Below are 57,671 nucleotides of genomic sequence, written 5' to 3' on the forward strand. Positions count from 1 at the left end.
TAACTTCTGACTAAATAGCAGTGGATCTGTTAAAAAGAGTTGGTCAATTCCGTCTTTGCGAGCTTCGTTAATGACTTCGCGCGACACTTCGTGTTTACAGGCATGGCCTAAGCTTTCGATATGATGTATAAGGGTAGTTTTTCCAGATCCTGGACCTCCTGTAATGACAATTCTTTTGGTATTCACTTCGGAAATTTTCTTGTTAGCTATTCTTTATGAACTACAAAGTACGTGTTTTTTGATGAGAAATGAATGCAGTGGGGAGTTTATGAGTTTATAAGTTGAGGTGTTTAAGAGTTTATAAGTTTAAGAGTTTATGAGTTTATAAGTTGAGGTGTTTATAGGTTTATGAGTTGAGAAGTTTAGAAGAAGAAGCAAAAAAGCTCCCCTCTCAGCGAGAGAGGTCCCGAAGCTTCGGGAGTGGGTGAGGGATTTTCGATTTCGACTTCAAAAAGAAACACCACCCTTTAGGGCTGGGGAAAGTGTTTCAATTTCAATTTCGTCCCGATAGTTATCGGGATCGACTTCAAAAAAGGTATCTTTGCCGAAACAAATAGCATCGCTAGGAAATTTCCGAAGTACACTATGAAAGACAATAAGACAGCAGCATTTTATACAAGATTACGAGAACAATTAGAAGGAGATACCCAATGGCCAGCTCCTTATTTGTACAAATTTATTGTACCTGGAGATGCTCAAAAAATAGCACAAATAGAAGCGATTTTTGACAATACAAATGCCCAAATAAGCACTCGTAACTCTAGCAAAGGAACTTATACGAGTGTTTCCATAAAGGTAACAATGCCATCGCCTGATGCTGTGATTGAAAAATACAAGCAAGTTTCTAAGGTGGAAGGAGTGATTTCTTTATAAAATTTGTATTTTGCCATTAATAAGTACTTCAGGTTATACAACCCCCAATTTTTTTAAATACTACACATGTTTGTTGCAGAATTAGAATACAATACAGAACGCCCGCATTTAATTATTCCAGAATATGGTCGTCATATCCAGAAAATGGTAGATCAAGCCATTGCCGAAGAAGATGTTGAAAAACGTAATAAACAGGCAAAAAGCATTATTGCTGTGATGGGAAATTTAAATCCACACCTGCGTGATGTTGCAGATTTCCAGCACAAGCTATGGGATCAGTTATTCATTATTTCAGATTTTAAATTGGACGTAGACTCTCCTTACGAAAAACCCTCTAGAGAGTTATTGCGTGAGCTTCCTGAAGCCTTGGAGTATCCTCAAAACTTTCCAAAATATCGTTTTTATGGAAACAATATCAAACGTATGATTGATGTTGCCATAAGCTGGGAAGAAGGTGATATGAGAGATGGTTTGGTACTTACGATTGCTAACCACATGAAAAAATGTTTCTTAAACTGGAACAAGGATACGGTCGAAGACGATGTGATCTTCAATCACTTATATGAGTTGTCTGAGGGGAAACTAAACTTGAAAGACAGTAAAGAAGAACTTAGAAATGCAACTGCTTTGCTAAAAACTAAAAAGCGTTTTAGCAATACTCCTAAGAATACTTCAAAAAACAATTCAAAGAAAAATAATAACAATAGAGGCCGTAAGCGCTACTAATCTTCGTATTATAATATATGGGAACTTTTCAAATTGAAGGAGGACACAAATTAAAAGGTGAAATCCGTCCGCAAGGTGCTAAAAATGAAGCTTTGCAAATTCTGTGTGCCGTTTTATTAACACCAGATGAGGTGATTATTGAAAACATACCAGATATTGTAGATGTCAATAAACTCATAGGAATCTTAGGTAATCTAGGTGTAAAAATCCAGAAACTAGGTAAAGGAAAGTATGCTTTCAGGTCAGATGATATTAATTTAGAATACCTAGAGTCTGAACTCTTCAAAAAGGAGGGAAGTTCACTACGCGGTTCTATTATGATTGTGGGGCCTTTACTGGCTCGTTTTGGAAAAGGATATATTCCGCGTCCGGGAGGAGATAAAATAGGTAGAAGAAGATTAGACACGCACTTTGAAGGTTTTATTAACCTTGGCGCAACATTTAGATATAACAAAGAAGAACGTTTTTATGGGGTTGAAGCTCCTGACGGACTTACTGGTGCATACATGTTATTAGACCAGGCTTCGGTTACTGGAACTGCTAACATTGTGATGGCAGCCGTTTTGGCAAAAGGAACTACGACTATATACAATGCAGCTTGTGAACCTTATCTACAGCAGTTGTGTAAGATGTTAAATTCCATGGGAGCAGACATCAAAGGTGTTGGTTCTAACATGCTTATTATCGATGGTGTAGAAAGTTTAGGTGGATGTACACATAGAGTACTTCCAGATATGATAGAAATTGGTAGCTGGATTGGTTTGGCTGCTATGACTAGAAGTGAAATTACCATTAAAGATGTAAGTTGGGATAATTTAGGATTGATTCCTAATACCTTCAGAAAATTAGGAATTACATTGGAGCGAAAAGGAGATGATATTTACATTCCTTCTCAAGATGGATATGAAATACAAGGCTATATAGACGGATCTACATTGACCGTTGCAGATGCTCCTTGGCCTGGATTTACTCCAGATTTATTGAGTATTGTTTTGGTAGTATGTACACAAGCCAAAGGAAGCGTATTGATACATCAAAAAATGTTTGAAAGCCGTTTGTTTTTTGTAGATAAACTAATCGATATGGGGGCACGAATTATTTTGTGTGATCCGCACCGCGCTACAGTAATGGGGCATAACTTTGAATCTATGTTAAAAGCAACCACCATGGTTTCTCCAGACATACGTGCCGGTATTTCTTTATTAATTGCAGCACTTTCTGCCAAAGGAACCAGTACCATTCATAATATAGAGCAAATAGATCGTGGTTACGAAAATATTGACGAGCGATTAAGAGCTATTGGTGCTAAGATTACTAGATTAGATTCTTAGTATTTCTGAAATATTAGAATTAAAAAATCCCAATCATGTAAAAGTGATTGGGATTTTTTATGTTTAGTTAATTGGTGATGACTATTTATTCTTGTTAATCTCATCTTGCAATTTTCTTCGCAGTACCTGTTCGTCTTCTAATTTCTTTTGGCGATAGGCTTCAAACTCACTTTCAATTTCAGATAGCTTGTTGTTAGTAGCTTTTGTAATTGAGTTGCTGTTTTTAAATCTAAAGATGAAAAATAGTAAGCCTAAAAATAGTAAACCAATTACAGAAAATAAAAGGGTGTTATACGTAGCTTTTTTAGTCATCATCCCAAACAATTCAATACCGTCTTCTTTTTCTTGAGAAATACTAAGATTGTTTTGCGTGGTACTAAGGTTGCTTTCTAAACCGCTTATCGTAGTTGCTTGTGATGCAATAGTAGCATCTTTTGTTTCAATAGACTTCTCTAGAGTAGCAATAGAATCTAAAATGTTTTTGCGTAAAACAGCCAGTTTTGACTTTTTAATAACCTTAAATTCTTGGTAGTTATTAGACTTGTCAATAACTTTAATAAATTGCCCTTCAATAGTGTTGTCAGGTTGTTCTTGAGTTTGGGCATTGGTTAAAAGAGCAGATGTAATCAATACCGTAGTGAGGAGTGTTTTTATATTCATAATGGTGGGGTTAATTAAGTACACTTTAGTAACTCTGCAAGAGTAGTAAAATTGTATGCAACATGCAAGTTTTGTAGTAGGCTACTTACGATTAGTTTGAATTTGTATGAGAACAAAAATTAAGAGCGCCAGAAGGACATTTCTTTATTTGAGAAATAATTTCTTGCGTTTGTGCAGCATCCAAATCAATCCAAGGAATTACAGATGTTCTAAAAACATCACTAAGTCCGCGAGCACATTTTTCTGCATTTACACATTTTCTTGGTTCAAAAGTAACTGTAATTTCCTCGTTACTAAAGGTTTCTAGGGGCGTTTCCATAAGCATATATTTGGGACAATGCTAATCTTATAATCGGTTAATTAGGGTTAAATATAAATAAAAATGCGATTAAAAGCATATTTTTAAGATAAAAAGCAAAAATAATTATAATGTGTACATAGTTAAGTATTAGTTGTTTACTGCTTCTTTGTATGTTTTTAGGCAACGTTCTCTTGCCATTTTATGATCTACCATCATATCTGGATAGGCATCTGTGTTGTATTTTGGCACCCATTTTTTGATGTAGGTGTGTTGCTTGTCAAATTTGTCAACCTGTGTGATAGGGTTAAAGATTCTAAAATATGGTGCTGCATCCACACCACTTCCAGCGGCCCATTGCCAGTTACCCACATTGCTTGAGCGTTCATAGTCTAATAATTTTTCGGCAAAATAAGTTTCTCCCCAACGCCAGTCTATTAACAAGTGTTTGCATAAAAAACTAGCTACTAGCATGCGTACCCTATTGTGCATGTGTCCGGTTTCATTTAATTCTCGCATGCCTGCATCGACTAGAGGGTATCCTGTATTTCCGTTTTTCCAGCGTTCAAAGTCAGCTTCGTTGTTTCTCCATTCAATCCTATCATACTTTGATCTAAAGGCTTTTTCTTGAGTGTGAGGGAAATGCCAAAATATTTGCATAAAAAACTCACGCCAGATAAGCTCACTCCAAAAAACTTCATTCTTTTCAGCAATGGCTTTTTTAACCATGGCTCTAATACTTACTGTTCCAAAACGTAAATGCGGACCAAGATTCGAGGTGCCATTTAGTGCTGGGAAATCTCTGGTTTCTTCATAATTCTGAATGAGTGTTGGAGTCACCTTGTACATGGGTACAGTAATAGATGCTTTCTCAAAGCCCATTTTTTCTAATGTTGTATTCGGAAGAGATTTACTTTTATATAGATTACTAAAGTGGTTACTGGTTTGGTAGTATTTTAAATGGCTTTCAGGTTTAAAAATAGATTTCCATTTGTTTTTATAAGGTGTGTAAACAACATAAGGGAGTCCGTCCTCTTTTACAACTTGGTCTTTTTCAAAAATAACATGATCCTTATAATCGTAGAAACCTATATGGTAATCTCCATCATCTTGTTGGCGTGTTGCTAAATATGCTTTAATGCTCGCATCCCTTTCTTGTCCATAAGGCTCATAATCTCTATTGGTTACAACATTCTGAATGGCATACGTTTTACAAAGCTCTTTAAAAATAGCTAACGGTTTTCCATAATAAATGGCAAGACTGCTCCCATGAGTTTCTAGAGCTGTTCTCATGTCTTGCAGTGTGTTGTAGATAAACGTTACACGGGCATCGTCTTTAGGTAGCTTATCTAAAATTTCGGTATCAAAAATAAAAATTGGAAGTACTGGTTGTTTGCCACGGAGGGCGTTATAAAAGCCTACATTGTCTTCTAATCTCAAATCTCTCCGAAACCAAAATATATTTACTTTGTCTGCCATGCTATTGTGTTTGGAGTGTGGATTTACCCCCATCAATGCCAATTACTTGGCCTGTAATCCAGCTAGATTGATCGCTTAATAAGAAGCAAGCAAGATTGGCAATATCTGTGGTAGTACCAATTCTTTTTAGTGGATGACGTTCTCCCATTTTCTCTTTTTTCTCTTCATTAGATAATAACCTTCCAGCTAGTGGTGTATCTGTTAAAGAGGGCGCAATAACGTTGACACGCATTTTGGGAGCATATTCTGCCGCCAATGCTTTTGAAAAACCTTCAATAGCCCCTTTTGCAGCAGCGACGCTTGTGTGAAAAGGCATTCCAACTTTTACCGCTACTGTACTAAAAAACACCAAACTCGCTTGATTTGAAGTTGTTAATTTAGGTAATAATGCTTGTGTTATTTGCATTAGGGATAAAAAATTAACATTTAAATCCTCTTGAAATGCTTCTCGCTTGAGCCTTTTAAAGGGTTTTAAATTGATACTTCCTGGGCAATATACTAAGCCATCTAGTGTTTCAGGTAGTGCCAATGTGTTGATGTCGTCTGTAAGTGCATCAAATTCGAAGTGTGTAACTCCTTGTGGTATTTGATCGTTCGTTCTGGAGGCAACATAAATGGTGTGTTCATCTTTTAGTAGTGAAGCAATACTTGCTCCAATACCATAAGAACCTCCAATGAGTAAAATATTTTTCATGTGTTTTGGTCTTTTGAAATGTTATAAGGTTCCAAAGAGTTCTTCAAGTTTGTTTTTTCTGTATTCAAAAATCTTATTTAGTTTTTGTTTTACTAAAAATGGATGTACTAATTGTCCTAACCAACCCAAGGGTAACATGTAGTCTATAATGTCCTCCATTTCTACACCACCTTCAATAGTTTTTAGAAAATGTTTGTGATGCCAAAGCGCATAGGGTCCAAAACGTTGTTCATCCACAAAGTAAACGCCTTCTTTTACGTGTGTAATCTCTGTCACCCATTTTGTTCTAATACCCAGTAACGGAGTCACCATATATTGGATAAGTTGTCCGGGGTACATTGCTCTATCTGCACCAGATTGAATATCAAATCCCATAGATTCTGGGGTTATGGATTTGAGGTTCTTTGGGTCCGATAAGAATTCCCACGCTTTTTCTTTAGAAATGGGGAGGTTTTGTTTGGTGTGTAATGTGTATATCTTCATTAGGCTAGGCTGTTACTTGTGTTTCCTATTTTAGCAATAAACATAAAATATGAACACTAAGATTTTAATTTTTAAAAATAAACATTTGTTTCATGTTTAAATGTTAATGTTAAACAAAAAAATAAAAAGATAGCAAGCCTCACTTCGGAAATTTTATGTTCCGATGCTACTTTCTAACACTTAATCTTTTGGAAGGGGTTTCTATTTAGGGAATTTCCGAAGAAAAACTAACACTCATCATCGCAGCATTGTTCATCTTTGACCAATTTGCAACTAACTACAGCTAATACACAACCAACTACAGGAGCGAAGATGTAAATCCATAGGTCGGCTATATTTCCAGAAACAACAGCAGGAGCTATAGAACGAGCTGGGTTCATAGAGGCTCCTGTAATAGGTCCAGCAAACATAGCTTCTAGCAGTACAACACTACCAATAGCAATTCCTGCAATGACGCCAATTTCTTTAGAGCCTGTAGAAACGTTTATAATTACAACCATCAAAAAGAAGGAGAGCAGGACTTCAAAAATAAACACTTTTAGTGCCGAGAGTTGTGGTAAGGTGGCACCTAGGGTTTCGCTATCGGGAAATAAATACAAGAGTAAGCCACTAGCAATAAAGGCACCTATGAGCTGGGCAAGTGCGTATAGCGGAACTTCCTTCCAGGGAAACTTTTTTGCGTATGCAAAGGCAATAGTGACTGCAGGATTCATATGAGCACCGCTAATATCTCCGAAGGCATAAATCATGCCCATAACGATGAGTCCAAAAGTGATGGCAATACCAACATGTGTTACGGTACCTCCCGTAAAGTCATTAATGACCATGGCTCCAGTACCACAAAAAACAAGGGCAAAGGTTCCTATTATTTCAGCAATAAAACGTTTTGTCATTTTGTAAAGGTAAACAGAAAATGGAATCTTTTTTAGGCTTTTGTTAACAAAGGGGTATAGGGTGCATTTTGTACTTTTACGAGATTATAAACAATTAACATAACACTATGAAAAACGTATTTTTATTTGTTGCTATGGTGGCCATGACACTAGTAACAAGCGCACAAATTGAAACTCCGGCACCAAGCCCGTTTCAAACATTAGAACAAAAAGTTGGATTAACAGATGTAACTGTAAAATATTCTCGCCCTTCTGTAAAAGGTCGTACTATTTTTGGTGATTTAGTTCCTTATGACAAGATGTGGCGAACGGGAGCAAACCAAAACTCAATGATCACTTTTGGTGATGATGTCATGATTGCTGGAAAAGAAGTAAAAGCTGGGACCTATGCTATCTTCACAAAGCCAGGTGCTAAAAACTGGGAAGTGTATTTCTATAATGACACTCAAAACTGGGGAACTCCTCAAGAATGGGATGATAGTAAAGTAGTTGCACAATTAACTGCGCAAACCTACGCAATGCCTATGAGTGTTGAAACCTTTACCATGTCTTTTGACGATCTTAAAAACGATGGTGCTAACTTAGGTATCATGTGGGATAAGACGTATGTTGCTATTCCTTTTAAAGTGATGACAGATAAAATGGTATCTGCAAACATTGATAGAGTAATGGGAGAGCCAAGTGGAAGAGACTATTATAATGCTGCTGTTTATTACCTAGAAACAGGGAAAGACATCAATAAAGCAAAAACTTGGATTGACAAAGCAGTTGCTTCAAACGATAACGCTTACTGGTACAAAAGACAGCAGTCTTTAATCTATGCAAAATCTGGAGATACTAAAGGAGCGATAAAAGCTGCTAAAGCATCTATGGCACAAGCAGAAAAAGCGGGTAACATGGATTACGTTGCTTTAAACAAAAAATCGTTAAAAGAGTGGGGAGCTAAATAATAACAACCATCTTTAAAATACAAAACCCTTAGCAAATCTTGCTAAGGGTTTTTTATGTGAGATAAAGAATGTTATAGTAAACCAGTACACACTTTTAAGCGAATAATCTTTTTTACAGATTGATAGACTTGTTGCTTATACGCCTCGTCTTTTTGTATCTCTTCCAAAATGGAGTTGATGGTTTTTGTTTCATCTATAGGCATGAGTAACATATCGCAACCTGCTTTAGAAGCTACTAATGGAGCATTTTCAATAATGGTTACGGCTTTCATGATATTTAATGCATCTGTGATAATAAGGCCTTTAAATCCTAATTCTTCTTTTAATAAACCTGTTACAATATTTCTAGAACAGCTTGCAGGAAGCTCATTGGTATTGTATTTAGGATTGTTGTTAATGGTAATATGTGCCATCATAATAGATAAGACTTCTGCTTCAATAAGGGGTGGATACACATCCAACTCCTGTAATTCACCATCTATATAAACAGATTTCTTGTGAGTGTCTCCAACCACTAGTCCATGACCAGGGAAATGTTTTGCAGTTGCAATGATACCTTGTTCTTGACTTGTCTTTATAAATGCTTTACTTAGTGCAATTACTTGTTCTTTGTCATTTCCAAAACTTCTGTTTTTAATCGCTTCATTTTGTGGACTAATATCAACCACAGGTGCAAAATTTTGATGAAACCCAATTTCCAATAAGTCTTTATTAATAATTCGCGCAATAGAGTCAGATTGTCTTTTGGTTTTAATGTCTATGGTATTTAGTAAAGGTGCGGTGCCTTGCAGTCTTCCGTTGTAAAGACTAGGTTCTGCATCAATAGAAAAGAGCAGCGGTAATTGATCTTGAGCGTTTCCAATAGCATTTAAACTATCAATCATTTTTTTATGATTCTCTTTGGTCCCTTTTAGAAAAACAACTCCTCCAATTTTATTTTCTTTTGCTAATTGTAATACGGTAGCATTTGGTTTTCCTAATTCACCAGCAGAGGTTACAATCATTTGAGCAATACGTTCTCTATCTGATAATGATTGAAAAATAGTATCTACAGTATGTTCTAGCGCTGGATTGTATTTAAAGAAGTCTGTTAAAGTAGTGGCTTTTTGAGCAGTTACTTTCGTCAAACTAGAAAGTAATAACGTACAGATGAATAGTCTATAAAATCTTGAAATCATAAAATTTTTTTATTGAATAGGTTCTGCATTCTTGTCTGCTTGACCAAGCACTCCTTGTAATAAAAACGCAATGGCAATCACTAAGACAGATCCAGCTAGGTTAAGCCATAAATAGGGCATTAAGTCAATATACCAGATGTAAATAATAATGGCTTGCGTAATAATGGCAGCGATAAATACAGCTTTGCTTTTTACGTATTTGAAAAAGAATGCTAGTAAGAAAATACCTAGAACATTTCCGTAGAAAATAGAACCAATAATGTTGACGAGTTCAATTAAGTTTTCAAACAAGTTTGCAACACAAGCGACCAGAATTGCTATCACGCCCCATAACATAGTAAATCCTTTTGAAGCATTTACATAATGTTTATCACTTTTGCCTTGATTGTTGCGCTTGTATAAATCAATTGTAGTGGTAGAGCCTAATGCATTTAACTCAGATGCAGTAGAAGACATGGCAGCGCTTAAAATAACGGCTAACAATAAACCAATTAGACCTCGCGGAAGATTATTTAAAATAAAATGTATAAACACATAATCTTTATCGTTGGTTTCTGCCGCTGGATTTGCTTTTTTGATGAGTTCTTTAGATTGTGTTCTCAATCCAGTTTCTTGTGTTTGTAAGTCTTTAATTGCAGTTCGTACAGTTATTTTTTGACCTTCATCTGTCAATACAGCATACTGTAATTGTTGTTCTTTGATGGCAACTTCTAGTTTGTCTTTTTCAAATTCTAAAGCTCGGTAGTCTTCTTCGTATTCAGAAGCAAGCACGTCGTTTACGGCACTTGGGTTGAAGTGTAATGGAGAACTATTAAATTGATAAAAAACAAATACCATAATACCCACTAGCAGAATAAAAAACTGCATGGGTACTTTTAGTAATCCATTAAAGATCATTCCCATTTGCATTTCTTTCATCGACTTCCCGCTTAAGTATCGTTGTACTTGGCTTTGATCTGTCCCGAAGTAAGAGAGCGCTAAAAAACTACCACCAATAATACCACTCCAGAAGGTATACTTGTTATTGAAATCGAATGAAAAATCTAGGATTTCCATTTTTCCACTAGCTCCAGCAATTTCAAGCGCTTTGGTAAATGTAATGTCTAGTGGCAGGTAGTTTAGTATTAATAAAAATGCTAAGAACATGCCTCCAAAAATGATTCCCATTTGTTGTTTTTGTGTCACGCTAACGGCTTTGGTACCACCGCTTACAGTGTAAATAATTACTAGGACACCAATTATAACATTTAGCATCACTAAATCCCAACCCAACACAGCCGAAAGAATAATTGCTGGGGCAAAGATGGTAATTCCTGCAGCTAAGCCACGTTGCACTAGAAATAAAATGGCTGTAAGCGTTCTTGTTTTTAGATCAAAACGAGTTTCTAAATATTCGTAGGCGGTAAATACTTTGAGTCTGTGGTAAATAGGGATAAAGACCAAACAAATAACCACCATGGCAATGGGAAGACCAAAATAAAATTGAACAAAGCCCATCCCGCTGTGAAACGCTTGTCCGGGTGTCGATAAAAAAGTAATGGCACTTGCCTGAGTTGCCATAACACTAAGACCAATGGTCCACCACCTAGAATCGCTTCCGCCTTTGAGATAGTCGGTTACATTTTGACTTCCACGCGATTTGTAGGTGCCATATAATACAATAAATAATAACGTTCCAATAAGGATATACCAATCGATCTGTTGCATTTAGGCAAAGTGTTTCATTAGTAAATAAAATAGAACAATGTACAAGGCATTAAACACCAATACGAGTGTGAATTTTTTCTTCCACACTAACTTCTCTTTCGGAATTATGTTTTCTTGTTCTTCCATTTTTTTTTTGGTTACTTCCCAATAGAAATAAGATTCGCAAATAATCGATATGCTCCAGGAACACCTGCTGGAAGTTCTCTAAAGAAACTCAAACCGGTATAGATATAATGACCTTTTCCATATTCGGCTACTAATAAAGATCCTTTGGATTCCTTAGCGCCTTTGTCATTCATACCCAGGATAGGAGTAAATTCTTTTGCCCATTTGTTTGGGAAATACAAGCCGCGTTCTTGCACCCAGTTTTTAAAATCATCTTGGGTAATTTTATTAGGTGTGTTTAATACTTCATGTTTTTTGGCTAAAATGTTCACTTCAGAAAATTCATCGGTAACGCGATCTCTTGAGAGTTCAATCGAATAAGGTGCAATGTCTTTGGTAACCATTCTATGTCTTGTGTTGTATTGCACTAGCATGGTGCCTCCATTTTCAACATATTTGTTTAATTCCTTTTGAGCAAATGCCATTTCTGGTACAGTGTTATAAGCTCTAATTCCAACCACAATGGCATCGAATTGTTTTAGTTTTTCTGCTGAAATATTAGCAACATCTATCGTCGTTACATTGTATCCTATTTGTTCTAAACTCTCTGGGATAGCATCTCCAGCGCCTTCAATATACCCAATATTTTCTCCTCTTTTTTCAATATTGATACGAGCAACTTTTGCTTCGCTTGGCAATAATACCGATTGGTAAGGGATATGATCATAATCAATTTCAATAAGTTCTTTATCGTAATAACGATCTCCCACCTGAATAAAAGGTTTTAAATACCCTTCACTTTGTGTTGTTGGCGGTGTCACTGTAAAGACTAAAGTTACAGTTTCGCCAAGGCGTTCCAATTCAAAAGTCTGCGGCGGAGAAACGGTCCAGCCTTTTGGCGCATTTAATTGTAGCGTACCATCAAGATTATCTCTTCCAGCTTTTACGATGACAGGTACTTGTTGTGATTTTTCATTGGCAAAAATGATTACTTTCTCCGCAATACTGGAAGATGCTTCGGGCAATACTTGAAAGGGTCTGTATACCTCTCCATCTACAGGGTCGTTGAACTTATAAACAACATCTTTTGTGATGCTCATTTCTAGTTGACCCATAACAAGATTAAAAACAACTTGCTCAGGCGCTGGTGTCTCAGGCAATCCAATCTTATCTAGTGGCGCATTGTACATTCCTAGAGAACCTTTAGATGTCAACCAATAGGGAGTTGAGGGTAAGGTGTTTTCTGAAACTACCTCGACTTCAAATTGTTGTTTTGTGTTACTAGCAAGTGGCATATAATTACTAGCGAGTACCTTCCCAGATTTTGTCGTAACCGATTTTAAAACTACTGCATTTGCACTTCTATTAACGGCCTCAATAGCTACCGTAAAGTTTCCTTTTGGGTTGATGCTTTGTGTGTTAGCCACTGCCTCTAAAAACAATCCGCTACAATCTGTTATAAGTTGTTTTAATTCTGCTAATTTGATAGTTCTCCAATGGCTGTCTTTTGTTTTTTCCAAAAGGTCATAGGCGCGTAATAAGGGGCCAAGATTTAAAGAAGGATTTTGAAAGTTGAAATCCTTCTCTAACGGAATTAAAATCTCCCTAATCGCTGCACCACCTTCTATTCTAGACCAGCTAGTGTCTATACCATCAAATAGATTTGAAGTGTCTTCTGGAAAATCTCCTTTTAAAAATTCAAGATATTCGGTCTGACTCCCACGTGTTCCTGTACTACCAAAACCTTGCGATTTGTGCATGCTTCTACTCAAGGATGCAATTTCTCCATTCGAAAGTCCAAGTGCTGGGTAGTAGTTTCCTGTTTCTACAGAGACTAATTTAGATTTATCTGCTTTTTCAAATTTTTCTCTGCTTCCATAGAACCACCAAGAGGTGTTAAACATAAGTCTTTTTGGTTGCCAAGCTCCAAACGTAGCTACTGTTTCTGGATATTTATTGATATCGCCTACTAGATCAAATGCTTCAAAACTAAGCATAGCAGATGAAGTGTGATGTCCATGCGTAGTTCCTGGATTTCTGTGATTAAATCGATTTATAATTACATCGGGTTTAAACTTTCTAATAGCTCTCACTACGTCGCTTAACACAGCATCTTTATTCCAAATTTCTAAAGTTTCATCTGGGTGTTTTGAGTAGCCAAAATCATTGGCTCTTGTAAAAAGTTGTTCTCCACCATCCGTTCTTCGTGCTGCTAGTAATTCTTGTGTTCTAATTACGCCTAATAATTCTCTGATTTCTGGACCAATTAAGTTTTGTCCACCATCACCTCGCGTGAGTGATAAGTATGCGGTACGGGCATGTACATCGTTTGCTAAGTAAGAAATAAGTCTTGTATTCTCATCATCGGGATGGGCTGCTACGTATAATGCACTTCCTAAAAAATTAAGCTTTTGTAGTTTGTGATAAATTTCAGAAGCTGTTGGTTTTTGCGGTTGCTGTGCAAAGGCACTAAAACTGGTAAGTAGAAAGCTTACTGCGGCTAAAAATAAAATTCGCATATTGGATAGAAATCTTAATAATAAGTGAATCTCAAAGATATTCAAATCTTCAAGTATGTACAGTGCCTTAAGAGTTCTTTAACAGTATACGAACAAGGTAATGGAGCATTTTTTTAAATTAGGGAGTTTACTATTTGAAGGTGTATTGATGAAATTAATTTAGTGCAATAACTTCGCCTTCTGCAGGTGCTCCTCCATGAGAAGGTAAATCACCAGCGTTTCCTCTGTCAGCAAGCATTCTATATTGTTGCGTTCCTTTTTCTGTTTGAATGCTTCCAGAAAGTGTGTACAGGTATAAATCACCTGATACAGAATAATCATTCATTGAGTTGTCTACATCAAAATTTATTTCAACTTCATTTCTCTTTGACGCAATATCTAAAAATGTATTCATTAACTCAGTAATTTGTGCTTCAGTTAGGCCTTTTGATTTCATTATCTCTGTTGTTTTCTCATAAGACGCTGAAGCTCCGGCTCCCCCAAAAAACCAACTCCAAATACTTAAGTTTGCGCTTGCCGAAATTTTTTCGTGAGATTTAATTTCTTCTTTTTGAGAAGCATTGAGCATCCCTAATGCTAATTCATTTAGATTTTTAACATCTTCGCTCGACATAGCAATAAGGCTAAGTTTAGCATAAATACTACCTTTGGCATGAGCTGGTATTGTGTAACTTAGGCCTGTTAAAGAACCAGTTCCTTTTACTTCTATTGAGAAGGATTCAGAAGATGATCCTGAGACATCTATTACATGATTTGTCGGGTTTGTAAAGCGTAGTGCTTTAATTTGAGATTTTTTTGTTTCCATTGTATTGAAATTTAAAATTGTTTTCTTACTCTCAGGCTTTTCGGATACCGCCCGTTTTTAATATGGTTTCTGCTCCATTAATGATGTTTTGATATTAGAAAATAGTACTTCCAATATTTTGACATTTCAAAACTAAGAACGATTGTTAAAAACGAATCAGGTGTAAATACTTGATTTTTAAGTATTTAAATTAAATTGCGGAAACTACTTGTTTTTACACAAAAAAAATCCTGTTTGTAAACAGGATTTTTAAGGGTATATGCGGGGAGATTTTTATCGCAGTGAAGCTCCAAAATCTTTCTCAAAACGCTGCTGCAATTTGTTCATGATTTTGTCAATCTGTTTGTCGGTAAGTGTTTTGTTTTCGTCTTGTAGTGTAAAACTTAAAGCGTATGATTTTTTACCATCAGGTAATTTCTTTCCAGTGTACACATCAAAAAGCTGTACTTCTTTCAACAAGCTTCTTTCTGTTTGGAAGGCTATATTTTTTAAGTCACCAAAACCAACAGACTCGTCTAGTAATAAAGCGAAATCACGTTTTACTTTAGGGAACTTAGAAATAGGTTGTACCACAAAGTTTTGTGTATCAAGCATGGTTAGAATAGTACTCCAATCGAAATCGGCGTATAATACCTCGGCATCTATACCAAAGTGTTTTGTCACTTTCTTAGCAACTACTCCAAAAGAAACAACGGCTTTCTTGTTTGATGCAATAGTAATCCCTTCAGAAAACAGATCACTTTTTACTTCTTTTTCTGAAATGTTAGTAATTCCTAATCTGTTTAAAACTGCCGTTACAATACCTTTAAAGAAAAAGAAATCTCCCTTTTCTGAAGCATTTGTCCAACTGTCTTGTGCTTTATTTCCTGTTATTAATAATGAGAGGTGTTTCTTTTCTTCTCTACCGCTATCAAAGTTTTTGTAGGTGTTCCCAAACTCAAAAAACTTTACATTGTTAGCCTTTCTGTTGGTATTGTAGGCTAGCGATTCTAGTCCGCCAAATAACATGGATTGACGCATCACAGACAAATCGTTGCTCAAAGGGTTCAGCATCGTAACACTGTGATCGTCTTTTAAAGTTTCAGAAAGAGATATATAGGTAGGAGATGTTAATGAATTATTCAACATCTCATGAAAACCTAAAGCTGTTAATTGCGTGGCAACTTTATTTTGCACTTCATAGTCTTTTACACCAATCGTGCTTGCAATAGAGGCGTTTAGCTTAGAAGAAACATCAATATTGTTATAGCCATACACACGTAATATTTCTTCGATAACATCTGCTTCACGAGTGACGTCATTTCTATACGCAGGAATAGTCATTCCTATGCCAGTTTCTGTGACATTATTTACTTTAATTTCCAGAGAAGATAAAATGTTTTTTATGGTTTCTCTGTCTATTTCTTGCCCAATAAGTGCAGTTGCCTTATCGTAGTTTAAAAACACTTGGTGGTCTTCAATTTTCTTTGGATACACATCAATAATATCGCTTGTAATATTTCCGCCAGTTAATTCGCAAATAAGAATGGCAGCATGCATAAGCGCATATTCTGTTGCGTTTGGATCAATACCACGCTCAAATCTAAACGATGCATCTGTGTTGAGTCCGTGACGTTTTGCTGTTTTACGAACACTAACAGGATTAAAATAAGCGCTCTCTAAAAAGATACTATTGGTTGCATTGGTTACACCGCTGTCTGCACCTCCAAAAACTCCTGCGATGCACATCGGTTTTTCTGCATCACAAATCATTAAATCTTCTTCGTGTAGTTCTCTTTCTACTCCGTCCAGGGTAGTGAATTTTGTTCCAGCTGGCAAAGTTTTTACATGCACCTCGTTGCCCTGTATTTTATTAGCATCAAAAGCGTGTAGCGGCTGCCCTAGTTCATGCAATACATAATTGGTGGCATCTACCACATTATTAATAGGGGCTAAACCAATTGCTTTCAATCTATTTTGTAACCAAGATGGTGATTCTTGCACCACAATCTCACTGATAGTAACCCCACAATAGCGTGGAGCAAGGTCATTGTTTTCAACATGCACCTCCATTTTAAGCATTCTGTTTTCAATCTTAAAATTGGTAGTAGAAGGTGTTATGAGTTCTAAAGAAATATCTTTTTGTATCAAACCAGCACGAAGGTCGCGAGCAACTCCCCAGTGGCTCATGGCATCGGCACGATTGGGTGTTAATCCAATTTCGAATACGACATCATTTTCGACTTCTAAAATTTCCGAAGCCGGTGTACCAGCAATACAATTTTCGTCAAGCACCATGATTCCATCATGTGATTTCCCTAGTCCTAGCTCATCTTCTGCGCAAATCATTCCTTGGCTTACTTCACCTCTAATTTTTCCTTTTTTAATCTTCCAAGGTTTTCCTTCTGGATCGTACAATGTAGTACCTACAGTAGCTACGGGTACTTTTTGCCCTGCAGCAACATTTGGTGCACCACACACTATTTGTACAGGCTCTCCAGTCCCAACGTCAACTTGAGTAACTTTTAAGCGATCTGCATTTTCGTGCTGCTCACAAGAAAGTACATGGCCTACCACAACTCCTTCAAGACCTCCAGGCACAGAAGAAAATGGTGTAATCCCTTCTATTTCAAGACCTAAATCTGTTAATAGTTCTCCAGTTTCTTCGGCATTCCAGTCTGTGTTGATAAATTGTTTAAGCCAGTTGTACGAAATCTTCATAGTGCATTTTTCTTAAAGAGGAGCAAAGATAACAATACCTTGGTTTTTTGTAAGTACTTTTATGATTTTCGAACCAAGATTATGTAAAAAAACATCCTATGAAATATTTTATTGTTATTTGTGTCGCTATGGGCTTTTTTTCCTGCGGAAATGTGAGCACTCAAAACGCATTAGCACAAGGACCATGGAGGGCTTCTCTTGTAATAGATAAAAGTCATGATATTCCATTCAATGTAAGGGTTCACGCAGATACCACAATGACTTTTTACAATGCCGAAGAAGAAGTAAAAATTACAGACATCACTATTCTGGGGGATAGTATTCATATTGAACACCCTGTTTTTGAAGGGATTTTTAAAGGTTTGTATACTGACAAAAAAATTAGCGGAAGTTTTATAAAACCAAGTTTAGATAGGGTAGTGCCTTTTACTATGGTGCATGGAGAATCGCCAAGATTTAAAGTACATACAAAGGCTGCTACGAACATTACTGGTAATTGGGAGACTGTTTTTTCTCCTGAAACTCCAGCAGATAGATATATAGCCAAAGGAATTTTTGAGCAAAAAGGAGACCTGGTTACTGGTACTTTTAGGACCACAACAGGAGATTACAGGTATTTGGAGGGAATTGTGAGCGGTGACACCTTAAAGCTTTCTACCTTCGATGGAGCACACGCCTTTTTGTTTGAAGCCGTTGTTACCGATAGTACCATGGTAGGTTCTTTTTACAGTGGTAATCACTGGAAAGAGCCTTTTGTAGCAACGTTAAATAATAACTACGAGCTTCCTTCTGCAGAGCGTTTAACCTATATCAAAGATGGGTATGATGGTCTGGCTTTTCGTTTTAAAGATACAAACGGAACCTATGCGTCTTTAGAGGATGATCGATTTAAAAACAAGGTTGTACTTGTTCAAATCATGGGTACTTGGTGTCCGAATTGTTTAGATGAAACCAAGTATTTCTCTCAGTTCTACAAAGACCTACATCGTGATGATTTTGAGATCGTTTCTTTGGCCTTCGAATACGCAAAAACAGAGATGAGTGCTATGAAAGCCATTAATAAGTTAAAAACATCTGTTGGAGTCCCGTATCCTATTTTATTAGCGCAATATGGCACCAGTAGCAAACAAAAAGCAAATGAAAAGCTCCCTATGCTAAATCATGTGTTAAGTTATCCTACAACCTTGTTCTTAGATAAAAAAGGAGAAGTACGCAAAATACATACAGGATTTAATGGGCCCGCAACAGGGGAGAAGTATGATGATTTTGTTTCGGAGTTTGAAGTGTTTGTAGGGCAATTGTTGGAAGAGTAGTTGTTTTTTAAAAGTTGAAGAGTTGAGGTGTTTATGAGTTTAAAAGTTTAGTGATGTGGCAACGATGCTTCGACAGGCTCAAATTAACAAGGCACTAAAAAACATAAATCTTCAAATCAACACATCAAGAAATCTTCATCCCTCATCTGTCATCGGTCACCCGTCACCAATCTATTTCCTAACCATCCAAATATCTTGAGGAATCCAAATTCCTTCTGGTTTGGTTTCAATATGGTCTACAATAGTGCTGTTCTGGAATAATTTTTCCATGAATGCTTTTGGGTGAAAAGCAGAGTAGGTGCGATGTCCTTCTTTTACCTTACCTCGGACTACTAATTTTCCTGCATGGTAGGCTTCTTGTTCTTTTTCGGCAAGTTTAGATAGGTAGTTATTGCCTTGAGTGGTAAGAAGTAAAATTCCATCTTTGGCTAGTACTCGATACAGCTCTGCATACCAGTCATCATGCATTTTTTCGGAAAGATGGGTGAAGATTGAGAGTCCGTAAATAACATCAAAACTATTGTCTTTGTAGGGTAATTTTGCTTCTAAGGTGTTATTGTTAAAAGCAATTCCTGGAATGTTTTTTGAGCACCAATCTATGGATTTTTTATTGTAGTCTGTTCCAAAATATTCGCATCCATTTCCGATGACTTCAGGTAGATGGCGTATGATTCTTCCTGGACCACAACCCCAATCCAATATTTTTTTGTTTTTGAGTTCTATGTGCTTCCCAAAATGTCCAGCAATCCACTTGGCAGAGTTTTTTCCTTGTTCGTAATAAGCGCTGTAATCCATCATAAAAGACTCGTACATCAAGTAGTCTGGTGGTAAAGCGACTGTAGGGTTTGCTTTTTTGAAGGCATTATTCTTTTGCTTGTTCTTGAAACGCTCTACATGAAAACGCACTTTATCTGTAGTATAGATAAGGTTTAAACTTCTTAAAAAATTTGAAAGTTGGGATTTCTTCATAAAGCACTACTGTTTCAAGGGTAGCAAATATAATTTTATGCAATTAAATTATAGTGAAAATTGAGAAGATATTTTAAGTCTTTTGTTTCTGCCTCGATATGGTTAAGAAATATAATTCCAAATATTCCGATACTTAGCCATTTGCGCGTAGGTGTTTTTAATGGCTGCATTTTTAGGTAAGGATAAGGAAGGATCTTCTTTAAGTGTTTGAAAGGCATAGCTTCTTGCGAGCTTTAGAATTTCAGTATCTTTTATTATGTCTGCAATTCTAAGGTTAAGTACTCCACTTTGTTGTGTGCCCATAATGTCTCCTGGCCCTCTTAGTTTTAGGTCTACTTCGGCTATTTCGAAACCATCGCTGGTGCGCGTCATGGTTTCTAGGCGCGTTTTTGCATCGGCAGATAGCTTGTAACTGGTCATTAAAATACAGTAGCTTTGCTCTGCGCCACGACCTACACGTCCTCTAAGTTGGTGCAATTGCGATAAACCAAAGCGTTCGGCACTTTCAATGATCATCACAGAGGCGTTGGGTACATTAACACCTACTTCTATGACTGTGGTTGCGACCATAATCTGAGTTTCACCTTTTATAAAGCGATTCATTTCAAATTCTTTATCGGATGGTTTCATTTTTCCATGAACAATTGAGATTTGGTATTTTGGCTGCGGAAATTCTCTCGCGATACTTTCATAGCCATCCATTAAATCTTTGTAATCTAAGGCTTCACTCTCTTGTATCAATGGGTATACAATATACACCTGTCTACCGAGGGCAATTTCGTCTCTAATAAATTTAAAAACTTTGAGTCTATTGGTGTCAAATCGGTGTACAGTTTTAATGTCTTTTCTTCCTGGAGGTAGTTCATCAATAACACTAATATCTAAGTCCCCATATACACTCATGGCAAGTGTTCTTGGTATAGGGGTAGCAGTCATGACTAAAACATGTGGTGGATATTCATTTTTGTGCCACAACTTGCTACGTTGTGCAACTCCAAAACGATGTTGTTCGTCAATAATTGCGAGTCCTAAATTTTTAAATTTCACTTTGTCTTCCAGCAACGCATGTGTGCCAATGAGGATGTTTAGCTCCCCATTTTCTAGCGATTCATGAATATTCTTTCTATTTGAAGTTTTAGTTGACCCAGTAAGTAATGAAATACTGATTTTTAGTTTATTACATAATTCTAATAGACCGTTATAGTGTTGGACTGACAAAATTTCAGTAGGCGCCATTAAACAGGCTTGAAACCCATTGTCAATCGCTATTAACATTGATAATAGCGCTACAATGGTCTTTCCGCTCCCTACATCTCCTTGAAGGAGTCGGTTCATTTGCGCATTGCTTCCTAAATCCTGACGAATTTCTTTAATCACTCTTTTTTGAGCACCCGTTAACTCGAAGGGTAAATGCGCTTTGTAGAAGCTGTTAAAAAGCTCCCCTATTTGTGTAAACGGATACCCTTTAATTTTGCTTTTATGTATAAGATTTTTTAATAATAATTGTAGTTGGATAAAGAATAATTCTTCAAATTTTAATCGATATCGAGCTCTTGCCAATTCTTCCCCATTCTCTGGAAAATGAATATTAAAAATTGCTTGCCCTTTTGGCATTAATTTCAGGGCTTCTAAAATGCTTGGCGAAAGGGTTTCTACAAAGCTATTTTTGAGCTCAGAAAAGAGCTGTTCCATGAGCCCGTTAATCACTCTGTTTGTGATGCCGCTATTCCCTAATTTTTCTGTAGATGGATAGATAGGTTGTAATGCAGAACGCAATTTACTTTGGTGTTCTTTTAGTAACTCTAGCTCTGGATGTGGCATAGAAAAAGTGCCATTATACCAATTTGTTTTTCCGAAGGCTACATAAGGCTCGTTGAGTTTAAGATTTTCTTTGATCCATTTATGGCCTCTAAACCAAACAAGTTCCATTGTCCCATTTGCATCTCTGTAGGCAGCAACGAGACGTTTTCCACGTTTTTGTTCTACTGTTTTTAAATGGGTGATCTTACCAATAACCTGCACATCGGCACTGTTACGCTGTAAATCTGCTATTTTGTAGTATTTGGTCCGATCTAAATATCTGTTGGGAAAGAGGTTGAGTAAATCTTGAAAGGTGAAAATTCCCAATTCTTTTTTTAACAAATCTGCCCTATTAGGCCCTACGCCTTTAAGGTATTCTATAGGAGTTTGTAAAAAGTTGGGATTCATACAACGAATTTACTTAATTTGGCAACACATTTGCTAGTATCTTTTTATGAAATACCTTCTTTTTTTAATTTTTCCATTCCTATCCATTTCTCAACAAACTACCACTGTTGATATTACACGTGTTTCGGCGGTTGTGACTCCAGATGCTGTCTCAAAACAAATTACGGGGAATGTAAATGTTACCTTTACCATGCTAGAAAATACAGATAAGATCTACTTAGATGGTATTGCTATGGAGCCTATAAACCCAGAAAGTAAAGGAGATGGTAAGATAGAAGTGCATTTTGATGATACTAAAATTTGGTTGCATGGTGATTTTGAAAAGGACTATGAATACAGCGTTCGTTTTGAGTATCTAGCCACACCCAAGAAGGCTTTGTATTTTGTTGGAGATCAAATTTGGACTCAGGGTCAAGGTAAAAATACTTCTCATTGGCTACCCAGTATTGATGACATGAACGATAAAATTGAATTTGATCTTACGGTAGTTGTTCCCGATGGGAAAACGGTCGTGAGTAACGGGGTGTTAAAAAATACGGTCGATAGTGATGGGTACATAGGTTGGTTTTTTGATATGGAACAGCCTATGTCGAGTTATTTGGTTGCTTTTGCCGTCGGAAATTTTACAGGGTCGACATTGTTTTCTAACAGCGGTATCCTTCTAGAGCAATTCATTGCTACACCAGATACCTTACAGCTAGAGCCTACGTATCGATATACCAAAGAGATATTTGATTTTTTGGAAGAAGAAATAGGAGTAGCCTATCCTTGGCAAACCTACAAACAAGTACCCGTTAAAGACTTTTTGTATGCCGGTATGGAAAATACAAGCTGTACCCTTTTTTCTCAGGCTTTTGTGGTAGATAGTATTGGCTTTGTAGACCGAAATTACGTAAATGTGAATGCACATGAGTTGGCACATCAGTGGTTTGGTAATTTAGTAACCGAAACCTCGGGAGCACATCATTGGCTGCATGAAGGCTTTGCAACCTATTACGCTTTACTAGCAGAGCGCACTATTTTTGGAGATGAGTATTATTATTGGAAATTGTTTCAATCTGCTAACAGTCTTATAGAAATGAGCGAGCAGGGCAAAGGGCAGTCTCTGTTAGATCCTAATGCGTCTTCTTTAACCTTTTATGAGAAAGGAGCTTGGGCATTGCACATGCTACGAGAACGTATTGGGGATGATGCATTTACAACTGCGATACAACGTTATTTGAAGAAATATCAATTCAAGAATGTAACCACAGCTAATTTTTTAGATGAAGTAAAAGCAGCCACCTCTATAGATATTTCAGCATGGGAAAAAGATTGGCTCGAACAAACTGCCTTTAAAGCAACGCAGGCGTATACATCTTTAGTGAAGTCTTCTTTTATGAAATCTTATTTTGAAATTGCTTCACTCGCACCAGAAGCTTTGGTAGATAAGAAGAGATTTCTAGAAACTGCACTCACATTTCCAAACGACTATATAGGCCAAGAGGTCGTGTATCAATTGTCTAGAGAGAATTTTTACACCGTATTGCCTTTGTATAAAAAAGCTTTTGAAAGTAATAATCTATTTGTAAGACAAGCCATTGCATTAGCGCAAGATGGGCCAATTCCTGCTGCTATTAAAGATGATTTCGAAAGTTTATTAGAAGATCCTTCGTATGTAACACAAGAGACAGCTCTGTTAAAGTTATGGCAGTATTTCCCTGAAGATCGCGAACGTTATTTAGAGGCTACAAAAAATAGTATTGGGTTTCAAGATAGAAATCTTAGACAGTTATGGCTTGTTTTAGCTGCTAATACTGCAGGGTTTTCTAAAAATCAAAAAGAAGGTTTTATCCAAGAATTAAAAGGGTATGCTTCTGCTAGCAATAGTTTTGAGATACGTGAAATTGCTTTTGAGCATCTAGAAACCTTATCGCTTTGGGATGTTACTACTATTGGAGATGTGTTACAAGGATGTACCCATCACTATTGGCGTTTTAGAGATGTAGCAAGAAAACAATTGGATACCATTTTACAAAGGGAATCGCTTCGTACTTTAGTGAAGGAAGCTGCAGAGAAGGCGTCTCTAGCTGAAATTTCCTACCTCGAACGTATTGGCTTTTCTATAAAACAGTAGTGACCCACTACTATTTCCCATTAAAAAAAAGCCTCTCAAGATTTCTCCTGAAAGGCTTTTAAAGAGTTAGTTAGTTGAAAGATTATTCGATGAGTAATCTGCGGCTAAAACTTTTGTTACTTGTAGTTGTTACATTTACAAGATACATGCCTGTTTGCAATGAAGTAATATCGATGTCAAGTTGATTGTTTCCAATACTTGCTTGAATACTTTTTACTCTTTGTCCTGAGAGTGTGAAGACTTCAATGGTTTGAATTTCTTCTTCTAACAAACTAATTTGAACACGATCTCTTGCTGGATTAGGTGTCATTTGCATCTCTGTATCAAGTGTGCTACCTACTCCTTGCTCACGAGTTATGCCGATAGTAGAAGCGTAAGTACCTAAAATGCTTCTAATCCATTCTATAGAATTACGACTAATATCTAAGGTGTTAAGCGTTTGTGATCTATTGTTATAGATAAGCTGGTATGTAAAGCCATCGTCTACACAATCTACACAACAACTAGGGGTAAACAACGCTACGATGTATAGTGTGTTTTGTTGGAACGGATATGGTGCAAAATTAGTAGTAAGGTCCCAAGGTGTTGCTCCAGAAGCTGCTGGTGAGAACAAACTGTACCCAGTATCGTTACCCCATCCATAAGGAGCAGATGTGTTTACTGTTGGCGTTGATCCAGCGGTATAGTTGTCAACTTCTCCCACAAACCAATAGTATGGTTCATCACATACTTCAGGGTCGTATGGTAATACATCATCTGAAGTTGCTATAGTGTTTACAGAACCTGTAACTACTTGAGGAAATCCTTGGTGTTGCACTGTAATAGCTAATTCTGGATCTCTTAGTTCGCTAACGGCTATATCATCAATAGCAAGGTCATTACCGTCTCCAAGACCGTCTTCTTTAAGTGTGATAGTAAAGTCCATGTCTTCGTCTCCTGTAAAGCAGAAACTTATGGTTTGCCATGCACAAGGATCGTTTGGATCTACGTCGATGGTAGCGGTTTCGCTAAAGCCTGTGTTGGTAGTAATTTCAATTTCTGGTAGGATATCGAAGGTACACTGTGGCATGTTTTTAAAGTTTGCACAGAAGCGATATTCTTTTTCTGGATCTAAGTTTAATGATGTTTTCCAGATATCGCTTGTGGTACCAGCTGGTTGTGTGGTTTTTCCGTTTATGAGTAAGTACATGTCATTTGTGCTGTATAGTGTTGGATCTTCACAGAAAGAATGATCTGTAATGTTTGCTCCAAAAGCTGCTGCACTTGTTGTTACATCGTATTGTCCAGGAAGTGTTGCTCCGTTTTGACTGTAGTCACTGCTAAATCCTTGGTTTCCAAATTCGAAATTACCGTTTTGCACTAGGTTTTCACTTTCGTCACAGCAATATGCACCTTCATCGGTTGGAGGTGGAACATCAACAGGGCATTCATCGAAGCAGATGTTGTCATATCCATAACGTTCAGCTGGGTTTGAATTTAAATCTAAACTAAAATAAATCCCTGATGCTCCTGTCATTACATCATTAAAGTCTGATATTGGAGCCCCTGCAGGAAGTACCCATGTTCCTTCTGTACTCGTTGGTAGTTGTCCGTTTTGCGTTGTTTGAATAGGAGCACAGATGCGTACCCATCCGTCATTTTCGTCGAGTGCTTGATTGTAGACAAAAATGGCTCTTTTTGTAAAATTTCTTGGTCCTGAAGAGGCATCTCCAATATAGAAAATGATGGCAGGGTTAGAGGTTTGTCCTTGCTGGTTGTTTATGACAAGAAAATCGTAACAAAAGCATTCTCCTCTTGCGGTTAAATCGCCGCGATAGTCTACTTGATTAAATAAGATGGTGCTTCCAGAAGTGTCATCTCCTCTTAGTCCGAAATCTCCTGGAGTTCCAGAAGATCCTGTAATTCCGTTAGTGGCGTTAATAACTGTATTGTTCGTAGATCCTGTTGGGATGTTGCTACGCTGCCAGTTTCCTGCAGATTCGTTAAAATCTTCGCAATTTCCATCTTGTGCCAAAGCAAAGAAGGAAGTACACACCAATGCAACTAAGAGTAGCATGGTTTTTTTAAAATTGTTTTTTGTTTTCATAATAGTTGTTTAAAGAATACCTACTCTGTTGTATGGCTTTTCGGTGTTCGCCTTTTGTTTGTTTTGTTGGTACAAATATCTTGTGGAGTATATGTTCTTTGTTGCGTCAATAGCCCAGTAATTTTAGGGATAAAGGACTTTTTTTAGAGTGAGGGTATTTCCGAAGTAAAGCATATAAACCCCTTAAATACTTTGGGGTTTTTACCCCTTATAATTTTTGTAGTACCTTGTTACTTTTACAAATACAAATTTTTAAACCATCCAACTATGACGATTAAAGTACCTTCTATTTTCAGTAAACTAGTGTTGCTAAGTGTATTTATGTATGCAACATCTTGTGTGACACCCTGTCCAGATTGTGTTGATCCTGCCTACTTAAATGAACCATCAAAAATTATATCTATAAAGCAAGCAAAAGATATGTATGATATTTATACAGATTTAAAAGTTCCAGCACTAAAGTTAGGGGCTGTAAATCCTGAACTTAATATTAATGATAATGGTACAGTAACTACTGATCCTAATTTTAAACCTACTAGATATATTGAATATAGTTTTGAGGAAATCAAGCATTATATTGCGTATATTGAGAATGAAGCAGATATAGCTAATGTGAATATAGATAACATTCGTATTTACTTAGGGGCATATCCTAGGGAAGGGGGCACATTTCCAAGTGGTGATATAGCACGATATAATAGGCAAGAGTCTATTTTTATGTTACCTACTGCACTTCATGAAGGGAAGCAAAAAGGATTTTATACATCTGGAGCTCCAGGGAGTGATGATCGTTACCCTGTATATTTTAGTGATTTGGAAGCAGATGCGATATATGATTTAGATGGAAAGAACAGGACTGCTGAAGGAAGAGAAAGAACAGTACGTGCAGAGGCATCTATGTTCCCATTATTAGCCACAGCACTGCAAGGCGGAGACGATAGAAGTCTTATCTTAAATGATGGAAATGTAATACCGCCACCAGAACAAGATACCGACATGGACGGAAAAGGAAAAGGCGGTAATGGGGATGATTAAAATTAACTTGTATACACTAACTTGGACGTTTCACTAACTTTATTAGCGTATTTAAAAACTACCTTCATGACACTATATGTGCTAGTAAGTATGATAGCGCTATGGAGGTATAAATACTATAAAAATACAGCACTAAAATTTTTGTTGTTTTATATATTGCTACAAGTAATAGCAGAATATATAGGCGATTATTTAGGAACTACATTTGGTGTAAATGCTTGGTGGTATAGTTGTACTTATTTTTTTAGTTTTTTATATGTGTATTTTATTTTTAGAGATGGAATACACACCAAAAAATTTAAAAATATGATTTTAAAAGCAATGATACTGTTTATTGTAGCTTATATTGCTTTGGTAGTCATTTTTGGTTTTGACGCAACATCAAATGCTTATATATACATCGTTGGGGCGTCAATAGCTATAGGCTGTGTGATTCTCTATTATGTGGATCTGCTTAAAACAAATGAATTAGTATATATTAAGTCAAATTTATTATTCTGGGTAAGTGTAGGTTTCTTACTTTTTTATGTAGGCTATGTGCCTATAAAGTTTCTATATTTAACAAGTAGTAAGCTCCAAGGACTAAATGTCTTTAGGGCTATTCACCATACATTAATTATTATTATGAACTTATGTTTTATAACGGGCTTCTTGCTGTTAACTTCGAAACAGGAACAATAGCAGTAATCTGTATTACACTTTTATTAGTACTAGTGATTATTATCCTACTTGTTGTCTTTGTGGGGAGAAAAAACTCACTCGTAAAGGAACAACAAGAAGCAAAAGAGGAGTTTGAAAAGGAATTAGCAGAATCTCAAATTGAAATACGCGAAACAACATTACGTAATATAAGTTGGGAACTACATGATAACATAGGGCAATTACTTACCCTTGCAAAAATACAAGCTCAAAATGTGAAAGATCACCCAGAGCAAATAGACGAGGTGGTAGAAACCATTGGTACAGGATTAAATGAACTACGAGCATTGTCAAAACTTATTAACCCAGATGTATTGAAGAATCAATCTATTGCTGAGGCAGTTCAATTAGAAATTGATCGTTTTAATAGATTAGAATTTATTGAAGGAAGTCTTGCTGTAACTGGAGAACCAATCGCAATTGACCCAAGTGCAGAAATTATTTTATTTAGAATACTACAAGAGTTTTTCTCGAATACCATAAAACATTCTAAAGCATCTAGCTTAGAGGTTCGTATTCATTATGGAGATACATTTTATGTAAAAGCCAGCGATAATGGAATTGGTTTTGAAAACACCACGGATGCGACAGGTATTGGCTTACTAAACATGAAAAACAGAGCAAGTTTGATTGGTGCTCATCTCGAAATTGTATCTCAAAAAAATAAAGGAACCACATTAGAACTAACCTATAACTACAAACAAATACCCTCTCATGAAAAAGCATAGTGTTGTAATAGTAGACGATCATACCTTGTTATCGCAAGCAATAGGGGCGCTTGTCAATAGTTTCGAGCATTTTGAGACACTTTATTTGTGTAAAAATGGGCAAGAATTACTTACTAAGTGTAAAAATCCAGATCACGTTCCAGACATAGTATTAATGGATGTGAATATGCCTATTTTAAATGGTATAGAAACTACGGAAATTTTACAAACCGAACATCCTCAAGTGCATGTATTGGCATTATCGGTCGAAGCAGATGAGGTTACTATTCTGAAAATGTTACGCGCGGGTGCCAAAGGATATTTGCTAAAAGACACACAAAAAGATATTTTAGAAAAAGCGCTCACACAGCTTATAGAACAAGGATTTTACCATACCAATGAGGTAACACAATTACTAATAGGTTCTTTACACAAAAAGGAAAGCAAAATAGCGTTGAAGGAACGAGAAATAGAATTTCTTACCCATGCCTGTACCGAAATGACCTACAAAGAAATTGCAGAAAAAATGTTTGTAAGCCCAAAAACTGTAGAAGGTTACAGGGATGCAGTTTACGAGAAATTACAAATTAAAAATAGAATCGGTCTAGTGTTGTATGCTATTAAAGCCGGATATTTTAAGCCTTAATAAAGCTCAGCAACTTCTTTCTTGATATACGCCAACCCTTTTTGAGAAGGAGTTACTTCGCCCATAAAGTGATTTAAAACAGACTCTCTCAATTTGTCTGCTGTGTCCACTTTTTCATTCATAGCAGCTTGTCTAATGGTCTGTATCGTAGCATTTTTAGTAGTTCTAATAACATTCCAAGATTCTGCAGATAGATAGATTTGTTGGGTTAAGTTGTGCTCAAATTCAACTTCAATACTTTTAATTAAGTCTTCTTCATAGTTGCCAAGATCGTTGCTCCTTGGCTTTACACGAATTAGAAGGCTATTTGGATCAATACGTTCTAGTAAAAGGGTGATACGTTCAAAAGCTTGTAAGCGAAGTGGTAATACTTTTCCTTGGGCATCTTTGTGAATTAAAAAGCGTCTGCGTCCTTCTTCATTGTCTGTATGGGTTTTAAAAAAAACATAGGCAATAACACCTACAATGATAGCAGATAGTAATGATGCAAAGTAGGGAAGTAGTGCTTGAGATTCCATAGAAAATGTTTTATAAAGTTGAGTTTAACAAACGTATCATTTTTTTAACGTTTAGAAAACAAAATTGGTATTAACAAAATACTAACTTTATTTTGAAATCAAATGTATACTTTAGTAACTCGTTTTTAATGAAATTGTTATGAAAAAAATTACGCTTTGTTTGTCCTTGCTTTTTTTGTCTAATGCAGTGGCGCAAGGAGAATTTGTTGTCGCAATTGATAATGTAAATGGAACCTACACAAAATTTAATGAAACACCTCTAGAGGGCATTGAGTACTTATATCCTAATGATGCTACTATTATAGAAAGCTCTGGAATCTATGTTTTTGCTAGTGGTCAAGCCTCAGAAGATATGGTTTTCGTTGATATTGCTTCAGGAACCATCGTCGCAAGTCCTCCATTAAATAATACACGTTATTTTGAAGCAGACCAAGCAACAAGTGTATTGTACGGTTTGGAGTTACTACCAAGTACCAACCTTACTACTCCGGTCACAATTAGCGTTCCTTCGGGAGCAGCAAGTCCTTTGGCAGGTGTTTTAGGGACGCTTACCTATGCTGGTAATTACAGTGATTTTAATCAAATAGATAAATACTATACGTTTATGGGCTTACCCGCAGATGGACCAGGGTATATTTTATATGCTATAGATGCCGTTACGGGTGCTGTTGTTCGTAATACGCCCATACAAATAGCAGCAGCAGATCAGATTTCATGTTATAAATTTCATAGAACAACAAATGTGTTGTATGCGCAATATTTAGATGCAAGCGAGCAACAATATTATTTAATAACCATAGATCCTACTTCGGGAGTGATTCAAAAGATTGGAGCAGGTTATAAAAACGCTTCTTCCTTTGCAAGTGGTACCATAGATCTCTCTTCAAATACCTTTGTTACCTTGTATCCAAATCCTTTCTTAAATGGATTTGCAGTCACAACAATCGATTTGGATACTGGTGCAGAACTAAATACAAAATTGCTTACTTCTAATGAAACAGGAGATAATTTTTACAGCATTGAGTATGATGCCCTGCAAGATCAGCTCTTTTCACTTCATTATGATGCTGAAATGTTAGACACCCAATCTTTTGAGGATTCAGAAACAGTGGTTCTTTATCCTAACCCAGTTGAAGACACCCTTTATATTTCCGAAGCTGAAAACAGCACATATACCATTGTAAACAGTCAAGGGCAACGTATTGTGGAAGGAACAATATCTTCTAAGAATGCCTCAATAAATGTTTCTAAATTAGCTACTGGTATCTATTATGTGAATATTAAGAACGATATGCAATTTCAGACCCAAAAGCTAGTAAAACAATAATTTAGCTCAAGTCTAGTTCTGTTTTTTTATTAGAGATACCACCAAGATGACTGCATGAAACAAGTTCTTCCATGTTGTTAAATGGGACGATGGTTTTCTCGTAAGAATAGGTTTTATCCAATTCTTTGGTGAGGTTGTGGTCGTCAACATTTAGCTCAATGTCACTCATTTTAAATTGACACGGATGCTCATATCCAGCTGCATGCGTGATTTCTACAAGCTCTTTTCTAAAGGTTTTAAAATATTGCGCCAGCCGTTCACTCTTTAAAGGAACATTGATTCCGTTTTGAAGCCATTTACTTTGTGTAGCAACTCCTGCTGGGCATCTATTGGTATGGCATATTTGAGCCTGAATACAACCAATACTCATCATCGCCTCTCTAGCTACATTAATGCAATCTACACCCATGGCAAATGCCATAGCGGCTTTTGCAGGAAAACCTAGTTTTCCGCTACCTATAAATACAATGCGCTCTGTGAGTCCTTTTTGCTGAAACAATCTATACAAATCACTAAATCCATACACCCAAGGAAGTGAAACATGGTCTGCAAAACTTGGAGGTGCGGCCCCCGTTCCTCCTTCACCACCATCAACGGCAATAAAGTCTGGCCCTCTGTTAGTTTTAACCATAATGTCTGCAAGTTCTTCCCATTGTTCTAGTTTACCAATAGCGGCTTTGATCCCCACAGGCAACCCTGTAGCTTCTGCAATTTGTTCTATAAAATCGACCATCTCTGGCACATTAGAAAAAGCTTTATGGTTGGGAGGCGATAAGACATCTTTACCAATTTCAACACCTCTAATTTTGGCAATTTCTGGAGTTATTTTTGCACCTGGTAATACACCACCTTTTCCGGGTTTAGCACCTTGCGAAAGTTTTACTTCGATTGCACGTATAAAGGGATTGTCTTTTACCAATTGTACCATCTTTTCCATAGAAAAACCACCGTCTTCGGCACGTACGCCAAAGTATCCTGTTCCAAAATGAAATACTACATCGCCACCGTTACTGTGGTAGGGTGAAAGTCCGCCCTCACCTGTATTATGATAGGCACCTGCAATATGGACACCTTTGTTTAAAGACTCAATGGCTTTGGCACTTAAAGAACCAAAACTCATGGCAGATACATTGATTATAGATGCTGGTCTATAGGGTCTTTTTCTATTATTGTGAGCGCCCATCACCTTTGCGCAAGGCAAAAAGCTTTTGTCTTTGGTATGAATATGGTTTTCCTTTACCTGATAGGGCATCATGGCGTTATTGATAAAAATATGATGGTGCGCATAGATATCTCTATCGGTTCCAAAGCCTTCGTAGTTGTTCTCTTTTTTTGCGCTGGCATAAATCCAGCCGCGTTCTATTCTATTAAAAGGAAGTTCTTCACGGTTATTGGCAACAAAATACTGTCGCATCTCTGGGCCAATACTCTCTAACATGTATCGTATATGTCCCACAATAGGGAAGTTATGGCTAATTGTGTGGCTGCGTTGAAAAATATCACGTAGAGCTACGATGGTAAATACAATTAATATCCACATCCACCATGAGATGTTTCCTATAAAATCTAAAAAAGGTTCCATATTTTTTTAAAAGCTTTAGGCTTTAAGCTGTATGCTTTAAGCACTTAGGTATTTTACAAAATTAATTGGCGTTTAAGTATTCGATTGCCAATTGCGATAATGATTTTACGCCTAAGATCATTCCGGCATCGTCGATTTTAAAATCTGGTGTGTGGTGCGGGTAGGGCTCTTTGTTTCCTGGTGTCATACCTCCTAAAAAGAAATACACTCCAGGTACTTTTTCTTGGAAATAACTAAAGTCTTCACCTCCCGTGATGGCTTTCATATCTTCTACTTTATCATCACCAGCAACACTTTTTAAGGTTGTAATAGCTCTAGCTGTTAGTGCAGGGTCATTATAGGTGACAATAGTATTGTTTTGCCACTCTATAGTTGCTGTTCCGCCATAAGCTTTAGCAATATCGCTTGCCATTTCGTTCATACGTTTAATGATCATGGTTCTCATATCCGGATTTAAGGTACGTACTGTACCAATGAGTTCGGCACTTTCTGGAATGACATTAAAACGGGTCCCGCTTGTGATTTTTCCAACGGTGATGACTGCAGGCGCTTCAATTAAATACGATTCTCTTGAAATAATAGTTTGAAATCCATCTATGATTTTAGCCGAAATTAAAATAGGATCTACACCACTCCAAGGTGCAGAACCGTGTGATCCTTTTCCTTGTACGTTCACCACAAAACGTTCTACCGCAGCCATAATACCTTCAGGTTTTACTGTAATGGTGCCTACTGGAGTACCGCTGCTAATATGGAGTCCGTAAATGGCATCTACTTTAGGGTTTTCTAGAACACCTTCTTTAACCATTAGTTTAGCGCCACCTTCTTCTCCAGGAGGTGGTCCTTCTTCTGCAGGTTGAAAAATAAATTTTATGGTTCCGTTAATTTTATCTTTATGCTTACTCAACACTTCTGCAACGCCCATTAAAATGGCGATGTGTGTATCGTGACCACAAGCATGCATTACACCTGTTTCGGTACCAAGAAAGGTAGTGGTTACCTCACTTTTAAATGGGAGGTCGTTTCGTTCTGTTACAGGTAATGCATCAATATCTGCTCGCAGTGCCACAACTTTTCCTGGACTGTTTCCTTTTAACAATCCAACCACACCTGTTTTAGCAATGCCGGTTTGCACTTCCATGCCAAGGCTTCTTAAATGCTCGGCAATTTTATCGGCAGTTTTGAATTCTCTATTGGAGAGCTCCGGATTTTGATGGAAGTAATGACGCCAATCAATAACCTGCGATTCTATCTTTTCTATGTCTTTTAGGATGCTTTTATCCATTTGTGCATATCCAGCAAAGGTTATAAAGGCTAGAACAACAAGGATGTAGTGTTTTTTCATAAGGATATGGTATCGTTAAAATAATGTTCTAAAGATATTCAAATTATTAATTATCGAGATATAATATTTTTGGTTTATGATTTCAATCTATTTCCCTTTAGGGTTAGGGTAAAAAATAGGTTGAAATCATTATTACATCCGTTAGTATCGAGGTAATAAATAATGATTTCAGTTTATAATGTTGCATGTTTCAAATTCAGGAACATATCTATTACAACACAATTGTAACTGCTAGAGAAACAAAAAAACTTGTTTATAATTTCTATGAATCTCATCGGAAACTTTAAGCGAATTTGAGTATTTTCGAAGGTCTAATTTTCGAACGGTTTTGGAATGATTCTTATATTTCCGAAGCCTTTAAAATCATACTGTTGCAAGAATATTTAAATCAATTAAACGAAGCCCAGTTAGCACCAACCATACAAAAGGATGGTGCTATGATTGTAATTGCTGGAGCTGGCTCTGGGAAGACTCGTGTGCTTACCTATAGAATTGCTTTTTTAATGTCAAAAGGGGTAGACCCTTTTAATATTTTGGCGCTAACCTTTACCAATAAGGCAGCCCGCGAAATGAAAAAGCGTATCTCAGAAATTGTTGGTGCGAGTGAGGGTAAAAATTTATGGATGGGGACTTTTCATAGTATTTTTGCAAAGATACTTCGCGTTGAGGCAGATAAGTTAGGCTACCCTGGTAACTTTACCATATACGATACACAGGATTCACAAAGCGTGATTCGTGCGGTGATTAAAGAAATGCATCTCGACAAAGATGTGTACAAATACAAACAGGTCTATTCTAGAATTTCAAGCTATAAAAATAGTTTGATTACAGTGAAGGCGTATTTCAATAACCCAGAATTAATGGAAGCCGATGCTATGGCAAAAATGCCACGTCTTGGTGAAATTTATAAAAGTTATGTAGACAAGTGTTTTAAAGCGGGAGCCATGGATTTTGATGACTTGCTCTTAAAAACCAATGAGCTTCTCACGCGCTTTCCAGACGTGTTGGCAAAATATCAAAATAGGTTTCGATATATCTTGGTAGATGAGTATCAGGATACCAATCATAGTCAGTACCTCATTGTTCGTGCTTTAAGTGATAAGTTTCAGAATATTTGCGTAGTAGGAGATGATGCGCAAAGTATTTACGCGTTCCGCGGTGCCAACATTAATAATATTTTAAACTTTCAGAAAGACTACGATGATGTAAAGGTCTACCGACTGGAACAAAATTACCGTTCCACCAAAAACATCGTAAATGCTGCCAATAGTATTATTGAAAAAAACAAAACCCGTTTAGATAAAGTAGTTTGGACTGCCAATGATGAGGGACCAAAGATTATGGTAAATCGTACCATGACCGATGGTGATGAAGGACGTTTTGTGGCCAGCAATATTTTTGAAACCAAAATGAACGGGCAACTCCAAAATGGAGATTTTGCCATTTTATATCGTACCAATGCACAATCGCGTGCCATGGAGGATGCTTTGCGTAAAAAGGATATTCCCTATCGTATTTATGGCGGACTCAGTTTTTACCAACGTAAAGAGATTAAAGATGTTTTGTACTATTTACGTCTAATTTTGAATCCAAAAGATGAAGAAGCGATGAAGCGTGTGGTTAATTATCCAGCCAGAGGTATTGGGCAAACTACCATAGAACGTCTCATGGTAGCTGCCAATCATTATGGGAGATCTATGTTTGAGGTCATGGAGAACATTAGTAAATTAGAGCTCAATATCAATAAAGGAACACAGGGTAAATTACTAGATTTTGTGACCATGGTAAAAAGTTTTCAGGTGTTAAATGAAACCTATAATGCTTTTGAAATGGCTGAGTATGTTGCCAAAAAAACAGGATTGCTTACCGAACTAAAAAAGGATGGTACTCCAGAAGGAATAGCGCGCCTGGAAAATATTGAAGAGTTGCTCAATGGAATGCGCGATTTTGTAGAAGAGCAAAAAGAATTAGCCGATACTACTGGATCTCTCTCAGAGTTTATGGAAGATGTGGCCTTAGCTACAGATTTGGATAATGATAAAGGTGATGAAGATCGTGTAGCATTAATGACCGTGCACTTAGCTAAGGGATTAGAATTTCCCTACGTCTATATCGTTGGGATGGAAGAAGACTTGTTCCCAAGTGGTATGAGTATGAATACCAGGGCAGAACTAGAGGAGGAGCGGCGCTTGTTCTATGTGGCACTAACAAGAGCAGAAACTCAGGCGTATTTAACCTATACGCAATCTCGATACAGATGGGGGAAATTAGTGGATGCAGAGCCCAGTCGTTTTATTGAAGAAATAGATGATTCGTATCTAGAATACTTAACACCCATTACCGAACATCGATACAAACCTTTATTGGATGCCGATATTTTTGGAGAAGTAGATAAAAGTAAACTGCGATTAAAAAAACCAATAGCTGGAAAAGCGCCTACGGGGCCAAGTGAAGAGCAACTTCGTAAATTAAGAAGATTGAAACCTGTTACCAGCACTGCAGAGAAAAATTTTGATCCAGCAGCTGCGAACCTTCATGTGGGAACTCTTGTAGAACATGTACGTTTTGGTAAAGGAAAGATCACTAAAATAGAAGGAATAGGAGCAGATACGAAGGCCGAAATCAATTTTGAAAATGGTGGACTTAAAAAATTACTACTCAGATTTGCTAAATTGAATGTGTTAGATACCTAGAGAAGAGGGATATAAAGTAATGAGCAACATTAAAATTGGTCTAACGTACCATTTTTACAGAATTAATATATCCTTTGCCATCATATTCTCTTATGGGATTATCTGGATCTAGAATCCATTCGCCATCAATAATATATTTGTAATGATGCTTTCCACCTGTAAGTATCACGCCACATTCCCAACCAGTTTCGGTGCGTGTCATCTTAAGACCGTTTTCATTCCAGTTGTTAAAATCTCCTGCTAAGATTACAGTTGTGGCCTCTTGATGTCCAGATAGTAGAAAGGGGACATATTTTTTAACCGTAAATACTGAATTTAACGTGCCATGCTGATTTACCACAGTTGCTGGGTTGTTTGGATCTTCCATCCAGCGTCCATCTACAATAAATTTATATTCGTAGGTAGCTGGAATCATTTGAAGTGTAATTTCCCATCCCTCATTGGTGGGTTTCATTTTAAAATCTTTTTCATTCCAATTATTAAACTCTCCAGATAAAATAACCTTTCGTGCATCTTGAAAACCTTTTAATTTGAATGTTATGTTTCCATCTTCTGCGGGAACGGCACTTTGTATTTTTAAGTTATAAATGTAGTAGGGCCAATTGCTTTTACTTGAAATGACAGTGTTTTCATTTTTTTTATCGGGTTCTGCCCAATAGGTTTCATTGATTACATATTTAAATTCCCATGAGGAAGCGTCACCAAAGTCGGATATTTTTTTTCTAAGCTCGTAAGTGTCTCCATTTAATTTGGTCATTTTCCAGTCAGATTTTGACCAATTGTTAAATTCACCAGCAACACTTACATTTTCTATATTGAGTGATTCAAAAGGTATTTTCTTTGGGTTTCTTTCCAAAGAGGCTTTTTCATAATCATTTCGGTTAAAAACAAACACGATTTCATCATCGACAATAGTGTATCCAACCTGAGAAAAAGTTTGAAAACTTCCTAGGATAAAGAAAAGGATACTATGTAGAACAATCTGTTTCAATGGGGTAGTACTGGGTTGGCAATAAAATATAATTTCTTTTTTTGGTAGTTTATGATGGTACGTTTCTGGGCAAAAAACTCATAGCCTAAAACACCATCCACTGGAACGCCAAAAGCTTCTCTTCCTTTTTTTAATGATGTTAGGATGGTTTTCATTGGACCAAAATATATGGCATCATTAAGCTTAAATCGCCATAGGTTCCCTAACATTACTTCTGCGGTATTATTTGAAGCATCGTTTAGTGTAATTCTTTTGTGAGGTTTGAAGTACTTGAGCACTTTTCTTTTAGACCGTGAACTAAGTTGGTTGTATTCGGCTCCCGTATCTAGTGCGAAAAGCAATTTTTGAGAGTTTACAGTACCTGTTAAGAGTATGGTGTGACGTTTCAATGTGAAATCTATACTGTCCTGAAATTTTTCTGCATAAATTTTATCTCCTAACAATTCACCTTTTCTGTTCACTTTACTTATGGTTATTTGTTCAAGATACATATCCACAAACACCTCAAAGTCTTTTAATATACTATGTCCAATAATTCCTAGGAGTCGTATTTTTTTTATTTTTTCGATGTGCGATAGATCTACCACATCACTCTTACTATTTTTTAAATTGAAATGATCTAAAGAAAATTCTGGTATGTTTCTTTCAAAAACTCCCTGTAAATCACCATTTGCTCCATGAGTTATTTTGCCAGTTGCGGCATAATGTTGCTTGGTGTTAAAGTGTTGTTTGTTGAGCAGTAGTGTTTCTGAACCGGTATCGATGATGAAGTTTCCATTTTCTCCCAATAATTCGGCCTGAATTACAATTAAATGATCTACCAATTTAAAAGGAATACGTGCAGTATATTCATTTAAAATTTCAGCTTGAGGAAAATCAATATAGTCCTCATCACCAAAAATGATTGGTGTTGTTGGATTTGATGCACTTAGACAACAGCTAAAGCAGATGGTAAGAATGTATATTAATTGCTTCACTAAATAGTAGACGCACAAGTTTGGTTTATGTTACTGTATAAAGATACAATTATCTACTGTATTTGTAGATGGGTTTCTATAAACGCACTTAGTTTTGTCTCCACATCACTAAATTGAGCTTCATTCCAATTACCATGGCCTCCATCGTACACAGTAAATTGATGTGTAATGCCTGAGGCTTCTAGTTTGCTATTAAGAGTTTCTCCGTTGCTTAGTGGTACTAGCTCGTCTTGATTACCGTAAAACAAAATACTAGGACTGGTACTTGTGTTTACCTGTAAAGCCGGACTCAAAGCAACGGCTAAGTCTGTTCCTGCTGGATACGCGCTTTCATCGGTTAGGGCTGCAAGGTATACATCGAAGTTTGGATTGTCACTATAAAAAGGGTCGGTAAAATCTGTAGGACCAACAATGTCACACACAAATTTTACTTGATCGTCTGTGTCATACACAGAATCGTATTGTAATGAAATATGAGCTCCTGCACTCAAGCCTATGAGACCAAATTCTGGTTTAATTTGTAATTGCTCGCTTTGCGCTGTAAGTTGATTGATAACGGCATCCACATCTAAAAACTGATTTGGAAACGCTGGATATGTAATAGTTGCCAGTTTGTAATTCATGTTTACAATAGCATGTTCTGGATGGGTGTCTCTAACCAAATCAATAAAACCATTAACATCTTCTTTGTCGCCTTCTACCCAACCGCCACCATGAACAAGAATGATGGTTTTGGTTTTTTCGTTTGTTCTTCCTTCGGGTAAGTAGATATCATAGACTTGTTGTGGATCGTCTCCATAAGACACGTCTAAAATGATATCCGCAGATAAGGGATCTGGATTTTCAATAGGGTCATCGATTGGATTCTCTATCATTTGTGTATTCGTTTCGCCATCATCTGTATTGCAGGATATAATACTTATTCCAAAAATAATTACGATTGCAAAAAATACCTTTTTCATAGATTTGTTTTGTTAGAGAACGCTAAATAAATTGATTTATGGTGTATTACGAATTTCTTTTTCTTCGGAAATAGTAGCAGGCAGTTTTTGTGTATCTTTAATGTACCATAGTAAACAAACTAAAAAAGATGGCAAGCTTTATTAAAATATACGAAGACAACCCCAATCCCAAGGATATTTCCGAAGTAGTAAAAATACTTCAAAGAGGAGGATTGGTCATTTATCCAAGTGATACGGTATATGCTTTGGGCTGTGATATTACAAATAATCGTGCTCTAGAACGTATTGCGAAGATTAAGAAGGTGAAGTTAGCAAAGGCTAATTTCTCTTTTGTATGTGAAGATCTCAGTAATTTATCAGATTATGTGAAACAGATTGATACTACGACTTTTAAACTGCTCAAAAGAGCCTTGCCAGGGCCATACACATTTATCCTTCCAGGTAATAATAACTTACCCAGTGTTTTTAAGAAGAAAAAAGAAGTAGGAATTCGTGTGCCAGATAATGCCATTGTGCAAGCGATCGTTCGAGAATTGGGGAATCCAATAGTATCTACTTCTATAAAAGATGAAGATGAGGTGATAGAATACACCACAGATCCAGAGCTTATTTATGAAAAATGGGACCATCTAGTAGATGTTGTAATTGATGGCGGTTATGGTGGAAATGTGGCATCTACAGTAATTGATCTTACAGGTAATGAACCTCAATTAATTAGAGCTGGGAAAGGGAGTTTGGAGTTGTAAAAATCAATTCCCTTTCATATGAGTGCTTAGTGCCCTAATTTTCATAAAAAACAGTACTTTTGCAGCCATTATAAACGTACCAAAAAATAGGGCTGTAGTATAAAAGAATTTCAGTGTTCGCTATAGTTACTTATGTATGGGATGTTTAAGGTTCAATTCCATGTATTATTCAGAAACGTACAGACATATTTTTTTACAAAAGCGATACTATATTGTATCTGTTTTAGTGCATTCATTTGGTTGTATGACAATGTCTCAAAAACCAAACTGTTTATGAGAATTGCTGTCATTGGTTCGGGTATCGCTGGCTTGGCAACTGCTTGTAGATTAGCAGCTAAAGGTCATGAAGTAACCGTTTTTGAAAAGAATGCTACTCCGGGAGGGAAGATAGCCCAAATTCAAGAAAACGGCTATCGATTTGATACGGGTCCTTCTTTATTTACATTACCAGAATTGGTCGAAGAACTTTATAAAGATGCTGGGGAACCTATCTCATCAACTTTTAGGTATAAAAAACTAGAGGTCTTATGTAAATACTTCTACGGGGGTGGTGAGCGTTTTGTGGCTTGGTCTGATACACAAAAATTTAAAGAAGCATGTGTGCAGCAATTTGGAGAAGACCCCGCTAAAATTACGCGCTATTTTAAAAACGCAGCACTGATTTATAAAATTACAGCTGACATATTTCTTTTTAACTCCTTGCATAAGGTGAAGAATCTTTTGAAGTTTTCGGTATTGAAATCGTTGTTACAAATACATAAAATACGATTTTACAAAACCATGCACGGTGATAATAAGCGTTATTTTAAAAATCCGTTGTTGGTTCAATTGTTTGATCGATATGCCACTTATAATGGATCGAATCCATACAGTGCGCCAGCTACATTGAATGTGATTGCCCATTTAGAAAACAATTTAGGTGCCTTTTTTCCTGAAAAAGGAATGTATGCTATTGTAGAACACATCTATGCATTGGCATTAAAAAAAGGTGTTACTTTTAATTTTAATACGTTGATTGATCGTATTGATATTAAAGATAACAGGGCTGGTGGTTTAAAAATAGGAGGTGAGACTTTGGCATTTGATCGTGTGGTGTCAAATTCTGACATTAACTATGTGGCCAATACTATGATGAAGCATCCGCAACAAAAACGTATCAACCGTTTAGAGCCATCTTCTTCTGCTTTGGTATTTTATTGGGGGATAAAAAAAGAATTTCCAGACTTAGATTTGCATAATATTTTGTTTAGTAAAGATTATAAAAAGGAGTTTAACAATCTTTTTAAGGGAAAAACCATTGATAATGACCCAACTGTGTATATTTTTGTGAGCTCAAAATTGATAGCGAGTGATGCTCCTAAAAATTGTGAGAACTGGTTTGTAATGGTAAATGCACCTTCAAATAGTAGTGGCAATGTGGATGAAATGATTCATACAGCAAAACAACATATAATTCAAAAGATTAATTTGTATCTCAATACTGATATCGAGCAGTATATCGAATTTGAACATATTGCGAGTCCCATAACTATCGAAAAGGATACCCTTAGTAAGGGAGGCGCATTGTATGGGAACTCATCAAATGGTATGTTTTCTGCTTTTTTGAGACATCCTAATTTTTTAAAGGGTGTAAAAAACTTGTATTTCGTAGGGGGTAGTGTGCATCCTGGTGGTGGAATTCCACTATGTTTGTCAAGTGCTAAAATTGTTGCTAATGAAATTTCTTCTGAATAAATGAGTCGGGCGATTAAATACTTAATGAATAAAGGGGTCCCTTTTACTTTTTTAGCCATCTACTTTTTTGGACTAATCATTTATTTTATTCCATTTACGCGTGATTTGTTCATTCTAGTTACACCATATACGCTGGTTCTAGTTACCATGATTATCTTTTTGCATCATGAAAAGTGGAACAAGAAGACAATTGTTGCCTTAGGAGTTATTTTTATAACGAGTCTCATTATAGAGATAATGGGAGTTGCTACAGGACAGTTATTTGGAGTTTATGAATATGGTGAAGGATTGGGTTATAAGATTGCAGGCGTGCCCATTATTATTGGGTTGAATTGGATTTTCCTAGCCTATGCCTCCAATGGTATTCTTTCTAAGTACACCTCTAACAATAGTATCATCATTTTTGGTGCTGCAACACTAATGGTTATGTACGATATCATACTAGAAAAAGCCGCTCCATTAATGGATATGTGGATGTTTGCTGAAAACAATCCGCCTTTGCTTAACTATGCCATGTGGTTTTTATTAGCATTAATTTTTAATGCCATACTTCAGGTGTTTAAAGTAACCACAATAAACACTCCGGCGAGGTGGTTATTTTTTAGCCAATTAGGATTCTTTGTGGTGATTGTAAGCCATTATTTAATCTTCTAAAATGATACGGGCCAAGCATAGTAAATACTGGGTGAAGTATGCTACCTATCATACTAAATTTTTATTGGGTTTTTTCTTCGGAAATATTACATACCATGGTACCTATGAAGAAAAAGAATTACCAATTTTAATGATTAGCAATCATTTCTCCTTTTACGATGGATTTATTCAAATCTTGCTGAACCTCAAAGTATTTAAAAGAAAGTTTCATTTTATGATGTTAGAAAAGGAGCTTCGTAAAAATATGTTTTTAACAAAAATAGGTGCCAGCTCTATAAGCAAAGGCAAACGATCAAGTATTGCAAGTAGCATGTATGCAGTTGAAATGTTGGAAGACGCTAATAATCTTTTTTTGTTTTTTCCGCAGGGTGCCATTCAAAGTATTTACCAACGTAATTTTGTGTTCGAAAAAGGATTACTTTCTCATATTTTAGAAAACAAAAAAAATGATATTGAACTTGTCTTTAATATCAACTTACTTCATTATGGAAGCCAGCTAAGGCCAGATATAAGAGTATACTACAAAACACATGCTACAGATGCCTCTACGACTGCCGATACTATAGAAGAAGCCTTTAATCATTTTGCTGCGGAGTGCTTCTCAAAACAAGGAGTATCATGATATTTGTTTGTTATTTTTTGTTTGCATTAGTTGGTATTAGGGTATTAGTAGCAATAGTAAATTATTTTTCATTTGGGTATCTACCCAAAAAAGCTGTACTTGATACAGCACCAAAAGTATCTATATTAATTCCCGCTAGAAACGAGGCACATACTATAGGAACCTTACTTGAGCAACTTTCTTTAGAAAAATATCCTCATTTGGAAGTCTTGGTGTATGATGATGCTTCTACCGATCACACAGCTTCAATTGTTGATAGTTGGACAAAGAAGCATCCCGCTATTAAATGCATAGAAGGAAAAGAACTCCCTAAAGGTTGGTTAGGAAAAAATCATGCCTGTCATCAATTATCGCTAGCGGCTACTGGCGATGTTCTTCTTTTTTTAGATGCCGATGTTCAAGTCAGTGATGGACTAATAACACGAAGTATCCATCACCTTATAACCAATGAACTTGATTTGTTATCGATATTTCCGAAGCAAGTCATGAACACCTTAGGAGAACAAGTTTCGGTACCATTAATGAATTGGATTTTATTGAGTTTACTGCCACTTCGGCTTATTAGGAGATCCAAAAACAAAGCTTTTGCTGCGGCTAATGGTCAGTTTATGATGTTTAAAGCTGCTACATACAAAACAATGTATCCTCATGAAGTATGTAAAGCAAATAGCGTAGAAGATATTGCTATTCTACAACTTTTTAAAGAGAAGCAACACGCATGCGATACCTTGTTAGGTGATGACGCTATTTCTTGCCGAATGTACCTTGGACTTACCGATGCCATAGAAGGATTTACAAAGAGTATTTTTACTTTTTTTGGAAATAGCATATTGGTAACAGTTACCTTTGCATTTCTAATTTCGGTAGCCCCTTTTGTAGTTTATTTTACAATGGGTTTATGGGTATTAGTAATGTATATTATTGGGAGCTTATCAATTCGATTTTTTGTAAGTTTGGCGAGTAGACAATCAGTACTTAAAAATCTACTATTTGCATTCCCGCAACACTTGGTGTTTCTTTTAATCATACTAAAAGGACTCATCAATAGAAAACAGAAAAAATTACTATGGAAAGGCAGAAATATATTTCAAGAACAGTAGGCGTTATAGCTGTTTTGCTGCTTTCATTGCAGGTGTGTTTTTCTCAGAGTCCGTATCAGGAGCCTATGTATAAAGCATACTCTCGTGGTAAAATGGATGTGTGGTATGACCTTATGAATACCTGTGAACAAAATGTAAACACTGAAAATTTTGAAGAACAATTAGAGCTTATTAGTTATTACTATGGCTATACTGCCTGGCTAATTGGTGCCGAAAAATTTGATACTGCAGAAGTGTATATTGATAAGCTTGATGATCTTATCGATAGTTTATTAGAATCGTCTCCAGAGCATCCAACGCTCCTCGCATACAAAGGGTCTACTATTGCTTTTGCTATTGGAGTGTCTAACTTTAAAGCGGTTTATTTAGGTCCAAAAAGCATGCGTTATATCAATACCTCTCTAGAAGTGGATCCAGAAAATATTCAAGGGAATATAGAAAAAGGGAATGCCCTCTATTATCGTCCTTCCATGTTTGGAGGTGATAAGAAAGAGGCCATTGAATATTATAAAAAGGCAGTAGAAAATTTTGAAGCACAAGGTTTGGTAGATAATAATTGGATGTACATCAATACGATGACACTTCTAGGACAAGCATATGAAGCTACCGATCAAATTCAGCATGCTAAATTGTTATATGAAAAAATAATCCGCATTTTCCCAAACTTTATGTGGGTAGAAGAGGAGCTTTATCCAGATTTGCTAAAACGCCATAAACTATAATTTGCATTGCTAGCAATATGAGATTCTACGGTTCCAAGATCACAATACAAAGGTATCTTTTCTTTATGCTTACTTGTTTTGTTTGTTCCACCAAAACGGTACAAGCTCAGAATAGGCATGCAGATGTTGATACAGATAAAATACCTCCCCGTATTATAAGAGCTTGTTGTGCTTTTGGATATAATCTTAAGTTATGGGGAATTCCATTTGTCAATATCGATCAAGTTATTAGTGTAGATGATTTAGGGGCGCATTATTACATGGGGAATTCTAAAGAAGGTGTAGGAACAATATACACTCATAAAGGCGGCTTTATAGATATTGGTCATGTAAGAGATCAAATGGATTGGACGCGTTTTTTATATGTTACCATCCTCGAGAATAAAGGAAAAGGTGAAGTACATATCTCTTTGCGAAGAGAGGCTGGAAAAAAGAATTTATACTTAAACATACCCAAAACCTTCTCTGATGATGATTGTATGTTACTGGCAGGAAAAATAGCCTTCGATTTTTCACTATGGCATGAAATCTCTACTTGGTATGGCGCGTCAACAGTTCCTTTTATTTCTGAGAAGTTTTCAAGTTTTTCATTAGAAGATGTATATTCAAACCTACTTGGAGTGCATATAGGGATGAAAACCTTAAAATCTTCACTTCCTTATAATGAAGCAGCAACACAGCTTTTAGGAACCACCTTAGATAGTTTAGCTATTGTGCAAACGGCTCAAGAAACCTATGATGCTTATGACGTAATACATGATATATGGTTTACAAGTAACAAACGAATTCCAAGCCAGCATATCACCTTAAAACGTGATCCCGACGTGCTTGTTTCTAGTAGTCCATGGATCGTTTCAAGTCTATTAGATGATACCCAAGATGGTGTGACTTTGGAGGTACCACTTCTAAATACTCAAGGGGTTTCGCTCACCAATTTTTATAAATTTACAATCAATGTGAATCGTAAAATTCCGGTTGCTGAAATTTTAGATGATCCAAATAAGAGCGTTATTACTCAAAACGATTTTGGTGTGCTACTTGAAAAAATTTCCCACGAAATTAAAATCATGGAACAGGATAGAGAGCATAAAAAGAAATAAAAAAATTCTTATTATTTACTAGAGGCCAGTCTTGCCTTCCTTACTTCCATTTTTTTCTGTATCCATTCTGGGAACTCTTCTGGTTTTTCTGCATTGTAGGTTTTAAGGGTATGTTCAGGGTTTGGCTGTAGCAATTCGTCTTGTGTCTTTCCTAAAATTAATCCAGCTGTTTGTACTCCGCTATAACTTGCGCCTGCTACGCCATGTGCAGCAATACTAGCACCGCATAGGTAAAGGTTCTCTATTTCACTTTTGGGTTTAAAAGCAAACGGACCAATATGCTTTAAGGTTTTTTCAGTTCCGTAGACACTTCCTTTGGTAGAATTAATGTAGTATTCGTTTGTAATGGGAGTTCCTAAATCTTTGTGTACGATATGAGCCCTTACATTGGGCAACGCATTTTCTAGGGTACGAATCATTTTATCTGTGAGTTGTTCTTTGAAATGTAAATATTCCTTAGACCTCTCTAAATCTTCGTTTTCAAATTTCTTAAACGACGCATAGTTAATAAAAGTAATGGCTTCTATGGTATGGTGTTTCCCATCGAAACTTGGAGGGTCTTTTAATGTCGTACAGCTTATAAACATTCCCTGAAAAATAGGGTCTTCTAAAATATCTTCTTTTTGTAAGGCTTGAAAATTCTTATCCATATCACCAGGAGGTGTCATCCAGATATTTCCAGAATCTAGCCCGGCAGCTCGAACGTCCATATCTACTGTTAGAAATAACATGAGCGAGGTGCAAGAATATTTAGCACTGTCAAGTTTCTTATTTAGTTTTTTGCTGAGGTGTGTTCTCCCAACTAATTGGTTATAGGTAATTCCTGGGTCTGCATTAGAGATGATGTTTTTAGCAAATAGTTTTGTACCATCTTTCATGACAACACCCACCGCTTTTTTGTTTTTCTCTCCATCTTCAAGAAGAATTCTATCTACAAAAGCTTTGGTTTGCACAGTGCTGCCTTGTTTTTTAATCGCATTGGTCATGGCTTTAATGATGGCTCCACCGCCACCCATGGGGTAGTAACCTCCTTTAAAATAATGCGACATTAGAGCACAATGCATAATAAAGCTTGCTCTTGCTGGTTCCACGCCGTGATCTCCATACTGAATGTTTAGAATGCTTTTTAACAAAGGATCTTTTAAATGCCAATCGATCACACGTTTTAGGGTAAATAAACCATATTTTCCCATGTGTCGCGTTCTATACGGAATCGTGATTTTCTCCCAAAAGGTTTTAAACGTAGGAAGCGAATACAGCTCTTTGGTTACTTTTTGAACGAGCTCTAAGTATTTACGAATCCCTTTAGCCTCTTCAGGAAAACGTTCTTGCAATCGTAGAATAAGTTCTTCGTGAGAGGATGGGTAATCAAAACGTTCGTCGCCTATCCAGCAATGTTCGTAGGCTTCTGGACGCATTTGAAAAAAGGTGAGGTCGCCTCCAATTCCTAAGCCTTCATACAAATCATTGGTAGAGTTTCCTTCTCCTTCGGTACCGCAAAGTCCTACATAATGAACTCCAGGCGTAAACCGATGTCCATTAAGATAAAAACTATGACACCAACCTCCAGGAACATCATGTTGTTCTAAAACCAATACTTTTTGTCCTTCTCTAGACAAGCAAATTGCAGCGGCTAATCCTCCTGCTCCTGAGCCAATGATGATTGTATCGTACGTTTGTTCTAATATTTCTTTTTTCAAGGACTGATTTTTTTAATGTTTAGCAATATGTATTGCTACTAGATTGTAATAGTTATTTAAAATTTCCGAAGAAATTAAAAGAGTAGTTTGATGGCTACTCCATTAATTGCGACTTGATTAAAAAATCTTGTTTAATGTAACAATCCTTAATATCGCCTATGTTTTCAAAGGTTTGCCATTCTGCATTGGGCTGAATCCATTTGTTTTTTCCATTAATCTCTACTTGAACCGGCATGTCGAACCCTTCAATAATGTCTACGTATCTGTACTTAAGTTGATTAAGGCTGTATTTGTATTCTAGTTTAGGTATTTGCGTGGTGCGTAAATACTGATCCCAAAATTGGGTAAGATCAATACCACTTTTTTCAGAAATATATTCTTCCACCTGTTTGCTTGTCACAGTTTGGTGGTAGAAGTCTTTGTTAAGCCCTCTTAAAATGTTTCTCCATTTGGTATCATCCTCAATAAGCTGTCGTAGTGTATGTAAAATATTGGCGCCTTTGTAGTACATGTCGCCACTACCAGTGTTGTCTTTGTTGTAGATACCAATCAAAGGTTTGTCATTTTTTATGAGTCTTCTAGTGCCAATAACATACTCACTAGCAGCAGCATCGCTGTAATGATAATTGAGATAAAGACATTCTGAATAAGCTGTAAACCCTTCATGAATCCACATGTCTGCTACATCTTTATTGGTAATGTTGTTGGCAAACCATTCGTGACCTGCTTCATGGATGATAATAAAATCGAAACGCAGTCCCCAGCCAGAACCAGAGAGGTCTCTTCCTAAATAACCGTTTTCAAATTTGTTTCCGTAGGTAACACTGCTTTGGTGTTCCATGCCTAGATATGGAACTTCTACTAATTTGAAACTGTCTTCGTAAAAAGGGTAGGGCCCAAACCAATACTCAAAGGCACGCATCATCATGGGAGCTTGGGTAAACTGTTCTTTTGCTTTCTCTAGATTATCACGCAAGACCCAGTAGCTCATGTCGAGGTTTCCGTTAAGACCTTCGTAGGTTTCAGAGAAATTGACGTAGTCTCCTACATTGATATTCACCCCATAACTATTAATTGGGTTGGTCACTTGCCAGTGCCAAGTTTTGGTTTTTTTGTTATCGATTTCTTTTTGTAATCTTCCATTTCCAACAGCAATTAAATCTTTGGGTGTGGTAACGAGAAGATCAACTCCTTGATCTGGTTCGTCTGCAGGATGATCTTTAACAGGCCACCAAACGCTTGCGCCTATACTTTGATTTGCGCTTGCAATAAAATGTTTTCCGTTGTTGTCTTTGGTCCATACGAGTCCGCCATCCCAGGGAGCATTTTTTGCCTCAGTAGGTTTTCCAGAAAATTCAATCACAATCGTGTTTTCTTCTCCAGGTTTTTGTTTTTGTTTTAATTTAATAAAGTGAGCGTTTCCTTTTCTTTTTACTTTTAGTTTTTTCCCATTTTGAGTCACCTTATCGATTTCCATGGGTTCTTGTAAGTCAATTTGCATGACTTTTTTTGTTTCTGAAACTTTATAGGTAATGGTATTGGTTCCTTTGAGGGCTTTTTTTTCGGGAAGTACTTCCACTTCTATCTTGTAATGTTGTAAGTCCCACCAAGCGCGTTCTTCGGTGATTTCACCTTTTAATTCATCTGCTTTGGTAAACTTTTCTTGCGCACCGGTAATAGAAATTGTGAGTAGTAAAAGTGAGGTTAATAGCTGTTTAATCATAGTTTTTTTATAATAATCGCAAATTACAAATCCCGAAGGGAAATTGCACGGATGATTTGTTTAAAAATTCTAAATCATATGATTTGTTTTCATTCATAAAAACTTGAGTATTTCACTTTTTGTGATTTGTAATTTGAGATTTTTTCACTTCATTTTCACCTGAATGTAGCACTCGGAAAAACCACCACACTTTCATGACCATCCTTGCCAACTGCTGCAACTCCAAAAAAGTAATTATCGATGACAATACCTTCTAGTAAAAATTCATCTACATCACCCACAAAACGACTGTGGTCCCAGATTGGGGAGGTGGTATCTCTCCAGTAAATTTTATAGCCTACAGCATCTTTGCTCTTTTTCCATTTAAATTTTGCACTGGGTTCTACAATTCCGCCAATGGCAACTTCTGTAGGTGGGGCTGGAGCCCAAGCCAAACTTGCCATATTGATAGCATTTACTGCAGTTAATTTTTTAGCATATTCAAAATTGACAAACTTTAATTTGTCTCCATACTCTATACCATTTTCGGTACGAATGTCTTGGTGTTGTTGGGTGTAGTTTTCGTGCGCTTCCATGATACGAATACCCGCATAACCTAAGTCGTTAAAGGGTCTGTGATGACCGCCACGTCCAAAACGATCTAATCTGTAAATCATCATTGGGTTCATTTCTGGCATGTATGTCTTGGTAGTTTTGTGCACATAGCGCGCAAGTTGTCTAGAGATACCATCTACTTCACCACCATAAAAACGTCTTAGTGTTCTTTGTCTTTCAGTTTCAGTAGGAGGGACAGGCTCAGAGAAGATTCTAAAGTCTACGTTACTTATCACACCATCGACTCCTTTAATATTTCCGATCATATCATTATTCAGCACTCCAATGATATCCCAGTTGTATTCTTTGGCATAGGCTGCAAACCCAGCACCGCCAAAAAGTCCTTGTTCTTCGCCGCTTAAACCTAGATACACAATATTAGCATCAAAGCTATAGGCAGAAAGTACTCTTGCAGCTTCTATGGCACCTGCCATACCACTTGCATTATCATTGGCTCCTGGAGCATCTTTGGTGAAATCACTTCCGTCACTATTTCTGGAGTCGATATCTCCACTCATAATAATGTATCGATTCGATTTTTGCTTGCTTTTTTGAATTGCTACCACATTAACCACCCAAGTATCTACAGGAACTCTTCTGTTTCCTTCGGCGAGCACAAGATCTTTTTGATAAAATACATCGAGACAATTATTGCAGTTTTTTGAAATGGCATCAAACTCGGCTTTTATCCAACGACGTGCAGCTCCAATACCTCGGGTGTTGCTCAAGGTATCACTAAAAGTATTTCTGGTGCCAAAGTTGGCTAGGGTAGTGATGTCTTCTTTTATTCTATCTGCTGAGACAGCATTAATGATGTCGTAAATTTTTGCATCTGTTTGTGCATTAGTAATGGTGCCTATCAACAAAAGCAGAATAAGGTTTAGATATTTCATATAACATAATTCTTTGCTTTAAAAATAATGAAAAGAATTAGGCTTGTAAAATTTATACGTACTAATAGGGTTCTGCAGTATAGTGCTCTCCAGATTCTAAACTTGTGGGGTTTGCTCTGGTATTTTTAAAATTATAAGGTATTGATGTATACGGATAAGGCCATGTGCTTTGTGTGATTACAAAATGTAGATGAGGATATCCTGCCAATCCAGTGGCACCACTGTACCCAATAGTGTCGCCTTTTTGTACCATATCTCCAACAGCTACAGTTGCGCCATTATTGGTAAGATGCATGTACTGTGCGAATGTGGTATCATCTTCATGTTTTACAACCACTACATTGTTTGGAAAATCACCATCGAAGCCACTTTCAACAACATGTACCACAGTCCCTTCTCTCGAGGCTGTTATCACTGTGCCAATAGGCATTTTAAAATCTATGGCAAATTGATCTGGTTGTCCAGGGCTGTGATATGAACTTGTGCAATGGCTTAGTCGCACTTGATAACGTGTTCCAACTGGATATGGCAATACATAGGGGGAATTTATCCAATCGGTATAGGAAGCACTAGCGCAACCATTGTCTCCGTTTTGGAAGGGATTTGTATTTTCTTGTGGAGGTGTTACGGTGAGTACATCTGGTCTGTCATCATCATTAGTGCAACTAATAAACAGGCAAATTAATACTAGGACGATAGGTGTTTTCATGATTTTCTTTTAAAAGTAGAATTTTGTTAGAAGGGATAGCTGAAGATGTGTTTATAATAGCGTAAGTATTATTATATTTAAGTGTTTTATGTGGTATTATATCTAATTTCACATTTTTAAATACGCTCTTGTATCTCAGTTTTAATAGACTTTATGGAATATTTACGTTACTTTATTTTTTTGTATTGCTTTTTAGGGGCGTTTATTGCTGGGGGCTTATTTTTTAAAAAACGTTCCCCTTCTAATGTTACCCTTTCGTTGTTTATTTTATTCTTTGTCTTGGAGCTTTTAGACTACTTATATACTACCACAGATGTATTGTTCCTTTTTCCTACCTATCATTTGTGGGTATATCCAATTTGTTTATTATTTGGTCCAGCTTTGTGGTTGCATTTTAACTATGTTAAAAATGGGAATCGTGTTTTTAAATGGAAAGATAGTTTGCATACAATCCCTTTTTTACTTTTTATAATATTTTTCCTGAGCCCTTTGTATCTAATGAATGGTATGGATCGTATCGGGTATTCAAACGAGAATTTCATGTCCTATATGATGCCTTTAAATTACATACGTACAACACATGTTATTGTATATGGTGTTGCTATGGTGTATGTGTTAATAAACGGGCGTTTGTATCGAGATAAAAAGCAAGGAATGTACCTTTCAGGAATTGCCATTATCTATCTAACAACTGCCTTATTGCAATTATACCTTACTGCCTTTGCAGATAGCTATAGGCAATTTTCAATCTATTATTTTTTAGCAGCGACCCTTATTCTTTTGGCCGGATTTGTATTGTATCGGTTTCCTGATGTATTACAAGGATTTCAACAAAAATACTTTGGAAGCACGCTAAAGAAAGAAGATCGCATGCGTATTTCTAAAAAAATACTTGCTTCAAAATCGTTTCAAGAGTATTTTATAGATAGTGATTTAAAACTGGCTGCCTTTAGTGAAGAAATAGAGGAACGATCGCATCATGTTTCTCAGGTATTCTCAGAAGAATTTGAAAGTTCATTTTCAAATTTTATCAATGAAAAGCGAATAACATATGCAACTGAAATTTTAAAGGACCCCTCAAAAGATCATTTAAAAATTTTGGCTGTTGCTTTTGAATGTGGTTTTAATAACCATGTAACGTTTAATAAGGCATTTGTTAAATTTATGGGGGTTACGCCAGGAAACTACAGAAAGGGACGAGGTTTGTAATTTTTTTAGTACCGAGATTTTTAGTTAAAGGATAAAGGTAACTTTTTGTATGAGTGCATCTTTTACTTCATAGATCGCTACTGCTTCGGTCTTAAATGCACTAGCAGAAATAGATTCGAGATCAATTACTATAGAACCCATTACTATTCGCTTGGTAATTTGACAATTTAAAAATGAATTAATTTTAAATAAATCTGAGTAAAACCTTCTTAGGCCATCATGTCCCTCTACATGTAATTTATTTGGAAAATGGTATTCTTTTACATCTTCTGCATACGTTTTTACAAATTCTTCTAGGTTTCTTCTGTTATATTTTGAAATTTGAGTATTAATAATAACTGCTGCATTTCTGATCATTTCATCGCTAGCTTCTAGGATTCTCATGGTCTTAATTTTGCCCTTTTTAAATTTATAAAAAACGATTCTCTCTTTTTCTATCGCATCTATTTTGATTCGTTCTTTTTGTATTAAAACACCTCTAAAAGACATTTGGTCTAGAACTTGTATTTCCTGAATATTATTTTCAGAGAATTGTTTCTCAAAGTACCCTTCAATCTCTTCAATTCCTTTGGCTAGTTTTTTTTCTTGGAATAGGTGTATACTAGCTTTTTTATGAAATACACTTTGTAAGGATGCTATATCTGCATTTACAATAACCTTATTTTTTTGGGCAAGAGTATTCGTTTTTTTATTCGATTGTGCCACAACTTCATGAAACGTCATTACTAGCAGTGTACATAGAAAGATTTTTTTATCATAAGTCAATATTATTTATGTAATATAATGACTTGTGTTCAGAACAAATTGTATCTATTGGACACATTTGAATACATATTTATTCAAGAACATTTCCAACTAGTGCTATTTTCTTACCATCTGGGCTTATTGTAATTCTGTTTATTTCTGAAATATTATTGGCTGATAAGTCAGCTACCATTTTCCATTCTTGCGCGCCAAACATATCGTAGAGGTATAGCTTCGAACCACTGCCTAATAGTAATTGAGAACTCGATATCCAACAATGATCCTGCACGCCAACAGGTAATTGACAAACAAAAAAGCTTTCGCCGTCTTCATCGATATCTAACAGGTAGATTTCAGTGTTTTTATCTTCATTGATAAGCGTATAACTCACAGAATTTCGCTCAGGAACCTTATGGATAGATCTACCAGAATTTTCTATGTAGGGTATTACTTCTTTTGTCTTAAGGTCTGCAACCACAAGATTTAATTGATTTCCTCCAAGCACAGAAGCAATAATCCTATCGTTGTCATGAAAGGCAAAATAGGCTACTTCGGTCTCGGGTAATAATAGTTCGGGTGTTTTTGATGAGGGTGTTTTGTATTCGTATTCATACAAGCGTTGTAGGCCAGTAGTATCTAGGCGAACTGCTGCTATTTTATTAGATACAGGGAATTTTTGAGGCGAATACTCACCTCCAGTTGTAGGTGTGTTTAATCGTAGTTTTGATTGGGTTTCTATATCGTACACTTGTATTTCTGTTTGCCCATTTTCGGTACCTGCATAAACTAGTTTTATATCGCTTATAAAAGAGGGCTGACTATCATATCCCGAATTGTTCGAAATGTTTTGCACATTAGTAACAGTCATTTGTTCTCCCAAAACGGTAAAGTCCATTATAAAAACATCTAGATCTATTTGTCCAAAGAGTGTGCTAGTCGTTATAAGAAAAAAAGAAATAAAATAGTTCATGAGCTTGAATTTGTGAAGCAAGTTACGAAGATTGTGCCGTTTTTATTTTGTTCTTTTGTACGATACAACAAAAAATGAATCATGTTTAAAGGAATCAATAAATTATTTGCATCACTTGGCAGTGTAAAAGCCATGGAAAAACTAAGTTCAGTAGATGACAATGAAGTATTTATAGAACCTGTAGATGGGGACAAAATTGCGCAATCAAAAGATGGACAACTCTTTGTGGCTTTCCAAGAAATGCAAGGTTATTTATTTATGGAAACCTTGTTTGTTGCCAATAAAAATATAAAAGGTTTTAGCGGGGCTCATTTGGTTTTTAAGAGCACGAATGGAGATTTTACCTTGATTTCAGATAGCAAAGAAATTGAATCTGAGTTTTCGAATGAACTAAACCGATTTGTAAGTGAAATTACCTTTGATATTTCCGAAGAAGAAATAGCACGGGTGAGGGCAAGAGATTTTGAGTCAGTTACATTTCAGAATAAAAAGAAAACCATTGAAATGGAAATGGTTTTAAAGATTGATAAATAGCTGTATGTTAGGTTTTTTTATACTAAAAATGGGAGTTATTTCGTTTTTCATATAACAACCTTTTTTATATATTATTATGAAACCCTCTCTTTTTTTTCTTGCTTTTTTATGTATGACAGTGTTATTAAGTTGCTCTAATGATGACGATGCTGTGGCCACTAATGCTGTTACTATCACGGCCATTCAAAATAATGCTACTGAAGGTACTTGGCGCATTAGTAATTTTAATGATTCTGGTCAAGATGAAACTTCAGATTTTCAAGGGCAAACGTTTACATTTAGAGCTAATGGAGTGCTTGAAGCCGCAAACGATCTTTTTGCAGAAACCGGTACTTGGTCAGTATCAGTTGATGTAACAAGTTCTAATAGTAATGATCTTGACTTCACCATTAATTTTCCAGCACCTTCTAATGAAGATTTTTTAGATTTAAATGATGATTGGGATGTTGTAACTGCTTCTGCTACAGAAATAAGTTTGCGCGATGTGAGTGGAGGAGATGGTTCTATCGACATTTTGGTGTTTACTAAAAACTAGAACTGTTAAAGAATTCTTTATTCTAAGTATAAAGCTTGGTAATATTTATTTTTGTATTGCTATGAAAAAATTACTAGGTCTTTTATTCTTATTATCGCTCACACTCAATGCACAAACACTCGATGACTTAGATTTTGGTTCCGACCAAACTTTCGAAGTGGTTACCTGGAATATTGAGAATTTCCCAAAAAATGAACCTGCTACGTTACAATATGTCTTAGAAATTATTGAAGCTTTAGATGCCGATATTATTGCGATTCAAGAGGTTCAGGAATATGATGTATTAGATACTTTGGATCTTTTTTTAGATGAATATACGGTATATGATGCGTCTTTAGATCGCGCTGGTCTTGCGTATTTATACAAACAAGATGTGGTGACACTTAACAGTGCTTATGAATTATTTACACAAGCTCCAGAATGGAATAATTTTCCTAGATTTCCTATGGTGATTGAAGTGAGCTATGCTAATCAAGAATTTGTCATTATCAACAATCATTATAAATGCTGCGGAAATGGATTGTTGGATCCTACAGATGCATGGGATGAAGAAACCCGAAGATTTAATGCCAACTTACTTATAAAGGAGTATATCGACACAAACCTGTCTAACAAAGCAGTGATGGTCCTTGGTGATTTAAATGATGTGCTTATCGATACGCCTATACATAATGTGTTTTCTCCTTTTTTAGACGATCCAGAAAATTATCGATTTGCAGATATGGACATTGCAACCGGAAGTGCTTCTAATTGGTCCTTTCCAAATTGGCCGTCACATTTAGATCATATTCTTATTACAGATGAACTTTTTGAGCTAAGCAATATGCCCGATGCAGTTACAGAAACCATCAAAATTGAAAATTATCTTCCTGGAGGCTGGGATGCCTATGACACAAATGTTTCTGACCATCGTCCTGTTGGGATTCGATTGCATATTCCTTCCACATTATCAGTTCCAGATGTCACAGTAACAAAAGTACATGTGTCTCCAAATCCAGTGACAGATATAGTTTTTTTTACAGCATCTAGTACTTCAGCTATAGAAGGAATTACTTTGTATTCTATACTCGGACAAAAAATACAGGAGCATACCCTTAGCAACCCTGCAAATTCAACAGGTATGGATCTTTCTAAGCTAGCATCTGGTGTTTACGTAGCTAGTATCACTATAGATGGTGTAACACAGAGTCCTATTAAGATTTTAAAAAAATAAAAAAGCCGAATGTAAGAAACTACATTCAGCTTTTAATTTTGGTTGGTCTAGTGTTGTTTATCTAGCAAGAGCTGGGGTAGGAGCATAATTTCGAAGTACATGTCCAACCTTAGAAAATTCTGCTATTTTCCTTTCGGTACCTACCCAGTCTCTTATTTTAATGTTTCGATATCTTTTCATGGCGATTGTTTTATTGATTGATGAATGACCTCCTTTTAGGAAAACCGTCTTTTCTGGTTCCAAATAAATGATTTTGAGGTTGCGGCGTTACTTGCAAATTGATTTCTGTGAGCTGTTTTCATGATTGATTGTTATTTGATTGATGTTGATTAATATTGATAGTTGTGCTAGCGATTCTTATCTGTAGCGTCTTTTGCTATTCCAAACATAGCTTTTTGAATTGGTTGGCTTCTCTGTAAGGTAATTGGTATCTAAAGTTCTCATACTAATTGTTTTTTAAAAGGTTATACTAAGTAGACTACTAACTTTCGTTTTTGTTACAGTACTTTGTAAAACATAGTACTATTTTAACACTTTTTTGTGAATTTATGGCATTATTACTGCTTTTATAGTCATTAAATAATTTTCAAATTG

Annotated in this window: 51 protein-coding genes (1 of these 51 only partly in view); 23 read left to right on the forward strand and 28 right to left on the reverse strand. The window is 36.3% G+C overall.

The genetic code is table 11. From position 1 onward, the window contains the following. On the reverse strand, positions 1–186 hold the 5' end (the start) of the coding sequence (locus ACY2RS_RS11765) for an AAA family ATPase (RefSeq protein WP_490098854.1). The gene continues 354 nt to the left of window position 1, outside the view; only the first 186 of its 540 coding nucleotides appear in the window; the start codon lies at positions 184–186; its stop codon lies beyond the left edge, outside the window. A gap of 399 nt (positions 187–585) precedes the next feature. Between ACY2RS_RS11765 and ACY2RS_RS11770 the strand changes: the two genes are divergently transcribed. The 3 genes from ACY2RS_RS11770 to murA all read left to right on the forward strand — a co-directional run bounded on the left by ACY2RS_RS11770 (position 586) and on the right by murA (position 2,930). Beyond that, entirely contained in the window at positions 586–873 is a 288-nt protein-coding gene (locus ACY2RS_RS11770; protein WP_490098855.1) for a DUF493 family protein, read from the forward strand. Between the two features lie 66 nt (positions 874–939). Further along, positions 940–1,599, forward strand: a complete 660-nt coding sequence (locus ACY2RS_RS11775; RefSeq protein ID WP_490098856.1) for a DUF4290 domain-containing protein — start codon at positions 940–942, stop codon at positions 1,597–1,599. A 17-nt stretch (positions 1,600–1,616) separates the two neighbouring features. After that, the gene (gene murA, locus ACY2RS_RS11780) at positions 1,617–2,930 is read left to right on the forward strand and encodes a UDP-N-acetylglucosamine 1-carboxyvinyltransferase (RefSeq protein WP_490098857.1); all 1,314 of its coding nucleotides are present in this window, start codon (positions 1,617–1,619) and stop codon (positions 2,928–2,930) included. An 81-nt stretch (positions 2,931–3,011) separates the two neighbouring features. Here the strand turns inward: murA and ACY2RS_RS11785 are convergent, their stop codons facing one another. The 6 genes from ACY2RS_RS11785 to ACY2RS_RS11810 all read right to left on the reverse strand — a co-directional run bounded on the left by ACY2RS_RS11785 (position 3,012) and on the right by ACY2RS_RS11810 (position 7,437). Next, complete coding sequence (locus ACY2RS_RS11785) at positions 3,012–3,590, reverse strand: hypothetical protein (RefSeq protein ID WP_490098858.1); 579 nt, start codon at positions 3,588–3,590, stop codon at positions 3,012–3,014. 91 nt (positions 3,591–3,681) lie between these two features. After that, positions 3,682–3,909 carry a (4Fe-4S)-binding protein gene (locus ACY2RS_RS11790; protein WP_490098859.1) on the reverse strand — a complete coding sequence of 76 codons (228 nt, stop codon included), beginning with the start codon at positions 3,907–3,909 and terminating at the stop codon, positions 3,682–3,684. Positions 3,910–4,038: 129 nt separating this feature from the next. After that, on the reverse strand, positions 4,039–5,367 hold the full coding sequence (locus ACY2RS_RS11795) for a cryptochrome/photolyase family protein (RefSeq protein ID WP_490098860.1): 1,329 nt from the start codon (positions 5,365–5,367) through the stop codon (positions 4,039–4,041). Between the two features lies 1 nt (position 5,368). After that, entirely contained in the window at positions 5,369–6,061 is a 693-nt protein-coding gene (locus ACY2RS_RS11800; RefSeq protein ID WP_490098861.1) for an SDR family NAD(P)-dependent oxidoreductase, read from the reverse strand. Positions 6,062–6,082: 21 nt separating this feature from the next. Then, positions 6,083–6,544: an SRPBCC family protein gene (locus ACY2RS_RS11805; RefSeq protein WP_490098862.1), complete on the reverse strand. Its 462-nt coding sequence runs from the start codon at positions 6,542–6,544 to the stop codon at positions 6,083–6,085. A gap of 227 nt (positions 6,545–6,771) precedes the next feature. After that, positions 6,772–7,437: an MIP/aquaporin family protein gene (locus ACY2RS_RS11810; protein ID WP_490098863.1), complete on the reverse strand. Its 666-nt coding sequence runs from the start codon at positions 7,435–7,437 to the stop codon at positions 6,772–6,774. Positions 7,438–7,544: 107 nt separating this feature from the next. Between ACY2RS_RS11810 and ACY2RS_RS11815 the strand changes: the two genes are divergently transcribed. After that, on the forward strand, positions 7,545–8,387 hold the full coding sequence (locus tag ACY2RS_RS11815) for a DUF2911 domain-containing protein (RefSeq protein ID WP_490098864.1): 843 nt from the start codon (positions 7,545–7,547) through the stop codon (positions 8,385–8,387). Between the two features lie 71 nt (positions 8,388–8,458). Here ACY2RS_RS11815 and ACY2RS_RS11820 read toward each other — a convergent pair whose 3' ends face one another. From ACY2RS_RS11820 to pheT, 5 genes are all read right to left on the reverse strand, one after another. Beyond that, a complete protein-coding gene (locus ACY2RS_RS11820; protein ID WP_490098865.1) occupies positions 8,459–9,565 on the reverse strand; it encodes a glycoside hydrolase family 3 N-terminal domain-containing protein in 1,107 nt (368 codons plus the stop codon). Between the two features lie 9 nt (positions 9,566–9,574). Further along, positions 9,575–11,272 carry a sodium:solute symporter family protein gene (locus tag ACY2RS_RS11825; protein ID WP_490098866.1) on the reverse strand — a complete coding sequence of 566 codons (1,698 nt, stop codon included), beginning with the start codon at positions 11,270–11,272 and terminating at the stop codon, positions 9,575–9,577. Positions 11,273–11,409: 137 nt separating this feature from the next. After that, positions 11,410–13,896 carry a PIG-L family deacetylase gene (locus ACY2RS_RS11830; RefSeq protein WP_490098867.1) on the reverse strand — a complete coding sequence of 829 codons (2,487 nt, stop codon included), beginning with the start codon at positions 13,894–13,896 and terminating at the stop codon, positions 11,410–11,412. Between the two features lie 154 nt (positions 13,897–14,050). After that, the gene (locus ACY2RS_RS11835) at positions 14,051–14,701 is read right to left on the reverse strand and encodes a hypothetical protein (protein WP_490098868.1); all 651 of its coding nucleotides are present in this window, start codon (positions 14,699–14,701) and stop codon (positions 14,051–14,053) included. 273 nt (positions 14,702–14,974) lie between these two features. Then, positions 14,975–17,401 (reverse strand): phenylalanine--tRNA ligase subunit beta, encoded by a 2,427-nt coding sequence (gene pheT, locus ACY2RS_RS11840; protein WP_490098869.1) that lies wholly within the window; start codon positions 17,399–17,401, stop codon positions 14,975–14,977. Positions 17,402–17,499: 98 nt separating this feature from the next. On the opposite strand from pheT, the gene ACY2RS_RS11845 reads away from it, so the two are divergent. Then, positions 17,500–18,714, forward strand: coding sequence for a TlpA disulfide reductase family protein (locus tag ACY2RS_RS11845; RefSeq protein ID WP_490098870.1), 1,215 nt, complete (start codon positions 17,500–17,502; stop codon positions 18,712–18,714). 171 nt (positions 18,715–18,885) lie between these two features. Here the strand turns inward: ACY2RS_RS11845 and ACY2RS_RS11850 are convergent, their stop codons facing one another. Further along, positions 18,886–19,683 (reverse strand): class I SAM-dependent methyltransferase, encoded by a 798-nt coding sequence (locus ACY2RS_RS11850; RefSeq protein WP_490098871.1) that lies wholly within the window; start codon positions 19,681–19,683, stop codon positions 18,886–18,888. Positions 19,684–19,785: 102 nt separating this feature from the next. Beyond that, positions 19,786–21,891 (reverse strand): ATP-dependent DNA helicase RecG, encoded by a 2,106-nt coding sequence (gene recG, locus ACY2RS_RS11855; protein WP_490098872.1) that lies wholly within the window; start codon positions 21,889–21,891, stop codon positions 19,786–19,788. A gap of 46 nt (positions 21,892–21,937) precedes the next feature. On the opposite strand from recG, the gene ACY2RS_RS11860 reads away from it, so the two are divergent. Further along, positions 21,938–24,007, forward strand: a complete 2,070-nt coding sequence (locus ACY2RS_RS11860) for a M1 family metallopeptidase (protein ID WP_490098873.1) — start codon at positions 21,938–21,940, stop codon at positions 24,005–24,007. 82 nt (positions 24,008–24,089) lie between these two features. Here ACY2RS_RS11860 and ACY2RS_RS11865 read toward each other — a convergent pair whose 3' ends face one another. Continuing rightward, positions 24,090–26,093, reverse strand: coding sequence for a T9SS type A sorting domain-containing protein (locus ACY2RS_RS11865; protein ID WP_490098874.1), 2,004 nt, complete (start codon positions 26,091–26,093; stop codon positions 24,090–24,092). Between the two features lie 267 nt (positions 26,094–26,360). Between ACY2RS_RS11865 and ACY2RS_RS11870 the strand changes: the two genes are divergently transcribed. The 4 genes from ACY2RS_RS11870 to ACY2RS_RS11885 all read left to right on the forward strand — a co-directional run bounded on the left by ACY2RS_RS11870 (position 26,361) and on the right by ACY2RS_RS11885 (position 29,180). Continuing rightward, a complete protein-coding gene (locus ACY2RS_RS11870; RefSeq protein WP_490098875.1) occupies positions 26,361–27,128 on the forward strand; it encodes a hypothetical protein in 768 nt (255 codons plus the stop codon). 66 nt (positions 27,129–27,194) lie between these two features. Next, the gene (locus ACY2RS_RS11875; RefSeq protein WP_490098876.1) at positions 27,195–27,809 is read left to right on the forward strand and encodes a hypothetical protein; all 615 of its coding nucleotides are present in this window, start codon (positions 27,195–27,197) and stop codon (positions 27,807–27,809) included. After that, positions 27,761–28,555: a sensor histidine kinase gene (locus ACY2RS_RS11880; RefSeq protein WP_490098877.1), complete on the forward strand. Its 795-nt coding sequence runs from the start codon at positions 27,761–27,763 to the stop codon at positions 28,553–28,555. Before ACY2RS_RS11875 ends, ACY2RS_RS11880 begins: the two co-directional genes overlap by 49 nt. After that, positions 28,542–29,180, forward strand: coding sequence for a response regulator transcription factor (locus tag ACY2RS_RS11885; protein ID WP_490098878.1), 639 nt, complete (start codon positions 28,542–28,544; stop codon positions 29,178–29,180). The genes ACY2RS_RS11880 and ACY2RS_RS11885 overlap by 14 nt, the downstream gene beginning before the upstream one ends. Here ACY2RS_RS11885 and ACY2RS_RS11890 read toward each other — a convergent pair. Then, positions 29,177–29,698: a DUF7935 family protein gene (locus tag ACY2RS_RS11890; RefSeq protein ID WP_490098879.1), complete on the reverse strand. Its 522-nt coding sequence runs from the start codon at positions 29,696–29,698 to the stop codon at positions 29,177–29,179. The two genes, ACY2RS_RS11885 and ACY2RS_RS11890, sit on opposite strands and share 4 nt — an antisense overlap. Positions 29,699–29,837: 139 nt before the next feature. Between ACY2RS_RS11890 and ACY2RS_RS11895 the strand changes: the two genes are divergently transcribed. After that, positions 29,838–31,025 (forward strand): T9SS type A sorting domain-containing protein, encoded by a 1,188-nt coding sequence (locus ACY2RS_RS11895; RefSeq protein WP_490098880.1) that lies wholly within the window; start codon positions 29,838–29,840, stop codon positions 31,023–31,025. A gap of 1 nt (position 31,026) precedes the next feature. Here ACY2RS_RS11895 and ACY2RS_RS11900 read toward each other — a convergent pair whose 3' ends face one another. Beyond that, positions 31,027–32,607: an FMN-binding glutamate synthase family protein gene (locus ACY2RS_RS11900; RefSeq protein WP_490098881.1), complete on the reverse strand. Its 1,581-nt coding sequence runs from the start codon at positions 32,605–32,607 to the stop codon at positions 31,027–31,029. Between the two features lie 61 nt (positions 32,608–32,668). Then, entirely contained in the window at positions 32,669–33,952 is a 1,284-nt protein-coding gene (locus ACY2RS_RS11905; protein ID WP_490098882.1) for an amidohydrolase, read from the reverse strand. Between the two features lie 371 nt (positions 33,953–34,323). Between ACY2RS_RS11905 and ACY2RS_RS11910 the strand changes: the two genes are divergently transcribed. Next, on the forward strand, positions 34,324–36,645 hold the full coding sequence (locus ACY2RS_RS11910) for an ATP-dependent helicase (RefSeq protein ID WP_490098912.1): 2,322 nt from the start codon (positions 34,324–34,326) through the stop codon (positions 36,643–36,645). Positions 36,646–36,685: 40 nt separating this feature from the next. Here the strand turns inward: ACY2RS_RS11910 and ACY2RS_RS11915 are convergent, their stop codons facing one another. From ACY2RS_RS11915 to ACY2RS_RS11925, 3 genes are read right to left on the reverse strand one after another with little or no spacing between them, the layout of a single operon-like run. Next, on the reverse strand, positions 36,686–37,636 hold the full coding sequence (locus ACY2RS_RS11915; protein ID WP_490098883.1) for a hypothetical protein: 951 nt from the start codon (positions 37,634–37,636) through the stop codon (positions 36,686–36,688). Continuing rightward, complete coding sequence (locus tag ACY2RS_RS11920; protein WP_490098884.1) at positions 37,633–38,631, reverse strand: pepsin/retropepsin-like aspartic protease family protein; 999 nt, start codon at positions 38,629–38,631, stop codon at positions 37,633–37,635. Before ACY2RS_RS11920 ends, ACY2RS_RS11915 begins: the two co-directional genes overlap by 4 nt. A gap of 35 nt (positions 38,632–38,666) precedes the next feature. Further along, the gene (locus tag ACY2RS_RS11925) at positions 38,667–39,575 is read right to left on the reverse strand and encodes an alpha/beta hydrolase fold domain-containing protein (RefSeq protein ID WP_490098885.1); all 909 of its coding nucleotides are present in this window, start codon (positions 39,573–39,575) and stop codon (positions 38,667–38,669) included. Between the two features lie 128 nt (positions 39,576–39,703). Between ACY2RS_RS11925 and ACY2RS_RS11930 the strand changes: the two genes are divergently transcribed. From ACY2RS_RS11930 to ACY2RS_RS11960, 7 genes are all read left to right on the forward strand, one after another. Then, positions 39,704–40,321 (forward strand): L-threonylcarbamoyladenylate synthase, encoded by a 618-nt coding sequence (locus ACY2RS_RS11930; protein ID WP_490098886.1) that lies wholly within the window; start codon positions 39,704–39,706, stop codon positions 40,319–40,321. 273 nt (positions 40,322–40,594) lie between these two features. Beyond that, the gene (gene crtD / locus ACY2RS_RS11935; RefSeq protein ID WP_490098887.1) at positions 40,595–42,055 is read left to right on the forward strand and encodes a 1-hydroxycarotenoid 3,4-desaturase CrtD; all 1,461 of its coding nucleotides are present in this window, start codon (positions 40,595–40,597) and stop codon (positions 42,053–42,055) included. Between the two features lie 24 nt (positions 42,056–42,079). Next, positions 42,080–42,709 carry a carotenoid biosynthesis protein gene (locus ACY2RS_RS11940; protein WP_490098888.1) on the forward strand — a complete coding sequence of 210 codons (630 nt, stop codon included), beginning with the start codon at positions 42,080–42,082 and terminating at the stop codon, positions 42,707–42,709. Position 42,710: 1 nt separating this feature from the next. Next, a complete protein-coding gene (locus ACY2RS_RS11945) occupies positions 42,711–43,331 on the forward strand; it encodes a 1-acyl-sn-glycerol-3-phosphate acyltransferase (RefSeq protein WP_490098889.1) in 621 nt (206 codons plus the stop codon). Then, complete coding sequence (locus ACY2RS_RS11950; RefSeq protein ID WP_490098890.1) at positions 43,328–44,431, forward strand: glycosyltransferase family 2 protein; 1,104 nt, start codon at positions 43,328–43,330, stop codon at positions 44,429–44,431. The genes ACY2RS_RS11945 and ACY2RS_RS11950 overlap by 4 nt, the downstream gene beginning before the upstream one ends. Next, positions 44,398–45,153: a tetratricopeptide repeat protein gene (locus ACY2RS_RS11955; protein ID WP_490098891.1), complete on the forward strand. Its 756-nt coding sequence runs from the start codon at positions 44,398–44,400 to the stop codon at positions 45,151–45,153. The genes ACY2RS_RS11950 and ACY2RS_RS11955 overlap by 34 nt, the downstream gene beginning before the upstream one ends. Positions 45,154–45,218: 65 nt before the next feature. After that, positions 45,219–46,253 carry a DUF4056 domain-containing protein gene (locus ACY2RS_RS11960; RefSeq protein WP_490098892.1) on the forward strand — a complete coding sequence of 345 codons (1,035 nt, stop codon included), beginning with the start codon at positions 45,219–45,221 and terminating at the stop codon, positions 46,251–46,253. Positions 46,254–46,264: 11 nt separating this feature from the next. Here the strand turns inward: ACY2RS_RS11960 and ACY2RS_RS11965 are convergent, their stop codons facing one another. From ACY2RS_RS11965 to ACY2RS_RS11980, 4 genes are all read right to left on the reverse strand, one after another. Further along, positions 46,265–47,953: a phytoene desaturase family protein gene (locus ACY2RS_RS11965; protein WP_490098893.1), complete on the reverse strand. Its 1,689-nt coding sequence runs from the start codon at positions 47,951–47,953 to the stop codon at positions 46,265–46,267. Positions 47,954–48,047: 94 nt separating this feature from the next. After that, complete coding sequence (locus tag ACY2RS_RS11970; protein WP_490098894.1) at positions 48,048–49,676, reverse strand: M1 family metallopeptidase; 1,629 nt, start codon at positions 49,674–49,676, stop codon at positions 48,048–48,050. Between the two features lie 155 nt (positions 49,677–49,831). Further along, on the reverse strand, positions 49,832–51,163 hold the full coding sequence (locus ACY2RS_RS11975) for a M28 family peptidase (protein WP_490098895.1): 1,332 nt from the start codon (positions 51,161–51,163) through the stop codon (positions 49,832–49,834). Between the two features lie 61 nt (positions 51,164–51,224). Then, positions 51,225–51,872 carry a M23 family metallopeptidase gene (locus ACY2RS_RS11980; protein WP_490098896.1) on the reverse strand — a complete coding sequence of 216 codons (648 nt, stop codon included), beginning with the start codon at positions 51,870–51,872 and terminating at the stop codon, positions 51,225–51,227. A gap of 153 nt (positions 51,873–52,025) precedes the next feature. Between ACY2RS_RS11980 and ACY2RS_RS11985 the strand changes: the two genes are divergently transcribed. Next, positions 52,026–53,081, forward strand: coding sequence for a helix-turn-helix domain-containing protein (locus ACY2RS_RS11985; protein ID WP_490098897.1), 1,056 nt, complete (start codon positions 52,026–52,028; stop codon positions 53,079–53,081). A gap of 24 nt (positions 53,082–53,105) precedes the next feature. On the opposite strand, the gene ACY2RS_RS11990 is transcribed toward ACY2RS_RS11985, so the two are convergent. Together ACY2RS_RS11990 and ACY2RS_RS11995 are read right to left on the reverse strand one after the other, a co-directional pair. Next, a complete protein-coding gene (locus ACY2RS_RS11990) occupies positions 53,106–53,804 on the reverse strand; it encodes a nuclear transport factor 2 family protein (protein ID WP_490098898.1) in 699 nt (232 codons plus the stop codon). Between the two features lie 112 nt (positions 53,805–53,916). Then, entirely contained in the window at positions 53,917–54,795 is an 879-nt protein-coding gene (locus ACY2RS_RS11995) for a TolB family protein (RefSeq protein WP_490098899.1), read from the reverse strand. A gap of 81 nt (positions 54,796–54,876) precedes the next feature. Here ACY2RS_RS11995 and ACY2RS_RS12000 point away from each other — a divergent pair, with 81 nt between their 5' ends. The 3 genes from ACY2RS_RS12000 to ACY2RS_RS12010 all read left to right on the forward strand — a co-directional run bounded on the left by ACY2RS_RS12000 (position 54,877) and on the right by ACY2RS_RS12010 (position 57,077). Then, complete coding sequence (locus ACY2RS_RS12000; protein WP_490098900.1) at positions 54,877–55,329, forward strand: hypothetical protein; 453 nt, start codon at positions 54,877–54,879, stop codon at positions 55,327–55,329. Between the two features lie 112 nt (positions 55,330–55,441). Further along, entirely contained in the window at positions 55,442–55,864 is a 423-nt protein-coding gene (locus ACY2RS_RS12005; RefSeq protein ID WP_490098901.1) for a hypothetical protein, read from the forward strand. A gap of 61 nt (positions 55,865–55,925) precedes the next feature. Then, positions 55,926–57,077, forward strand: coding sequence for an endonuclease/exonuclease/phosphatase family protein (locus tag ACY2RS_RS12010; RefSeq protein WP_490098902.1), 1,152 nt, complete (start codon positions 55,926–55,928; stop codon positions 57,075–57,077). A 57-nt stretch (positions 57,078–57,134) separates the two neighbouring features. Here ACY2RS_RS12010 and ACY2RS_RS12015 read toward each other — a convergent pair whose 3' ends face one another. Next, positions 57,135–57,257 carry a hypothetical protein gene (locus ACY2RS_RS12015; RefSeq protein WP_490098903.1) on the reverse strand — a complete coding sequence of 41 codons (123 nt, stop codon included), beginning with the start codon at positions 57,255–57,257 and terminating at the stop codon, positions 57,135–57,137. Positions 57,258–57,671 lie beyond the last annotated feature (414 nt).

Source organism: Patiriisocius sp. 208BN25-11, assembly GCF_058147145.1.

Bases quoted from the DNA above. Each gene is read 5' to 3' on its own strand.
- ACY2RS_RS11930 (WP_490098886.1), top strand. From the start codon at position 39,704: ATGGCAAGCTTTATTAAAATATACGAAGACAACCCCAATCCCAAGGAT.
- ACY2RS_RS11775 (WP_490098856.1), top strand. From the start codon at position 940: ATGTTTGTTGCAGAATTAGAATACAATACAGAACGCCCGCATTTAATT.
- ACY2RS_RS11860 (WP_490098873.1), top strand. From the start codon at position 21,938: ATGAAATACCTTCTTTTTTTAATTTTTCCATTCCTATCCATTTCTCAA.
- ACY2RS_RS11805 (WP_490098862.1), bottom strand. From the start codon at position 6,544: ATGAAGATATACACATTACACACCAAACAAAACCTCCCCATTTCTAAA.
- ACY2RS_RS11825 (WP_490098866.1), bottom strand. From the start codon at position 11,272: ATGCAACAGATCGATTGGTATATCCTTATTGGAACGTTATTATTTATT.
- ACY2RS_RS11945 (WP_490098889.1), top strand. From the start codon at position 42,711: ATGATACGGGCCAAGCATAGTAAATACTGGGTGAAGTATGCTACCTAT.
- ACY2RS_RS11770 (WP_490098855.1), top strand. From the start codon at position 586: ATGAAAGACAATAAGACAGCAGCATTTTATACAAGATTACGAGAACAA.
- ACY2RS_RS11810 (WP_490098863.1), bottom strand. From the start codon at position 7,437: ATGACAAAACGTTTTATTGCTGAAATAATAGGAACCTTTGCCCTTGTT.
- ACY2RS_RS11955 (WP_490098891.1), top strand. From the start codon at position 44,398: ATGGAAAGGCAGAAATATATTTCAAGAACAGTAGGCGTTATAGCTGTT.
- ACY2RS_RS12015 (WP_490098903.1), bottom strand. From the start codon at position 57,257: ATGAAAAGATATCGAAACATTAAAATAAGAGACTGGGTAGGTACCGAA.
- ACY2RS_RS11815 (WP_490098864.1), top strand. From the start codon at position 7,545: ATGAAAAACGTATTTTTATTTGTTGCTATGGTGGCCATGACACTAGTA.
- ACY2RS_RS11845 (WP_490098870.1), top strand. From the start codon at position 17,500: ATGAAATATTTTATTGTTATTTGTGTCGCTATGGGCTTTTTTTCCTGC.
- ACY2RS_RS11900 (WP_490098881.1), bottom strand. From the start codon at position 32,607: ATGGAACCTTTTTTAGATTTTATAGGAAACATCTCATGGTGGATGTGG.
- ACY2RS_RS11970 (WP_490098894.1), bottom strand. From the start codon at position 49,676: ATGATTAAACAGCTATTAACCTCACTTTTACTACTCACAATTTCTATT.
- ACY2RS_RS11800 (WP_490098861.1), bottom strand. From the start codon at position 6,061: ATGAAAAATATTTTACTCATTGGAGGTTCTTATGGTATTGGAGCAAGT.
- crtD (WP_490098887.1), top strand. From the start codon at position 40,595: ATGAGAATTGCTGTCATTGGTTCGGGTATCGCTGGCTTGGCAACTGCT.
- ACY2RS_RS11995 (WP_490098899.1), bottom strand. From the start codon at position 54,795: ATGAACTATTTTATTTCTTTTTTTCTTATAACGACTAGCACACTCTTT.
- ACY2RS_RS11835 (WP_490098868.1), bottom strand. From the start codon at position 14,701: ATGGAAACAAAAAAATCTCAAATTAAAGCACTACGCTTTACAAACCCG.
- ACY2RS_RS12010 (WP_490098902.1), top strand. From the start codon at position 55,926: ATGAAAAAATTACTAGGTCTTTTATTCTTATTATCGCTCACACTCAAT.
- ACY2RS_RS11940 (WP_490098888.1), top strand. From the start codon at position 42,080: ATGAATAAAGGGGTCCCTTTTACTTTTTTAGCCATCTACTTTTTTGGA.
- ACY2RS_RS11820 (WP_490098865.1), bottom strand. From the start codon at position 9,565: ATGATTTCAAGATTTTATAGACTATTCATCTGTACGTTATTACTTTCT.
- ACY2RS_RS12005 (WP_490098901.1), top strand. From the start codon at position 55,442: ATGACAGTGTTATTAAGTTGCTCTAATGATGACGATGCTGTGGCCACT.
- ACY2RS_RS11865 (WP_490098874.1), bottom strand. From the start codon at position 26,093: ATGAAAACAAAAAACAATTTTAAAAAAACCATGCTACTCTTAGTTGCA.
- ACY2RS_RS11985 (WP_490098897.1), top strand. From the start codon at position 52,026: ATGGAATATTTACGTTACTTTATTTTTTTGTATTGCTTTTTAGGGGCG.
- ACY2RS_RS11795 (WP_490098860.1), bottom strand. From the start codon at position 5,367: ATGGCAGACAAAGTAAATATATTTTGGTTTCGGAGAGATTTGAGATTA.
- ACY2RS_RS11960 (WP_490098892.1), top strand. From the start codon at position 45,219: ATGCTTACTTGTTTTGTTTGTTCCACCAAAACGGTACAAGCTCAGAAT.
- ACY2RS_RS11875 (WP_490098876.1), top strand. From the start codon at position 27,195: ATGACACTATATGTGCTAGTAAGTATGATAGCGCTATGGAGGTATAAA.
- pheT (WP_490098869.1), bottom strand. From the start codon at position 17,401: ATGAAGATTTCGTACAACTGGCTTAAACAATTTATCAACACAGACTGG.
- ACY2RS_RS11895 (WP_490098880.1), top strand. From the start codon at position 29,838: ATGAAAAAAATTACGCTTTGTTTGTCCTTGCTTTTTTTGTCTAATGCA.
- ACY2RS_RS11975 (WP_490098895.1), bottom strand. From the start codon at position 51,163: ATGAAATATCTAAACCTTATTCTGCTTTTGTTGATAGGCACCATTACT.
- ACY2RS_RS11890 (WP_490098879.1), bottom strand. From the start codon at position 29,698: ATGGAATCTCAAGCACTACTTCCCTACTTTGCATCATTACTATCTGCT.
- ACY2RS_RS11925 (WP_490098885.1), bottom strand. From the start codon at position 39,575: ATGAAAAAGGTATTTTTTGCAATCGTAATTATTTTTGGAATAAGTATT.
- ACY2RS_RS11980 (WP_490098896.1), bottom strand. From the start codon at position 51,872: ATGAAAACACCTATCGTCCTAGTATTAATTTGCCTGTTTATTAGTTGC.
- ACY2RS_RS11885 (WP_490098878.1), top strand. From the start codon at position 28,542: ATGAAAAAGCATAGTGTTGTAATAGTAGACGATCATACCTTGTTATCG.
- ACY2RS_RS12000 (WP_490098900.1), top strand. From the start codon at position 54,877: ATGTTTAAAGGAATCAATAAATTATTTGCATCACTTGGCAGTGTAAAA.
- ACY2RS_RS11905 (WP_490098882.1), bottom strand. From the start codon at position 33,952: ATGAAAAAACACTACATCCTTGTTGTTCTAGCCTTTATAACCTTTGCT.
- ACY2RS_RS11950 (WP_490098890.1), top strand. From the start codon at position 43,328: ATGATATTTGTTTGTTATTTTTTGTTTGCATTAGTTGGTATTAGGGTA.
- ACY2RS_RS11880 (WP_490098877.1), top strand. From the start codon at position 27,761: ATGTTTTATAACGGGCTTCTTGCTGTTAACTTCGAAACAGGAACAATA.
- ACY2RS_RS11785 (WP_490098858.1), bottom strand. From the start codon at position 3,590: ATGAATATAAAAACACTCCTCACTACGGTATTGATTACATCTGCTCTT.
- recG (WP_490098872.1), bottom strand. From the start codon at position 21,891: ATGAATCCCAACTTTTTACAAACTCCTATAGAATACCTTAAAGGCGTA.
- ACY2RS_RS11870 (WP_490098875.1), top strand. From the start codon at position 26,361: ATGACGATTAAAGTACCTTCTATTTTCAGTAAACTAGTGTTGCTAAGT.
- ACY2RS_RS11850 (WP_490098871.1), bottom strand. From the start codon at position 19,683: ATGAAGAAATCCCAACTTTCAAATTTTTTAAGAAGTTTAAACCTTATC.
- murA (WP_490098857.1), top strand. From the start codon at position 1,617: ATGGGAACTTTTCAAATTGAAGGAGGACACAAATTAAAAGGTGAAATC.
- ACY2RS_RS11990 (WP_490098898.1), bottom strand. From the start codon at position 53,804: ATGACGTTTCATGAAGTTGTGGCACAATCGAATAAAAAAACGAATACT.
- ACY2RS_RS11830 (WP_490098867.1), bottom strand. From the start codon at position 13,896: ATGCGAATTTTATTTTTAGCCGCAGTAAGCTTTCTACTTACCAGTTTT.
- ACY2RS_RS11790 (WP_490098859.1), bottom strand. From the start codon at position 3,909: ATGGAAACGCCCCTAGAAACCTTTAGTAACGAGGAAATTACAGTTACT.